Source organism: Dehalogenimonas formicexedens (assembly GCF_001953175.1).
Classification (GTDB): Bacteria; Chloroflexota; Dehalococcoidia; order Dehalococcoidales; family Dehalococcoidaceae; genus Dehalogenimonas; species Dehalogenimonas formicexedens.
In genome coordinates this window covers 225581-280931 of record NZ_CP018258.1, presented here as the reverse complement: position 1 = coordinate 280931, position 55351 = coordinate 225581, and the positions used below count along the sequence as shown (strand labels likewise).

At 51.6% G+C, this 55351-nt stretch carries 68 protein-coding genes, 2 tRNA genes, 1 rRNA gene and 1 pseudogene (2 of these 72 cut by a window edge); 15 read left to right on the top strand and 57 right to left on the bottom strand.

Annotation, left to right across the window (positions count from 1 at the left end; all coding sequences use genetic code 11):
* The 4 genes from Dform_RS01570 to Dform_RS11145 all read right to left on the bottom strand — a co-directional run.
* On the bottom strand, window positions 1–328 hold the beginning of the coding sequence (locus tag Dform_RS01570; RefSeq protein WP_076003466.1) for a hypothetical protein. The gene continues 452 nt to the left of window position 1, outside the view; only the first 328 of its 780 coding nucleotides appear in the window; it begins with the start codon at window positions 326–328; its stop codon lies off the left edge, out of view.
* Between the two features lie 40 nt (window positions 329–368).
* Window positions 369–3440: an InlB B-repeat-containing protein gene (locus tag Dform_RS01565; protein ID WP_076003465.1), complete on the bottom strand. Its 3072-nt coding sequence runs from the start codon at window positions 3438–3440 to the stop codon at window positions 369–371.
* 147 nt (window positions 3441–3587) lie between these two features.
* The gene (locus Dform_RS01560) at window positions 3588–5342 is read right to left on the bottom strand and encodes a PDZ domain-containing protein (protein ID WP_076003464.1); all 1755 of its coding nucleotides are present in this window, start codon (window positions 5340–5342) and stop codon (window positions 3588–3590) included.
* A gap of 193 nt (window positions 5343–5535) precedes the next feature.
* A complete protein-coding gene (locus Dform_RS11145) occupies window positions 5536–5931 on the bottom strand; it encodes an NHL repeat-containing protein (protein ID WP_145925491.1) in 396 nt (131 codons plus the stop codon).
* A 749-nt stretch (window positions 5932–6680) separates the two neighbouring features.
* Here Dform_RS11145 and mads1 point away from each other — a divergent pair.
* The 9 genes from mads1 to Dform_RS01510 all read left to right on the top strand — a co-directional run bounded on the left by mads1 (window position 6681) and on the right by Dform_RS01510 (window position 18398).
* Window positions 6681–6878 carry a methylation-associated defense system helix-turn-helix domain-containing protein MAD1 gene (gene mads1 / locus Dform_RS01550; protein ID WP_076003462.1) on the top strand — a complete coding sequence of 66 codons (198 nt, stop codon included), beginning with the start codon at window positions 6681–6683 and terminating at the stop codon, window positions 6876–6878.
* A 16-nt stretch (window positions 6879–6894) separates the two neighbouring features.
* Complete coding sequence (locus Dform_RS01545) at window positions 6895–7842, top strand: DUF4007 family protein (RefSeq protein ID WP_076003461.1); 948 nt, start codon at window positions 6895–6897, stop codon at window positions 7840–7842.
* 424 nt (window positions 7843–8266) lie between these two features.
* Complete coding sequence (locus Dform_RS01540) at window positions 8267–11305, top strand: hypothetical protein (protein WP_145925490.1); 3039 nt, start codon at window positions 8267–8269, stop codon at window positions 11303–11305.
* A gap of 69 nt (window positions 11306–11374) precedes the next feature.
* Window positions 11375–12094: a phosphoadenosine phosphosulfate reductase domain-containing protein gene (locus Dform_RS01535; protein WP_236884001.1), complete on the top strand. Its 720-nt coding sequence runs from the start codon at window positions 11375–11377 to the stop codon at window positions 12092–12094.
* Window positions 12095–12161: 67 nt separating this feature from the next.
* Window positions 12162–14351 (top strand): DEAD/DEAH box helicase family protein, encoded by a 2190-nt coding sequence (locus tag Dform_RS01530; protein ID WP_076003458.1) that lies wholly within the window; start codon window positions 12162–12164, stop codon window positions 14349–14351.
* Window positions 14344–14523, top strand: coding sequence for a hypothetical protein (locus Dform_RS01525; protein WP_076003457.1), 180 nt, complete (start codon window positions 14344–14346; stop codon window positions 14521–14523). The genes Dform_RS01530 and Dform_RS01525 overlap by 8 nt, the downstream gene beginning before the upstream one ends.
* A complete protein-coding gene (locus tag Dform_RS01520) occupies window positions 14514–16508 on the top strand; it encodes an AAA family ATPase (protein ID WP_076003456.1) in 1995 nt (664 codons plus the stop codon). Before Dform_RS01525 ends, Dform_RS01520 begins: the two co-directional genes overlap by 10 nt.
* A gap of 4 nt (window positions 16509–16512) precedes the next feature.
* Entirely contained in the window at window positions 16513–17037 is a 525-nt protein-coding gene (locus tag Dform_RS01515; RefSeq protein WP_076003455.1) for a hypothetical protein, read from the top strand.
* 8 nt (window positions 17038–17045) lie between these two features.
* Window positions 17046–18398, top strand: coding sequence for a sigma-70 family RNA polymerase sigma factor (locus Dform_RS01510; protein WP_076003454.1), 1353 nt, complete (start codon window positions 17046–17048; stop codon window positions 18396–18398).
* Between the two features lie 121 nt (window positions 18399–18519).
* On the opposite strand, the gene Dform_RS01505 is transcribed toward Dform_RS01510, so the two are convergent.
* From Dform_RS01505 to Dform_RS01490, 4 genes are all read right to left on the bottom strand, one after another.
* Window positions 18520–18816, bottom strand: a complete 297-nt coding sequence (locus tag Dform_RS01505) for a hypothetical protein (protein ID WP_076003453.1) — start codon at window positions 18814–18816, stop codon at window positions 18520–18522.
* An 83-nt stretch (window positions 18817–18899) separates the two neighbouring features.
* Window positions 18900–19202, bottom strand: coding sequence for a hypothetical protein (locus tag Dform_RS01500; protein ID WP_076003452.1), 303 nt, complete (start codon window positions 19200–19202; stop codon window positions 18900–18902).
* Between the two features lie 192 nt (window positions 19203–19394).
* The gene (locus Dform_RS01495; RefSeq protein WP_225973707.1) at window positions 19395–20738 is read right to left on the bottom strand and encodes a DNA polymerase III subunit beta; all 1344 of its coding nucleotides are present in this window, start codon (window positions 20736–20738) and stop codon (window positions 19395–19397) included.
* Window positions 20739–20765: 27 nt separating this feature from the next.
* Window positions 20766–21530: a hypothetical protein gene (locus Dform_RS01490; RefSeq protein WP_192846593.1), complete on the bottom strand. Its 765-nt coding sequence runs from the start codon at window positions 21528–21530 to the stop codon at window positions 20766–20768.
* A gap of 485 nt (window positions 21531–22015) precedes the next feature.
* Between Dform_RS01490 and Dform_RS01485 the strand changes: the two genes are divergently transcribed.
* Window positions 22016–23737 carry an SIR2 family protein gene (locus tag Dform_RS01485; protein ID WP_076003451.1) on the top strand — a complete coding sequence of 574 codons (1722 nt, stop codon included), beginning with the start codon at window positions 22016–22018 and terminating at the stop codon, window positions 23735–23737.
* A gap of 25 nt (window positions 23738–23762) precedes the next feature.
* Here Dform_RS01485 and Dform_RS01480 read toward each other — a convergent pair whose 3' ends face one another.
* The 39 genes from Dform_RS01480 to Dform_RS01295 form a co-directional block, all read right to left on the bottom strand.
* The gene (locus tag Dform_RS01480) at window positions 23763–24299 is read right to left on the bottom strand and encodes a hypothetical protein (protein WP_076003450.1); all 537 of its coding nucleotides are present in this window, start codon (window positions 24297–24299) and stop codon (window positions 23763–23765) included.
* Window positions 24300–24308: 9 nt separating this feature from the next.
* Complete coding sequence (locus tag Dform_RS01475; RefSeq protein ID WP_076003449.1) at window positions 24309–25784, bottom strand: ArdC-like ssDNA-binding domain-containing protein; 1476 nt, start codon at window positions 25782–25784, stop codon at window positions 24309–24311.
* Window positions 25784–26089 (bottom strand): hypothetical protein, encoded by a 306-nt coding sequence (locus Dform_RS01470; protein ID WP_076003448.1) that lies wholly within the window; start codon window positions 26087–26089, stop codon window positions 25784–25786. Before Dform_RS01470 ends, Dform_RS01475 begins: the two co-directional genes overlap by 1 nt.
* Complete coding sequence (locus tag Dform_RS11140) at window positions 26067–26390, bottom strand: YkgJ family cysteine cluster protein (RefSeq protein WP_145925489.1); 324 nt, start codon at window positions 26388–26390, stop codon at window positions 26067–26069. Before Dform_RS11140 ends, Dform_RS01470 begins: the two co-directional genes overlap by 23 nt.
* The gene (locus Dform_RS01465; RefSeq protein WP_145925488.1) at window positions 26387–26689 is read right to left on the bottom strand and encodes a hypothetical protein; all 303 of its coding nucleotides are present in this window, start codon (window positions 26687–26689) and stop codon (window positions 26387–26389) included. The genes Dform_RS11140 and Dform_RS01465 overlap by 4 nt, the downstream gene beginning before the upstream one ends.
* Window positions 26686–26922: a hypothetical protein gene (locus Dform_RS01460; RefSeq protein WP_076003446.1), complete on the bottom strand. Its 237-nt coding sequence runs from the start codon at window positions 26920–26922 to the stop codon at window positions 26686–26688. The genes Dform_RS01465 and Dform_RS01460 overlap by 4 nt, the downstream gene beginning before the upstream one ends.
* Window positions 26923–26931: 9 nt before the next feature.
* A complete protein-coding gene (locus Dform_RS01455; RefSeq protein WP_076003445.1) occupies window positions 26932–27324 on the bottom strand; it encodes a hypothetical protein in 393 nt (130 codons plus the stop codon).
* Window positions 27321–27521: a hypothetical protein gene (locus Dform_RS01450; protein WP_076003444.1), complete on the bottom strand. Its 201-nt coding sequence runs from the start codon at window positions 27519–27521 to the stop codon at window positions 27321–27323. The genes Dform_RS01455 and Dform_RS01450 overlap by 4 nt, the downstream gene beginning before the upstream one ends.
* Window positions 27522–27524: 3 nt before the next feature.
* Window positions 27525–28205, bottom strand: coding sequence for a tyrosine-type recombinase/integrase (locus Dform_RS01445; protein ID WP_076003443.1), 681 nt, complete (start codon window positions 28203–28205; stop codon window positions 27525–27527).
* Between the two features lie 5 nt (window positions 28206–28210).
* Complete coding sequence (locus Dform_RS01440; RefSeq protein WP_076003442.1) at window positions 28211–28675, bottom strand: hypothetical protein; 465 nt, start codon at window positions 28673–28675, stop codon at window positions 28211–28213.
* 9 nt (window positions 28676–28684) lie between these two features.
* Entirely contained in the window at window positions 28685–29287 is a 603-nt protein-coding gene (locus Dform_RS01435; protein WP_076003441.1) for a hypothetical protein, read from the bottom strand.
* 9 nt (window positions 29288–29296) lie between these two features.
* The gene (locus Dform_RS01430) at window positions 29297–29683 is read right to left on the bottom strand and encodes a hypothetical protein (protein WP_076003440.1); all 387 of its coding nucleotides are present in this window, start codon (window positions 29681–29683) and stop codon (window positions 29297–29299) included.
* On the bottom strand, window positions 29684–29992 hold the full coding sequence (locus Dform_RS01425; RefSeq protein ID WP_076003439.1) for a hypothetical protein: 309 nt from the start codon (window positions 29990–29992) through the stop codon (window positions 29684–29686). It lies immediately after the preceding gene.
* A 5-nt stretch (window positions 29993–29997) separates the two neighbouring features.
* Complete coding sequence (locus tag Dform_RS01420) at window positions 29998–30189, bottom strand: hypothetical protein (protein ID WP_076003438.1); 192 nt, start codon at window positions 30187–30189, stop codon at window positions 29998–30000.
* The gene (locus tag Dform_RS01415) at window positions 30190–31446 is read right to left on the bottom strand and encodes a S8 family serine peptidase (protein ID WP_076003437.1); all 1257 of its coding nucleotides are present in this window, start codon (window positions 31444–31446) and stop codon (window positions 30190–30192) included.
* A gap of 9 nt (window positions 31447–31455) precedes the next feature.
* Window positions 31456–32211 carry a hypothetical protein gene (locus tag Dform_RS01410; RefSeq protein ID WP_225973706.1) on the bottom strand — a complete coding sequence of 252 codons (756 nt, stop codon included), beginning with the start codon at window positions 32209–32211 and terminating at the stop codon, window positions 31456–31458.
* 13 nt (window positions 32212–32224) lie between these two features.
* Entirely contained in the window at window positions 32225–32728 is a 504-nt protein-coding gene (locus tag Dform_RS01405; protein WP_076003436.1) for a hypothetical protein, read from the bottom strand.
* Entirely contained in the window at window positions 32729–33196 is a 468-nt protein-coding gene (locus Dform_RS01400) for a hypothetical protein (protein WP_076003435.1), read from the bottom strand.
* On the bottom strand, window positions 33196–33762 hold the full coding sequence (locus tag Dform_RS01395; protein WP_076003434.1) for a hypothetical protein: 567 nt from the start codon (window positions 33760–33762) through the stop codon (window positions 33196–33198). Before Dform_RS01395 ends, Dform_RS01400 begins: the two co-directional genes overlap by 1 nt.
* Complete coding sequence (locus Dform_RS01390; protein WP_076003433.1) at window positions 33759–33920, bottom strand: cytosine permease; 162 nt, start codon at window positions 33918–33920, stop codon at window positions 33759–33761. Before Dform_RS01390 ends, Dform_RS01395 begins: the two co-directional genes overlap by 4 nt.
* Window positions 33917–34417 carry a hypothetical protein gene (locus Dform_RS01385; RefSeq protein ID WP_076003432.1) on the bottom strand — a complete coding sequence of 167 codons (501 nt, stop codon included), beginning with the start codon at window positions 34415–34417 and terminating at the stop codon, window positions 33917–33919. Before Dform_RS01385 ends, Dform_RS01390 begins: the two co-directional genes overlap by 4 nt.
* Window positions 34418–34434: 17 nt before the next feature.
* Window positions 34435–35022, bottom strand: coding sequence for a hypothetical protein (locus tag Dform_RS01380; RefSeq protein WP_076003431.1), 588 nt, complete (start codon window positions 35020–35022; stop codon window positions 34435–34437).
* Window positions 35023–35053: 31 nt separating this feature from the next.
* The gene (locus tag Dform_RS01375; protein ID WP_076003430.1) at window positions 35054–35248 is read right to left on the bottom strand and encodes a cell division protein FtsH; all 195 of its coding nucleotides are present in this window, start codon (window positions 35246–35248) and stop codon (window positions 35054–35056) included.
* 36 nt (window positions 35249–35284) lie between these two features.
* Complete coding sequence (locus Dform_RS01370) at window positions 35285–35488, bottom strand: cell division protein FtsH (RefSeq protein WP_076003429.1); 204 nt, start codon at window positions 35486–35488, stop codon at window positions 35285–35287.
* A 142-nt stretch (window positions 35489–35630) separates the two neighbouring features.
* A complete protein-coding gene (locus Dform_RS01365) occupies window positions 35631–35843 on the bottom strand; it encodes a hypothetical protein (protein WP_076003428.1) in 213 nt (70 codons plus the stop codon).
* 330 nt (window positions 35844–36173) lie between these two features.
* On the bottom strand, window positions 36174–36854 hold the full coding sequence (locus tag Dform_RS01360) for a hypothetical protein (RefSeq protein ID WP_076003427.1): 681 nt from the start codon (window positions 36852–36854) through the stop codon (window positions 36174–36176).
* On the bottom strand, window positions 36826–37077 hold the full coding sequence (locus Dform_RS01355; RefSeq protein ID WP_076003426.1) for a hypothetical protein: 252 nt from the start codon (window positions 37075–37077) through the stop codon (window positions 36826–36828). The genes Dform_RS01360 and Dform_RS01355 overlap by 29 nt, the downstream gene beginning before the upstream one ends.
* The gene (locus Dform_RS01350; protein WP_158513446.1) at window positions 37064–37849 is read right to left on the bottom strand and encodes a TIGR04255 family protein; all 786 of its coding nucleotides are present in this window, start codon (window positions 37847–37849) and stop codon (window positions 37064–37066) included. Before Dform_RS01350 ends, Dform_RS01355 begins: the two co-directional genes overlap by 14 nt.
* A gap of 96 nt (window positions 37850–37945) precedes the next feature.
* The gene (locus tag Dform_RS01345; protein WP_076003424.1) at window positions 37946–38176 is read right to left on the bottom strand and encodes a hypothetical protein; all 231 of its coding nucleotides are present in this window, start codon (window positions 38174–38176) and stop codon (window positions 37946–37948) included.
* Window positions 38166–38411: a hypothetical protein gene (locus tag Dform_RS01340; RefSeq protein WP_076003423.1), complete on the bottom strand. Its 246-nt coding sequence runs from the start codon at window positions 38409–38411 to the stop codon at window positions 38166–38168. The genes Dform_RS01345 and Dform_RS01340 overlap by 11 nt, the downstream gene beginning before the upstream one ends.
* Window positions 38411–39196: a C2H2-type zinc finger protein gene (locus tag Dform_RS01335; protein ID WP_076003422.1), complete on the bottom strand. Its 786-nt coding sequence runs from the start codon at window positions 39194–39196 to the stop codon at window positions 38411–38413. The genes Dform_RS01340 and Dform_RS01335 overlap by 1 nt, the downstream gene beginning before the upstream one ends.
* 128 nt (window positions 39197–39324) lie before the next feature.
* Window positions 39325–39630 carry a hypothetical protein gene (locus tag Dform_RS01330; protein ID WP_076003421.1) on the bottom strand — a complete coding sequence of 102 codons (306 nt, stop codon included), beginning with the start codon at window positions 39628–39630 and terminating at the stop codon, window positions 39325–39327.
* Window positions 39620–40540 (bottom strand): AAA family ATPase, encoded by a 921-nt coding sequence (locus Dform_RS01325; RefSeq protein WP_076003420.1) that lies wholly within the window; start codon window positions 40538–40540, stop codon window positions 39620–39622. Before Dform_RS01325 ends, Dform_RS01330 begins: the two co-directional genes overlap by 11 nt.
* 1 nt (window position 40541) lies before the next feature.
* Window positions 40542–40901, bottom strand: coding sequence for a J domain-containing protein (locus Dform_RS01320; protein WP_076003419.1), 360 nt, complete (start codon window positions 40899–40901; stop codon window positions 40542–40544).
* A gap of 2 nt (window positions 40902–40903) precedes the next feature.
* Window positions 40904–41125 carry a hypothetical protein gene (locus Dform_RS01315; protein WP_076003418.1) on the bottom strand — a complete coding sequence of 74 codons (222 nt, stop codon included), beginning with the start codon at window positions 41123–41125 and terminating at the stop codon, window positions 40904–40906.
* The gene (locus Dform_RS01310; protein ID WP_076003417.1) at window positions 41122–41367 is read right to left on the bottom strand and encodes a hypothetical protein; all 246 of its coding nucleotides are present in this window, start codon (window positions 41365–41367) and stop codon (window positions 41122–41124) included. Before Dform_RS01310 ends, Dform_RS01315 begins: the two co-directional genes overlap by 4 nt.
* The gene (locus Dform_RS01305; RefSeq protein WP_225973705.1) at window positions 41364–43652 is read right to left on the bottom strand and encodes a DUF3854 domain-containing protein; all 2289 of its coding nucleotides are present in this window, start codon (window positions 43650–43652) and stop codon (window positions 41364–41366) included. Before Dform_RS01305 ends, Dform_RS01310 begins: the two co-directional genes overlap by 4 nt.
* A gap of 12 nt (window positions 43653–43664) precedes the next feature.
* Complete coding sequence (locus Dform_RS01300; RefSeq protein WP_076003416.1) at window positions 43665–44642, bottom strand: recombination directionality factor; 978 nt, start codon at window positions 44640–44642, stop codon at window positions 43665–43667.
* A gap of 107 nt (window positions 44643–44749) precedes the next feature.
* Window positions 44750–44986, bottom strand: coding sequence for a helix-turn-helix domain-containing protein (locus Dform_RS01295; RefSeq protein ID WP_076003415.1), 237 nt, complete (start codon window positions 44984–44986; stop codon window positions 44750–44752).
* A 163-nt stretch (window positions 44987–45149) separates the two neighbouring features.
* Here Dform_RS01295 and Dform_RS01290 point away from each other — a divergent pair, with 163 nt between their 5' ends.
* The 3 genes and pseudogenes from Dform_RS01290 to Dform_RS01280 form a co-directional block, all read left to right on the top strand.
* Window positions 45150–45551 carry a helix-turn-helix domain-containing protein gene (locus tag Dform_RS01290; RefSeq protein WP_076003414.1) on the top strand — a complete coding sequence of 134 codons (402 nt, stop codon included), beginning with the start codon at window positions 45150–45152 and terminating at the stop codon, window positions 45549–45551.
* Window positions 45548–46480 (top strand): ImmA/IrrE family metallo-endopeptidase, encoded by a 933-nt coding sequence (locus tag Dform_RS01285; protein WP_076003413.1) that lies wholly within the window; start codon window positions 45548–45550, stop codon window positions 46478–46480. The genes Dform_RS01290 and Dform_RS01285 overlap by 4 nt, the downstream gene beginning before the upstream one ends.
* Window positions 46407–47537: pseudogene (locus Dform_RS01280) on the top strand (recombinase family protein); the annotation flags it as partial. The gene Dform_RS01285 and the pseudogene Dform_RS01280, both read left to right, overlap by 74 nt.
* 500 nt (window positions 47538–48037) lie before the next feature.
* Here the strand turns inward: Dform_RS01280 and Dform_RS01275 are convergent.
* Window positions 48038–48114, bottom strand: a tRNA-Ile gene (locus Dform_RS01275).
* Between the two features lie 136 nt (window positions 48115–48250).
* Between Dform_RS01275 and Dform_RS11435 the strand changes: the two genes are divergently transcribed.
* Together Dform_RS11435 and Dform_RS01270 are read left to right on the top strand one after the other, a co-directional pair.
* The gene (locus Dform_RS11435) at window positions 48251–48418 is read left to right on the top strand and encodes a hypothetical protein (protein WP_192846592.1); all 168 of its coding nucleotides are present in this window, start codon (window positions 48251–48253) and stop codon (window positions 48416–48418) included.
* An 18-nt stretch (window positions 48419–48436) separates the two neighbouring features.
* Window positions 48437–48856, top strand: coding sequence for a pyridoxamine 5'-phosphate oxidase family protein (locus Dform_RS01270; protein WP_076003412.1), 420 nt, complete (start codon window positions 48437–48439; stop codon window positions 48854–48856).
* A gap of 128 nt (window positions 48857–48984) precedes the next feature.
* Here Dform_RS01270 and Dform_RS01265 read toward each other — a convergent pair.
* From Dform_RS01265 to Dform_RS01225, 9 genes are all read right to left on the bottom strand, one after another.
* A tRNA-Ile gene (locus tag Dform_RS01265) sits at window positions 48985–49058 on the bottom strand.
* 186 nt (window positions 49059–49244) lie between these two features.
* Window positions 49245–50739, bottom strand: a 16S ribosomal RNA gene (locus Dform_RS01260).
* A gap of 211 nt (window positions 50740–50950) precedes the next feature.
* A complete protein-coding gene (locus tag Dform_RS01255; protein ID WP_076003411.1) occupies window positions 50951–51646 on the bottom strand; it encodes a DUF4386 domain-containing protein in 696 nt (231 codons plus the stop codon).
* A 41-nt stretch (window positions 51647–51687) separates the two neighbouring features.
* Window positions 51688–52050, bottom strand: coding sequence for a hypothetical protein (locus tag Dform_RS01250; protein WP_076003410.1), 363 nt, complete (start codon window positions 52048–52050; stop codon window positions 51688–51690).
* A gap of 18 nt (window positions 52051–52068) precedes the next feature.
* Window positions 52069–53049 carry an NAD(P)-dependent alcohol dehydrogenase gene (locus Dform_RS01245; protein ID WP_076003409.1) on the bottom strand — a complete coding sequence of 327 codons (981 nt, stop codon included), beginning with the start codon at window positions 53047–53049 and terminating at the stop codon, window positions 52069–52071.
* 11 nt (window positions 53050–53060) lie between these two features.
* On the bottom strand, window positions 53061–53795 hold the full coding sequence (locus Dform_RS01240) for a DUF4386 domain-containing protein (protein ID WP_076003408.1): 735 nt from the start codon (window positions 53793–53795) through the stop codon (window positions 53061–53063).
* Window positions 53792–54556, bottom strand: a complete 765-nt coding sequence (locus Dform_RS01235) for an NAD(P)-dependent oxidoreductase (RefSeq protein WP_083635302.1) — start codon at window positions 54554–54556, stop codon at window positions 53792–53794. The genes Dform_RS01240 and Dform_RS01235 overlap by 4 nt, the downstream gene beginning before the upstream one ends.
* Window positions 54557–54574: 18 nt before the next feature.
* Entirely contained in the window at window positions 54575–55264 is a 690-nt protein-coding gene (locus tag Dform_RS01230; protein WP_076003407.1) for a DUF4386 family protein, read from the bottom strand.
* A 36-nt stretch (window positions 55265–55300) separates the two neighbouring features.
* A protein-coding gene (locus Dform_RS01225; RefSeq protein WP_076003406.1) for a hypothetical protein crosses the window boundary here: on the bottom strand, window positions 55301–55351 show its 3' end. Its footprint extends 375 nt past the window's final position; 51 of the gene's 426 nt are visible here — the last part of the coding sequence; its start codon lies off the right edge, out of view; its stop codon occupies window positions 55301–55303.

Sequence of the window (55351 nt, the reverse complement as noted above, 5' to 3'; positions counted from 1 at the left end):
CGATCAACGATTCGATCTGCATCTGGGCATGTAACCGGGCATCTTCAAGAATGCGTTCTTTCTCCTCCATCGCCTTGGCGACGATATCGATCGAGGTCATCGCCGCTTCCTGCCTGACCGTTTCGGCCTGCTCGGCCAGGAAATGGAACATCAATTCTTTATACTCCTGACGGGCCCTGGCAATGATGGGGGCTGTTTCCATGCCCACTTTTTGCCGCATGCGCTCCCCTTCATCCTCGATAACCTTACTCAGGTTCTCGCTGACGCGTTCTATGACTGATGGCAGGTCCGGAGAAAATAATTTCGGGTTTTCAGTGATGTTTTCCATGTAAACCACCTCAAAATATTATTTACGAGTTTTAGCCGGCTTAATTCTTGCCGTTCACCAGGATGATGCGCCCTTCCCTTCGGACAGAGCAGTTAATCAGCATCCTGGAAAGAAAACTCACCAGCGCGGTGTCCTTACTCACGTTTAGGCACATCTGGACGTCGGAATAGCAGTTATTCAAAGTCAGCAACTTGATCTCGGGCGTGTGTTGAATATAATCCCTTATAGCCGACAGGGCGCCTGAACCGGTATTATGCAAACGAATAATATACTCTCCCAGTTCTTCTACCCGAGCGAGAACAGGTTTCTCAACCTGCTTAGAAGTCTCGGGCTGGTTCTGAATTTTCACCGGGGCATCAATTGGTTGTCGGGCAATCTTTTCGGGTATCGTCACTGGTTTCGGTCTTAAAACCGGGGCGGATGGCTCGATGGGAACCGGAACTACCCTTCGAGGCTGCGTCCCCGCTCTCCTGGAGAGCATGAATATCATCATAACTGTGGCCGGTAGAAGCAGCGCGGAGAGGAGCAGCGGGTTAAAACTGCCGGTAGACCCGGCTGCGCTGAGTCCCGGAATTGACAGGTTTGGGACCTCTGGCGCAGAAGTTGAAATGGATGGCGCCAGGACGTTGATCGAAATCGTTGAAACCACCGGCGGGTCAAACGGGGTCCCGTCATTCTGGATAAGCTGGATCCCCAGGGTGTGGCTGCCCGGTGCCAGGTTGTCCCAGATATATGATTCCGATGTTCCCTCGGCATAAGTTCCCGGGGCAGTCAACGCGGATTTGCCCTGGATGATCGGGATACTTACGTCTAAGTAGTAAATGATTCGGCCTTCCCCTGGAACGTTGGAGCGCTCGCCGGTTAATAACTTCAGATTACCGACGGATGCGGTTACGGTCACCGTGCCTTGCGCTGTTGATGTGCCGCCGCTGGGAGTGTTAATCGCAAGGATCGGCGAGGGCAATTTGGGAGGCTCCGGAGCAAACAGGGCGAAACTGGTGAAATGGCTTACTGAAGCGGTGACGGTTTTTGCCTCGGTATCAACGGTTCCTGCCAGCTCGACCCAAGTCGACCCGTTCCACCAGGCGATGACTAAGTCGGATTCACGGGAACCGGGCGGCACCTGATCGTCAGTGTAGTGGAATATCATCGATATCGCCGGCGTGAACGTAACTCCGTTGGGTCCCATCTCATAAGCTGAAACAAGGGTGTCCTGGGGTAGGCTTGGGGGTGGATTGGACAGAATTGCTGCCGTAAGGAATGGCTGTGCTGCGCCTGCGGCATTCCAGATAGAGACGCCTACCGGAATATCAAGTTTGAGGTTCCCGTCCGAGGTCTCGACACTGCCGGCAGCGATAACTTTTCCGTTTCCGTCCATAAAGGGTGAGGTCCCCGCCAACCCGATTCCCACCACCTGAGATCCAAATCCCCCCCCGTCTCCGCCGCCACCGCTCGAAGCCGTCCAATTGGCATAAATTGTCGTATTGTCTGTAACGATATCGGTGTTAAAATTCCATTGGCTGGTGCAAGCGGCTTCTTTATACCAGCCGGCGAAGACATGGGCATCCCGTGCGGGTGGAGTGGGCAAAACCACCAATCCGCCGTACGAAACCGACTGCGAACTGATCGCGGAGCCCCCTTGTGAATCGAATACCACGGTGTGAATATCCGGGGCAAAACTGGCGCTTACCGATATTTCAGCGGTTACGTTCGCGTCGGTGCGGCTTGCGGTCAGGACCCCGTCGCTCCAGCAGATGAAGTGGTACCCGATGTCCGGCGCCGCAGTTACCGGCGTGCCGCTGCCGCCGAAATTCACAACCTGAGGTGACCCTCCGTTTATCGTTCCATGAGCATCGGCAGTATAGGTCAAGGTGTATGTGTTTACGGCAAAACTGGCTGTAATGGTGTGGTCGGCAACCACGTTGGTAAAAATGTAAGAGGCCATCGCCCCTATCGAAACCCCATCGACCAGTACATCCAAAATATAATAGCCGGCATCAGCGGTGATGGCGAAAACCTGGCTCCCGCCCGGGGTCACTGTCACAGCAGCGGACGGGTTGATGGTGCCTCCCGCGCCTGCCGTCGGAGTGATCGTTAGTTTCGGCGCAACGTCCGGAGCGAAACTGGCGCTCACCGATATATCAGCGACAACGTTCGCGTCGGTGCGGCTGTCAGTAAGAATACCATCGCTCCAGGTGACGAAATGGTAGCCGGTGCCGGGTACCGCGGCGACCGGTGTCCCGCTCTCACCGTAATTCACCATCTGGGATGTGATGCCGCTGACCGTGCCGCCCGGGCCGGCAGTGTAGGTCAGAGTGTAGGAATCAGCGGTAAAACTGGCCGCGATAGTGTGATTTGCAGTTAGGTTTGTAAACGTGTAGGACGTCACCGCCCCTGCTGAAATATCGTCAACCAGCACATCCAGGACATGAAAACCGGTTCCGGGGTTAATGTTGAAGGTTTGGCTCCCTCCAGAAACGACAGTTATAGCTCCCGGCGGATCAATGGTTCCGTTTGCCCCGGCACTCGCCGTTATGGTGAAATTCTGTGTTACGTCGGGTGCAAAACTTGCTTCAATGGTGTGATCGGCTATTACATCGGTAAAGGTATATGAAACCGCCGGCCCTATCGAGCCGCCATCGACCAGTACATCCATTACATGAAAACCCGCCCCGGCTGTGATATTGAAAACCTGACTGCCCCCGGAAGCGACGGCCACCGCCCCGGACGGATCGATCGCTCCATTGGCGCCCGCGCTCGCCGTGATGGTGAAGGTCTGCGGCGTATCTTGGGAGAAACTGGCAGCGATGGTATGATCGGCGGTGACGTTGGTAAAAGTGTATAAAACCACAGCCCCGACCGAGGCGCCATCCACCAACACCTCCGCGATATGGTAACCCAAGTTCGCCGTAATCGTGAACGATTTGCTATTCCCCTCGGGCACGTTCTGGGGGTTCGGGGGAGTGATTATGCCGCCCGTTCCAGCACTTGGCGTTATGGTAAATTGCCTGTCGGCGTAGAGATGAGCCGGAATGGAAAATGATAAACAGAGGACCGTTACAAAAAGGATTTTGATGAAACCGGAGGCCAGATGAAAGGGACGATTTTTCATGCCCAACTACATCTCCCGGCATCGCCCCTCACGTTTACTTTCGAAGAATCATACTCCTGAGTTAATCGTTTGACAACAATTATTTTTGATCGTCGTTAGCTTGTATGGAAGGTTCTTTGTTATCCCGTTTCGAGCTGGATTGTTCGATCATCCCGCCGGAGGTAAACTGTTCAAAAAATCGATAGCAGCCTGAGCGGTTTTAACCTGAATTACGATAATGTTCTCGGCCGCTTTTGAAGCATCCGCGAAGTTTTCCGCCGGAGTTAGAAAGTACCTGGCGCCCGCCCTCTCTGCCGCCGCCACCTTCTGCTGGACGCCGCCGATCGCCCCCACGTTCCCGTTAATATCGATCGTTCCGGTTCCAGCTATCCGATACCCCTTCGTCAAGTCGTCTGCCGTGACTCGGTCATAAACCGCAAGGGTAAACATCAGCCCCGCTGAAGGTCCGCCGATGATTTTTTCCGGCGTTATATCTACCGAAAAGGGCAACGTGAAACCGGTCACGTGAGTCTCGCCGCCGATCCCGATGCGCACCGGACCACCGACAAACGCAGGCGGAAGCGTCTCAACCAGCACATCCAGCGTCACACCCCGGCGCAGGACCGTTAGCCGGATTTCAGCGCCCTCCTTTTGCCCCTGCATCAGATTTTGGAGTTCGATGACGGAGTTGACCGGTTGCTGGTTCAGTCCGGTTATCACGTCGCCTTCTAAGAGTACGCTGTGTGCCGGGCTGTCGGCCAGTATGGATTCGACCAGTACTCCGTCACTTTTAACAGTGACCGGATACCCGGCAAGGCGCAGGCCAACGACCGTCGCCGTGGTCTGGCTGTCGAAGAGCATGTGGTGCCCCTCCTCGGCCTGTGAACGGACCGATTGATTCGGCGGGAAAATTTCTTCCTCCGGCGCCAGCCTCACAGACTTATCGAAACAGCCCCACACCCACTCCGTAAATAAGATCGGTGCCTGGGGAATGACAGACGTAAGCATTAAGCTGCCGTCTGAAGAGTGACTGTATTCAACGGGAACCCTGACCATCGGTTCAACCGGTGCGGTGACTCCCGGCGCATAAAGTCCGTAATTCATCGGCATCAAACCGACCGTGATAGCTCCCAAAGGCATGATCGAGAGAACCGCCAGGCTGGCTGACGTCACCAGTCCATGCTTGCGTGTAGATATTTCTTCAAAAGATGGTTGCAGTGGGACTTTTACTGAGACAAAGGAAATTGCCATTAATGCTGCTTGAGAAAATGCTATCAGCCCCGCCGGCCACTCCAGGCTGGCCTGTTGAGATATGAGAACTATCCCCCAAAAGGTAACGGCGATGATCCCCCAGAAGCCCGCCCATTTAGCAAGCCATGTGCCTCGAACCGGTGCGTCGAACAGCCCCCACAGGATCGCCCTTAGTAATCGCCCGCCATCTAAAGGAAAAGCCGGTATCAAATTGAATACTGCTACAAAAAGGTTGAAAACGGCCAGGAATAAGGCCACCGAGCTTACATAAGGGTTGATCTGCTGGTTCCAGACCATGAAAGCGGCGACAGCCAGAAGCATTTCTGCTATCGGTCCTGCGGCCGCTGAAATAGCCTCCCGGCCGGGGCTTCGGGCAAGAGGCCAAGCTTGCGCAGGTTCGGCGATCAAATAAATCGGGGTCCTCTTTGGTAAGCTGTCTCCTAGCAGCTTCGCGGCTATAGCGTGCCCCGCGACATGGGCCAGGAGTGAGATCAGAACAAGAAGAACTATTGCGCCAGCGATCGTCCAGGTCTGAAGGTTCGACATCGATCCCATCAAGGGCACGTAGAAATCGGTGATCCCCCAAAACAGCAACGGGATTATCAAGAGCCAAATAGCATCCAGCCTGACTTTGACCCAACCGAGATTTACATTGAAACCGGAAAAATTCATAGCGGGCGAGATACTTTCCGCTCTATCTGGCGTTTTCTAGAATTGAGGACGCTCGATAAGGCCGGGGTTGACTCGAGAGAGGGTCTGAAGTGGTGGGCTACGGTGTACGACAGACAGAACTCCGGTATTTGAGATAGCGTTTGATGTTGGCTGAGCTTGCCCGTTAAGTTCGGAATTTGAGTTCAGATTATGTCTAGTTCTCCACGTCGAAAGCTGTGACGCTGCTATCGTTATTGTTTGCTACCCAGATTTTTAACCCATCAAAGCAGATAGAACGCGGATGACAGTTCTTCGCGCTAATGCCTATGACTGGGTAGTTTTCTAATAGGCCTCCATCTCCTGCACGCAATTTAGTGACGCTATTGCTCTTATTATTAGCCACCCAAATATTGCGACCATCGAAGCAAAGAGCAACTGGTCGGTGGCGACCGGAGAGAGCCACTGAATAATGTTTTATATGTGGTCCATCATCGGTCGACAATTTCGCGACGCTATCAGTATGATTATTGGCTACCCAAATATTATTGCCATCAAAACAAAGCGCACAGGGCTGATGAAATCCTGATTCACCATCTCCATAACACCCCATTAAGGCTCCATCCGTCGCTCGAAGCTTATAGAGGTTATTTCTACTGACGTCTGCTACCCATATATGTTTGCCATCAAAACAGATGGCGCATGGCTTACTCCTTCGAACGTCGTCTGAGGGGATACGATAATTTCCACGAAGGTTACCATTAGTCGCCGATAACCTCGATACGGACTCGCTTAGATAATTAGCGATCCAAACGTCTGCGCCATCGTAGCAAATAGCGCAAGGGTGCTGACCTTCAATTGGATAACTCCCCTGGAACCTTCCATCAGTCGCGCGCAGTCTCGAGACAGAATTACTACCGCTATTGGCCACCCAAATCGACATTCCATCGAAACAAAGGGCACAGGGATGTCGACCGGCCGCCGGATAACTCCCAACAATACTTCCGTCACTCGCTCGTAGCTTTGTGATTCTGTTGCTGCCAGCATTGGCTACCCAAATACTCTCTCCGTCGAAGCATAGCGCCGAAGGATTTATTCCAACAGGTAACCTGGTACTCATGCTCCGATTGTATCAGTAAAACGTACTTTGCAAAACGGGGGGGACTGAACATTCTACGGAGCTATCCTAATTTGGCTTGGGTGTCCGATATATCACAATATAACAGTATATACTCATAGTAATGCCAATATAATAGGTATTGACTGAAATTGCGCGTCAACTTATAATTACGGCGACCGCGTAGGACTGGATGATTCCTAGAATGTCTTCCAGTGATACCGAGCTTGTTTGAGAGTCTAACTATGGAAAATCGTTGGCTGTCGGTGGATGAGGTGGCTAACTACCTCGGAGTTAAAAGAGACACCCTATACAAGTGGATTGAACGAAAAGGTCTTCCCGCACACAAATTGGGTCGCCTGTGGAAATTCAGGAGAAATGAGATAGACGAATGGGTGTTCGCATCCGAAAAACGTTCCGAGAGTGTCAAAACGATCGTTTAATGTTTGGAAGGCAAATATGGCAGCTGTTCAAATAATCAATCCCGGTGATAAACTACAGATACCGTTTCAAAAATGCTTTTCTGGTCACGAGACGTTCGCCTTCCGATATTCATGGCTTAAAAAAGGCTTGGATGGTGTCCGGAAAAATCCCGAAGTATTCCAAAACGACGATGCCATCGTGACCCTGGGGGTTGGGAAAAATATGGTTCGCTCCATTCGATATTGGTGCCTAGCAACAGAAATTGCCGAAGAAGAGAGCGGATCTCGGGGGAGACGTCTATTGCCTTCAGATATCGGAAACAAACTATTGGCTGATGGGGGATGGGACCCTTATCTGGAGGACGATGCGACATTATGGCTACTGCATTGGAAGCTTGCCTGCACTAATACCCGAACAGCGACTTGGTACTGGGCATTTAACAGGTTTTTTGAATATACGTTCACCCGAGCAGCCATGGTAGAATCCTTGACCAGACATCTCCAGACCCTAGGTTGGATGGATATCTCTGATTCAACAATTAAGCGAGACATCGATTGCTTTATCCATACATACGTTGAACGTGGTAGTAATCCAGCCTTCGGTGATGATCCAATAGAATGCCCGCTCACCAGTTTAGGCCTTCTCCTACAAGAACCAGACGGAGAAAGGATTCGTTTCCGGGTTGGGCCAAAAAACTCTTTACCTGCCGCTATTTTTACCTATTCCCTTATTGAGTTCTGGAAAACTAAAGCCGGTGACAGAGATACCCTGGAGGTCCATGATATCATCAGCTCTGAAGGCAGCCCGTCTTTAGTATTCAAACTCGATGAAGATTCTGTGCTGTCTTATTTAGATCAGCTAGAGTCACTTAGTGGAGGCGCTTATCGATTTTCTGATACTCCTTTGACCCGAAGTGTCATAAAAGAACACGCCGCACCATTGAATTCTATGTGCTTCTTGGAGGCTTACTATGGAAGTAAGTAACACTCCACTTATCCATCAAATTTCACTTCGCCCCCGTTTCCTAAGGTCGGTTCACCTAGAAAGGGATTTCCATAGTAAAGACGCAGCTGATGGGTACATAGTAACTCGCAGCGCATTAGCTGCACTTTCTCTACTTAGCCGAGGTATCGAAGATCCTGCATACCGATCTCAATGCATATCGGGGCCATATGGTTCTGGAAAATCCGCCCTTGCTCTGTTTTTCGCGAAAATACAGGAACAACACCAGACAAATGGGCTTAGGGAAAAAGCTCGTCCCGTATTAGGGGCACTCGCTGATAAACTGCTCCCACCTGATGGCGAAGGTTACGTTACGGTCTTAGCTACTGGGGGCAGAGAGAACCTTGCAAATTGCCTCGTAAGGAGCCTGAAACGATCGCTTGAACTATCAGGACGGCAAACGCTTTTGAAAGCCTTATCGGTTGATCACGGCGAAACTTTAAATTCGCCTGAACCGAGCACCCGCCAGATAGTAGCTTTGTTCGAAGCATTAGCTGGTTTGGCCAAGACACGAGACCATTCCCGGGGATTGATAATAATAATCGATGAGCTCGGCAAACTCCTCGAACACGCAGCACTAAATCCGGAAAAGAATGACATCAATGTGCTTCAGGAGTTGGCTGAGGCTGCATCCCGGTGTCAAGACAACCCATTGTGGTTTATTACCATACTTCATCAGCAGTTTTCTCAATACGCATCTCGACTTGGTAGGAGGCAACAGAAGGAATGGAGTAAGGTCCAGCAGCGTTTCTTTGACGTACCCTGTTCGCTTGACGGTCTGGACGCATTGCAGCTCACAGCAGCCGCTATGAATGGGAACAGGAGCGACGAGATAAGAAATAACCGACATATTTGCGATATTGCCCGTGCTTGTTCCTCTTTCGCCCCGCGCGGATCTGAGACAGATTTTGAAAACCTTTGTGTCGCCTGTTATCCATTACATCCTATTGTGGTACTTCTACTTCCAACGCTCTTCAGACGTTTTGGTCAAAACGAGCGTTCCTTGTTTTCTTTTCTTTCGGCAGATGAACCTTTCTCTCTGATTACCTGGCTTCAAAACCAAACATTCGAACCTGACAATCCTCCATTCCTTCGATTGCCTGAGATTTACGATTACTGCTTTCACACATTGATTGGGGGAGCCCCGAGTCTCCAAGTCACGCGGGCATGGAGTGAGACAGAGGATACGCTCGCACGTTTAGGTAATTCCACAGAGGTTGAGTTGGCCACGCTTAAAAGTATCGCCATTCTCAATCTAGTTGGAGACTCCTCACGTTTGCCTGCCTCATATGAGGTTCTTGAATTGGCGCTTGTCTCCAAAGCATTCAAGGCAGAAGGATTAAGAAATGCTTTGAACGCCTTTGAAACGAGGCGCCTGGTTGTATACCGGAGATTTCGTAGTTCCTATCGACTCTACGAAGGCAGCGACGTCGACATTGGAGAACGATTGACCACTGCTTATCAATCAATCCCCACTCGATCACTTTCCCTTTTTGTCGCTAAGGAACTCTGCCCGGCCCAATCAGTCGTTGCTCGAAGACATTCATTTGTCAAAGGAATGACAAGGATATTTTCAGTAATCCCTACTGGACAGTTAGACCTAGAGAAGGCACTTAAACTCAAGGACTCGGCAGACGGTCACGTTATTTGTTGCCTTGTAGAGACTGATGAACAGCATATGGCGACCGAGAGTCATCTCAAGACAGTGACACACGAAGCCTCAATCGTGATTATTGCAAAAGAAACAGATCAACTGATTGATGCCGCTCGTGATGTCGCTGCTCTCAATTGGGTTAAGCATAATACACCCGGACTTTCTGGAGATCGGGTGGCAAGGCAGGAACTTGGAGAGCGCCAACTTGAAGCAAGTATCGCATTTCGATCTGAATGGAACAGGCTTTTTACAACCCCCAACAGGCATGCGGTAGTGTTCTGGAGAGGAGAACGTCAAAACATTATTTCCGGCAAGGCCCTCGCCGAGCTTGTTTCAAGGGCTGCTGACGCGATTTACCCCTATGCCCCGACAATCCAAAACGAATTGATTAATCGTAGGTCGTTATCTACTGCTACTGCCGCGGCCCGGAGAAACCTCATCGAAGCGATGATGGTACATAGCAGAGAAGAACGGCTCGGGCTCAGCGGCCATCCACCTGAACGAAGTATCTACGAATCCGTTCTCAAACAAAGTGAGATTCACCGCAAGAATAGCTCCGACGAGTGGGAATTTGGCAGACCAAGTCATAAAGACAAAGGACTCCAAAAAGCATGGGATCATGTCGTAGACGCCTCTAGCTCGGACTCGCTCCGACCAAAACCCCTAGATTCATTATTCACCGAATTATGCGATCCGCCCTTTGGTGTCGCGGATGGTTTCGTTCCAGTTCTCTTCTATGCATGCTTTCATGCCAATTCAACGACGATGGCCTTATATGAGACAGACCACTTTATTCCCGATCTGACACCACCCGTGATGGAGCGCCTAATTCGCAATCCAAAGAATTTTTCTATTGTAAGTTTTAAGGTGAGTGGAGAGCGCGCTGCAGTTGTCGAACGATTTTCGAGAGGCTTCGGAGTTGGGAATCATCTCCTACCGGTGGTGCGTTCACTCTACGCCCGAATGGCCACACTAAACCATTATACGGAGATAACCCAGGCGTTACCACGACCGGCAATTGTCGCCCGGGATGTAATTATGCGAGCTAAAAGTCCCGAAAGGCTACTTTTTGTCGAATTACCCGTTGCTTTGGATTGTATACCTTTTGAGATGCAACCGTCTAACAATAACCAAGATAATATCGAAAATTTCTTTAATGCTCTCAATAGCGCGTTCAAATCACTTATCACATGCTATCCAGCATTAATCGAGCGGATTAAGGGCAGCATATTTAAAGTCTTCGATATCTCCAATAACGATATGAATTGGAGAACCTCAATTCCTAAACGGGCTTCAATATTGTCGGAATATGTGACAGATCCGGGTTTTCGCATCGTGATAAACCGGGCTATCGATACGAACCTACCACCTATGGAGTTCATTGAATCCATAGCTGCGGGGATTGTTGGCCAACCACCTAATCGCTGGAGTCGAGCAGAAGAAGAGTCTTTTGTTCGACTCGTTGCCCAGCTCTCGACTAAAGCTCGATCCATTGAGTCGATGTTGGATTTAAAAGCAAGTCTACAGGATAGCGATGCTGGATATCTGGTCACCATCGATAAAAAAGATGTTGAGGGTGTCCGTGGCATCGTTAGACTGACTCACTCCGAAAAAAGGAAGGCTGAACGTATTGCTAAGGAGATAATCCGGAAATACGCAACGGATGTCGATACGAAGGTATGGCTGGGGGCAGTTGCCGAAGTCGCGCGGCAAGCTGTATCATCTGAACGCGAGCCAACTGAGCGTTCATTTAGGCGTAAGCCAACCTTATCACATAGTAAGCCGAATTAGAGGTGCAGGCTAGTGCGTCATATTCTGTGTGTTTCCGGTGGAAAAGATAGCGCGGCGCTCGCGATCTACATGCGAGACAAAGTGCCTGGGATGGAGTACGTCTTTTGCGACACGGAGAAAGAACTACCCGAAACTTATGAATACCTGGCGCGGCTAGAAGGCATTTTAGGAAAAACGATTGTCACATTAAAGGATGGCAGGGGGTTTGACCACTGGCTAGAGATTTTCCGTGGTTATCTTCCATCGTCCAGGATGCGTTGGTGTACCCGGCATCTTAAATTGCACCCGTTTGAACGATATGTGGGAGATTCTGCTGTCACCAGTTACGTTGGAATCCGCGCTGATGAAGACAGAGAAGGCTATATTTCAACAAAGCCGAACATCAAGGCGCTTTTTCCTTTTAAGGAAGATGGTCTCGGCTATCCCGATATCGTTCGGATCCTCGAAGAATCTGGAATAGGAATGCCACAATATCGGACGTGGCGTTCAAGATCAGGCTGCTTTTTTTGTTTCTTCCAGCAGAAGATCGAATGGGTTGGGCTTCTCGAGCATCATCCCCACCTATTTGAGTTAGCCAGCCAATACGAAAAATATGATGAGAGTTCAGGCCGGCGATTCACCTGGTGCGACAACGAGAGTCTAGAAGAATTGTCTCGCCCCGAGAGAGTTGCGACGATAAAAACCGAACATGCCCGCCGAATGGAACGCAACCTTGTCGCGCACATCACGCTTGCGGAGATATTGGAGGATGACAGTTGGGAACGACCATGTCTAGTATGTACGTTGTAGTCTAACCTCTTAAAGGACCAGGCTTTTGTGAGGAAGATCTGCTCTAAATCGTCGAGTAGAATGTATCATGAGTTTTGAAGATATCCTGATAAAAAAAGAGTATCGCTCACTTCTCGACGATATCTCGAATGAGTTTTACATTCCTCTTTTGTCGGCGGCTACGTTATACCAACGAGCCGTCGGTTTTTTTTCTTCTTCAGCACTTGTGGAAGTGTCAAAAGGAATATCAGGCCTAGTAAGAAATGGCGGTAAGATTCAGCTGGTAGCTTCACCTTATTTATCAGACGAAGATATTTGTGCTATCCGAAAAGGCTACGAGATTAGAGAACAGATCGTAAAACAGGCTGTACTACGTGAACTTCAGAATGCAAGAAACGATTATGAACTCGAACGACTAAATATTTTGGCCCATCTGATTGCCAATGATACTCTCGATATTAAAATCGCGTTCGTGGAAGATGCTAATAATACCGGGATTTATCATGAAAAGATGGGCATCTTCACTGACGCCTTAGGGAACAAAGTAGCTTTTTCAGGGTCCATGAATGAATCTGTATCAGGAATTAAAGTCAATTATGAAGCCATCGATGTGTTTTGCTCTTGGAGAGAGCCAGATCGTGTTCTAGCCAAAGAGAGAGCTTTTATATCTATTTGGAATGATTGCGAACCAAATGTTCGCATAATACCATTTCCTGAGTTGAAACGGGAAATAATCGAACGCTATAAAAAGTATCCACCTAACTTCGATGCTGAACAGCTAGAGTTAAATGGATTCGTCGATTCTCAAAAACGCTCCAAGATGAAATGCTTGGGCGTGGTCATACCCCACAAAGTCGAATTGCATGATTATCAGAAAATGGCTATCGACGAATGGGAAAAGCGCGGATATAAAGGCATTTTTGATATGGCGACCGGCACCGGGAAAACCTATACAGGACTCGGAGCGCTAGCGAGGCTTAGTCAAGCTGTCTCCGGTAACCTGGCAATCTTCATAGTGTGTCCGTATCAACATCTCGTTGAGCAGTGGGTCGAAGATCTGTTGCAGTTCAATGTTGATCCCATAATCGGCTATTCCGCTTCCTCTCAAAAAGATTGGAAGAGCCGGTTGGACAACGCCATTAGAGACCAAAAAATAAAGGTAAATAATAAAGAGTTCTTTTGTTTTATTTGTACTAATGCAACATTCGCGTCTGATTTTGTTCAGAAACAGGTCCAGAGGATCCGTAGCAACGCCGTGCTATTAGTTGATGAGGCACATAATTTCGGGGCCACGGCGTTAAGTCAGTTGTTGAGTGAGATTTTTCCTTTTCGTTTAGCTCTGTCTGCGACTTTCGAACGTCATCGTGATATCGAAGGTACTTCTGCTCTCTATTCTTACTTCGGCGAAAAGTGTATTGAATATCCGATAGAAAGAGCCATTCAGGAAAAAAAGCTTACGAATTATAAATACTATCCCGTTATTACCGCACTCAGCGAAGGAGAATTGAATAAGTACTCTGAGCTCACTTACGAGATCGGAAAGTGTGTAGTCAAGGGAAAAGACGGCAAGACTACGTTGAGCGAAAGAGGGAAAATGCTTACTTTGGCGCGAGCCCGTCTTGTGGCGGGCGCGGAGAATAAAATAACACAACTAGGATACTGCATATCGCCATATATTCACGATAATCATATATTAGTCTACTGTGGGGCTACAAAGATTCTTGCTGAAAATCAAGATTCTACTCCGGTTGATGATGAGGATTTGCGCCAAATAGATGTCGTCACGGATCTACTTGGGAACAAACTGAATATGAACGTGTCTCAATTCACATCTAAAGAGGATGTTGAAGAGCGTGCTCGTCTCAAAAGGGAATTCGCTGCGGGAGAAACCCTTCAAGCGCTGATTGCCATTAAATGCCTTGATGAAGGTGTAAACATCCCGAATATTAAGATCGCTTTCATTCTTGCGAGCACTACTAATCCAAAAGAATACATTCAGAGGCGTGGACGTGTGTTGCGTTTAGCAGAAGGAAAGGATCACGCTGAAATATTCGACTTCATCACACTCCCAAGAGCGCTCGATCAAGTCCCATCACTCACTCAGGCCCAAGTGAACAGGGATCTTGCGTTGGTCAAAAGCGAAACAAAGAGAGCTGAAGATTTCGCGAGTATTGCCATGAATATGATCGAAGCTCAATCAATCATCGACTCAATCAAGTCAGTTTACCGAATACAAGACAAAGAATACGGTTACGAAGAGGAGTTAACCTATGAATAATGGCGAAATTGTTACAGTGAATGGAGTAGAAATAGACACTCGGAAAATCGACATCTTACTTCGTAAGCTGATCATGAAAGAAAAAGTTAATATAAAAACCAGGCAATATAACGATGTTGAAATGGTAAAACTGATTAAGAAAATGATTGAGGAAGAAGCGAAGTGCTACTAAAATCGTTAAAATTACGGAATTTTCGACAGTTCAGAGGGGATCAGACGGTTTATTTTTCAGTTGACCCAGAAAAAAATGTGACAGTTATAATGGGAGTAATGGGATCCGGAAAAACGACGTTTGCCCAAGCTTTTACCTGGTGTTTATATGGGGATACGGATTTTGAAGATAAGTCGATGTTATGCAAAGCAACAGCATCGGCGATGCTACCCAATACTGAAGAGACTGTCAAAGCAGAATTGGCACTTGAACACAACGGAGTAGAGTACACCATAATACGAGAACAAAGGTATCAGAAGGACGGGGCTGGGATTATCAAACGGCCCAACCAGCCGATTTTCGTAATTGCCTACAAGAATAAAGATGGCCAACGAGAATATGTTGATGAGCTAAAGACGGAAATGACGATGAAAGAGCTCCTGCCGAAGGAGCTTTCAAGATATTTCTTCTTTGACGGTGAACGTATCGGCACCATGAGCAAAGAGCTTCGTAAAGGCAAAAGCCAAGAATTCGCCCAAGCCGTCAAGGGGTTGTTGGGGTTGAGTGCCATCGCCGCTGCCCTAGATCACCTTAAGGGTCGAGGACCGAAAGCCTCAGTACTCCGTAATTACGATGAAAGCTACGATACCAGGAGTGACAATAAGATCGCGCAATATACCCGGGAGATTCAGGAATTAAACGATTCTTTATCGAAAATCGAAAGCCGTATTGAAGAGATTGATAAAGAAGATATCTTAGCACGAGATAAATGCGCTGTACTCGAAGAGAAGATTAAATTAAACGAGGACAGCATAAGGCTCGCAAAAGAAAAGGATACTTTGAAAATTCGGCTCCAAAGTTTAATACTATCTAAAGCAACGAACACTTCTTCACTATTAAAATTTTTCAACCTACATGCGCCCAGCTATTTTTCAAAAAAATTAATGAGAGATGCCTTACAACAATTATCTGAAGCTCAGAAGCTTGATAAAGGAATACCAGATATCCACGCTCGCACTATCGAATACCTAATCAAACGAGGCATATGTTTGTGCGACAATAAAATAGAATTTGGCAACCCTGAATATAAAGCCCTTAATAAGGTGTTAGAATTCATTCCTCCCCAATCCTTAGGAAGTACTATCGGCCAATTTGTCAGGGACTGCGAATTAAAGAGCCAGCAAAGCAATCTATTTTATGAAAATGTTGCGGAGAAGTATGCGCTCGTACGTGAAAACGATAACGATTATTCTTCGACCGAGGAGCAAATCGTATTAATAGAGACAAAGCTTCAAGGGATGATCAATGTCGGTGAACTCCAAAAAGATCTGATGAAATACGAAAAGGCATTGAGGGACCTTCAAAGTGAAAGAGATAACTTAAACCGCGAAAAAGGGCGGTGCGAAATGAATAGGGATAGGCGTAATACTGAGCGAAATGAACTGTCCCTAAAAGATGAAAATAATCGAAAGATCGAAATCTATAAGGCTTACGCCCAGTATATGTACAACATACTGAGCGCTCTCTACACGGAAAAGGAAGCAGAGACTCGAGAACAATTAGAATATAACGTGAACCACATATTTAAGACCATATATAACGGAGGCCTTTCACTGTCCATCGATGAAAAATACAACATACAAATTAACGCCATCGACTGTGAAGGATACCATGATGAAATAGAGGCATCAATGGGCCAAAGTATTTCAGTCATCTTTGCTTTTATTTCTGGTGTCACAAAAATGGCTCGGCAAAGGCGAGCCTCTGAAAACGAACTCGTTTCTTGTGAACCTTATCCTCTTGTAATGGATGCTCCCCTTTCATCTTTCGATAAAACGCGGATAAAAACTGTATGTGACGTATTGCCCCAAGTTGCTGAGCAAGTGATATTTTTTATCAAAGATACCGATGGTGAACTTGCTGAAGCGCATATGGCCTCCAAAGTTGGTAAAAGGTATCTTTTTGACAAAAAGAATGAATACGAAACTTATTTAATAACGAGGTAGTGACATGTTTGACAAAGAATACTCATTTAGGGGTTCACACGCTGATAAAGTAATCAAACTTACTGCCGGGTTTGGTAAGGATAATTTTAAATTGTTTGCCAGAAACCTCGATGTCTATCTTGTTGCACCAATTGTGGGATTTCTCTATGGAAGCACAGCAGAATTAGACAAATCTGATTCAACAACCAAGATCTTCCCGGAGCAGCTTCTTAAAGCATATCAGGATTTAATGTTTCAATACAGGTTGATTCTTCTGTTGGATAAAAGCTATGAAGGTAAATTAGACGAAAGAATAGATAAAGCTTTTAGGCATTATGGAAGTGAGCGGGCCTTGCAGGATGAACAGTTATACGAGCGCTATGTCTTGGGCGGTGTCGATATTTTGTATGAAAAGCTCATAGCAACTGCTAATAACGAAGACGATTATCTGAAAAACTTATACGACTTTATCGAAGAGTTTGATGACCGGTACAATAAACTGGTTAGCACAGACAATATATTGGATCTATGTCGTCTGGCCCGAAGCTAGGCGGAATAGTGGCTAGTTTAATTCCCCCTGACGAGATTGTTAATCAGCTAATTCAACTACATCAAGAACAAGGCTATGTTTCTGAGGACGCGGTTCTAGCTGCGATTCGCAAGCATTCGCTTCCGCTTGATGGAGTGGAACGCCTTTGTGATCATCTTCTTTCAATTGGAGTAGTTATTCGTGATGATTTAAATGATCTTCTTGCGGTATCTGATGACGGGTATGACCGAAGTAAAATCAACTATAGAGAACTATTCGAAGAGGTCATGGAAATCGACCCAAGCCTATCATACTTTATCGAAGAGCTTCGCCTCATTAAGCCGCCCCAACATAGGGAATGGCAATTATTGATCCCACAGGCGTTAAATAACAATCCTTTTGCCAGGCGTAGAATCGTAGAGATGTATTTGAAAACAGTTGTCCGGGCCGCCTTGTGGCATCACAAACAATACTCACTACCTCTTGCTGACATGATTCAAGAAGGTGCTATTGGCCTCATCACGGCACTGGACAAGTACGAACCTGGAGTTCATGATAAATTCTCCATCTATGCTCCATGGTGGGTTAGACAAAATATTATGCGTGCGGCGCCCGGACCCAACCCACTTGTATATTACCCTGTACATATAAAGGATAAACTTTATAGGATTCATGAAGTTGTTACACAGCATTATTGTGATCAATGTATCAATAGCATTGTCTGCCCTAACCTTATAGAGTCAATTGTTATGAAATTGGAATGTAAAACAGAAGAGGCTGAAGACCTAATTCAGCTTTTCGGCACTTATGTTTCATTAGATTCGTGCGATCAAACGAGTCCCTCGTTTGCTGACGATGGGGGGCAAATTGAAGAGTTGGTTGAAGAAGCTTTTCAGCAATCGCTGCAGTCCACCATAAATGAGGTGTTAGGTACGCTTAAACCTCGCGAGAAAGAAGTAATAATGCTGCGATTTGGGTTGGGTAATAAAAGGGAACACACCTTGGAGCAGATAGGTATCATTTTTGACTTGACACGGGAACGAATAAGGCAAATAGAAGCTAAAGCTCTTCGCAGGCTTCGTCATCCCTCCAGGAGCCGTAAACTCGCTAACTACCTTCCGATGAAGAAAGGAGATGATAAAGAAGGAGCACCTAGTGAATCCAAAAGTATCAAACCAGCATCTTTTGACATCATCGAATACCTCGAGGATAACGCAATTCCATTTGTTGATCTTCGCGAAAAAGCCGGAGCACTTTGGATTATTGGCGGAGAAGAACTACGCTTACATGTAGCAGAACTGAAAGAGTATGGCATTAAATTAAAATTTGTTGCTGGAGGCGGCAAGGCTACAAATCATCAGCCAAGCTGGTATGTTAAATGACGGGTCCACCCGAGTTGAATAATCATTCTGATCGATAGCGCATGATCGAAAAAAAAGAGTGAGCAAAAGCCCACTCTTTTTTGGTGTGTGTACAGCCTGTTGATTTTTATTCCAGTAATCGTCAGGCTACCAGAGCGAGCTGGTCGCCGCTTTCGATCCGCTGCTGTTCTTCTGCTATGGCTCCGCTGGGCAGTAACTCGCGGACTGCCTTTATCGAGCTTTTAATATCGTCGACGCGTCCGATACTGTCAGTAAGGTGAGACAAACGCTCGTCGATGTATTGCGGAATATCGGCAATAGCTTTGGCCGCGATCGCAACGAGCTTGGCCTGTTCCAACGGTTCGGCAGCCAGAGCGATGAATTCTTCGACCATGTCCATCGCTTCGCTCACCTTAAGGGCACTCCATTTGATTGGCAAAGTTCTACCTCCAATTCGAGCACAGTAGCCCTTCTATTTGCCGGCATTGATGACCCTGTGCCGACGGACAGGGACTGTCTGGGCTAGTATTCGTCCGGGAACAAGATCGTCGTCGCCGACCTGTCGGCCTCGGTGATCACCCAAATTTTGGGCAATCCCGCGGCCGTGTACGCTGAAAGCAGCCTGAAGCCATTTTTAAGGCTGAGATCGTTCTCCTGCTTATCGGCTTCGTCAAGGTCGCCCCAGTCGCCTTTAGCATGGCGGTTCAGGGAACGGCGCATGAACTCGGCAAACATGGAATTCTCACCAGCCAAGGCGAAAACTCCCCGGGTGGCCACCACCTGGCCTAATGGGATGGTAGGATTGATTAACAATAGTGCGTCCATATTTTCATTCCCTTCGTTACATATTTTCCTTTTTCGTGATTGGATTGCCCGTTCATCAAAACGAAAGGGGGATGTTCCCGCCGCGATGGGACAGGAATATCCCCCTTACAAAAAGAAAGCACAAAAAGAGGCTTTGACACCTCTTTATGTGCGGCTGTTTTGCGAGTTCAAGCGTTTCAGTTTTCAGGTTTTTCAGGCTACGGCGACTGGTTCCTTCGCCTTGCTATGCTTCTTGGCCTTCGGCTTCTCGGCTTTGGTGATGGCCTCGGCCTCGGCGACGGCTTGGGCGACTTCCTCGGCGGGTACAGGCTCGGCTGTTGCTTCCGGCGCAACGGCCTCGACTGTCTCGGCCTTCGGCTCGGTGGGTTCGGCGGGCGGCGGTGCAGTGTCGGCCTTTGCGGGTTCGGCGGTCTTGGCCGTGTCCGCCGGCTTCTTGGCTTCTGGCAGAAGCATCGGCATGACCACCAACTCATAGTCCGGCGCGGTGAAAAGCATCGGCGACCTTGCGTCTTTGACCTTAAGCTCGACCATCCCGCCACAAGCCCTGAGAGCTTCGGCGAGATAACCGCCGTCAAGTCTTACCTTGATCGGCTCGCCGGTGGTGTCAGCGGGTATTTCCGCCGTCCCCCTGTCATCGGTATTGGCGACGACTACCTTGCCGTCCCCGATGGCGAGGTCTAAGGCGTAGGCTCTGACGTTGGCGACGACTTTAAGCGTGCTTACCGCCTTCATCGCTTCGTTGGTGTCGAAGCTGGCGCGGGTGTTAGTTTCGGCGGGTATGAGCTTCTCATAGTCCGGGAAACTCCCGCCGCATCCCCGCCACGTGTAGCGGATTAGCTCCGTGTCGAGGACTAGGCTCATCGGGTCTTTGTCGCCGTTTTGTTCAAGCGACAGCCTGACCCGCCTAGCCCGACGAAGTGCGCCGGTGACGCCGGAAAGCTCATCGCGGCTAACGAGCACCTGTCCCTCATCCCCGTCGAAGGGTAGGCTCAACACGGCGAGTCGGTAGCCGTCGGCGGCTACAAGGGTTAGTTTGCCGTCTTTTACCCGAAAGAGAACGCATTGGAGAATGGGGCGGCTTGTCTCATCCGAGGTGAAGGGCAATACCCTTGAAAGGGCATCCGATAGCTCTATCGCGCCGAGGTTGGGGCTGACCGAGTTTCTAGGGCTTACCCTGATGTCGCACAGGGTAAGGGGTGTCTTTTCGCCGACCCAGGCCATGTTGTCGAGGTAGCTGGTGCTACTTCCGCAGACCACCTTGAGGCATTTTCCGGCGACCCGCGATACGCTGGCATCGCCGTTAGACGGGACAATCTTGACGATGTTAGACCCGCCTAAAGACTTAAGGTAGGTGAGAAAGCCTTTCCGCCCGATAGTGAGGTCAAGAAACATCGCCCTTTCGGCGAGTGCTCTTGATAAGGCGTTGACCAGTACCGCCTTGTGCGCTAAAAAGCCCTGACCTGAACGCTTGCCCTCGATATTCAGTTGTTCGATTGTCCGACCCCCTCTTGCTATCCGATAGGTGGGCAACTCCATCGGCTTCGCCTAGTAGTAAGCTCCTAGCTACCCGCAAACCGCTGGCATAGCCGAAGCTCCCACTGTATTAGTTGCGAAATTGGCCTGATTTATAACACCTTCAAACAGTCTTTTTTGTTCCCGTTTCCGAAACCGGCAAAGGTAGTTTAGCTCAACTTGCGTCAAAGACTGCCCGTCCCGCCGCTTTTCGGCGATGGCGATTAGCCTATCAGGGCATTGGAGCAAGAACGTATTGGCATCCAGCCAGGCATCGAGGTCCAATGCCCTGTCGTCGGCAATCAGATCGCCGAGTTCGGTGGTACTGCCTTCGTCGTCCGTAACCGGCTTATTGAGACTTTCGAGCTTGACCGCTTTGGGGCAGGCCGCAAACAGCCAGTCCTCTTTACACTTCCGCCGTTGTACCTTGCTACAATCCCCGCAGGTAAGGCCGTTGTCCATCCGGTAACGCTTCCGCCAGTACAGGGCTTGGGCGCGGCTGGCGATGCGGTACATCGCCGCTTCGGTGAACGGATTGTGTCCGTTGTTCCGTTCCACGTCGGCAAGGGTAATGATGATGTCGTGGAGAAGGTCATCCCGTTCATCCGGTTTGGCCTTGTGACTGAACTTCGAGGCGACGGTATAGAAGGTAAGCCAGTTGCCGCTTAAGTGGTCATAGCCGTTGCCGGATGGATCGGCTTGCTTTGGTTTTGAGCTTCGATTAGACTTGAAGCTACGCAAGGCGCTTGTCTTAGTGGTCTGACAGGTGGCGACCTTTCCGCACCATCGGCAAACGCCTTGCCTTTCTTTTAGCATCCAAACCCTGTGACACCGGCTACAGAAACCCCCAGGCCGGCTGTGTTCCCCTAACGCTGTTACACTTGAACTCACGCTTTCCCCCTTTCGGGCAAGCGTTCAGGTCAAGGCTTTTCGTGTTCAGTTGTTAAGGTTCGTTTGCGTGTTTTTCCAGCTTCATTGTCAAACAAAAAGTCATTTTGAACACTCCGAAGAACTAGCATGTTTTACACCCTGTCTGGTCTCAGCCTTAAGCCTTAAAAAAAACGTCTTACCTGTAAAGCAATAACCGGGCCTATCGTGAGTGGTATAATATGCCCTAAAACGAATCTCAGGCTGTTCCGTGGCTCACGGGCTTTCTTGAAAGGCTAGACCTTGACTTACATTCTGTCAGTAGACCGTGCTTTTCGTTCGTGCTCTGTTTTCGGGTTCTGTTTGCTCGAAGAGGATTTCGGCCGGATCAAAGACATTCAAGTCATCAACAAATAATAGGGGGCATTCATCAGATGGAAAATAAAGGGGTAGTGCCTGAAACAGTTTTCCTGTTTGGTGCCGGGGCATCAGTATGCGCAGGAGTACCTGATACGTTCCGATTTGTCAAGGAATTTGAGAATGCGACGCGGTTGAACGAGCTTGGAAGTACAGTTAAGAAGATTATAGAGATATTGAAATCCTGGCACGGGAAAGACATTGACGTTGAACTACTGTTAGATACTCTTACAAAATTAGACACAAAAGATCAAGAGCCATTACTACGTTTTTTCCAAAACGCCGAGTTCGTTCTTGAAGGTTATTCTGATAAATATCCGATCGTTAAGGACCTCAAAGATTTCATCAAGAACAAAGCGATTATCCATGATCAAACCATGATTCGCTACCTTGAACCTTTACTCGGTTTCGTAGAAGAAAATCGACCGCTTAAAATATTCTCGTTGAATTACGATACATGTGTCGAACAATTCTGTACCATGTATCGGCTTCAATACCAGGATGGTTTTGATATCAATTGGAATCCAGCGGTTTTCGAACGAGCTGATGCTGATATTTTGCTATTCAAGATGCATGGTTCCGTGATCTGGTTCAGAAGCGATCAGGCGGGGTATATGAAACTCCCGATTATGACGGATGAATCAAGCGTTAAGTTGATAACTGGTGAACGCGCTGAGAGCCTCATGTTATACCCAATGCAAAAAACAGGCTACGAGGAGCCTTTATTAGAACTTGTAACTCGTTTTAGAACCATCCTGCACAAATGCGGGGTGCTAATTGTGATAGGTTATTCATTTAGAGACGATCATCTGTTGAAAATCTTATTTGATGCTGCCAGAGGGAACCCGGAACTCGTTGTCATGCTTGTTGATCCTCAAGCAGGACTTATCTATCAAAACAAGCTTAGATATTTCGATCCGCAATCTAAGATACCTTCTTCACTTGAAGGAAGGGTCGTTTGCCTCCCTTATAAATTTGAGGACGCACTACAATATTTGAAAAACGACTATCTCAACCCTCTCAGGGCCGGATTAAGTAGTTTCTCAACTTGCAGAAGCAGTGAGAGAAGAGGCTACCCAGCAAGGTGGTTAGAATGCCTCATTCCCCTAGCAAATGCCGAATATATTGACAAAGTAGCAATGCTATTGCATGAAGAGAAGGTGGACGTGAATGATATTGCCGAACAATGGAAAACCATCATCGAATTACATCTGAAAGTAGCTTTCAACTACATCGCAAACAAAAGGCAAGATGACGCAGAGCCTTATTTAAATAAACTGAAGAAGACGCTCAAAACTATTATTTATAACCGTATGTCAGTAGAACCAATAAGGATCGATGGAGGACAGGTCGCATTTAATGTTCGTTTCAATGTCATCAAGAGCGACCCAAATATGCCTTATGTTGCTCCTCAGGCTTTACAGGGATTCCTTGACGAACAGCACGAATTTATGGTAACTCGATCAGGGATGATGACTGATACCAGTGCAATGGTTGCTTTCAAATTCCTGCGGAATCTTATCTCATATTTAGATTTATTCTCGAGTGGGAGGTTTACGCTTTCTGATTATCACTCTGTCAGAGAGCTCTCTACCGATGAGATCGAAACATTGGATAATCTTAAGGAAGAATGGACGAAAAACGAGGCGGATCACAGGTTATCCGACAAAATAATCGAATTGGAGAGGCGATTGACCGGACCTTTGTTTACTCTGACCGGCATTCCTCCCGATTCCTGATTGAAAGCTGATGCAGGACTCCAAACTAATATGATTTCTTGATATGATTTGGGCCAATATCCGGGTATAGGGTAAAAAGAGGATTTGTCCACATCAGGTCGCCGGCATCTCTCCCTTTGGTCGTCAGGCGATAATATAGTCGCGGGGGAGCATCCGGGTAATTCTCTTGAAATGAAGAAGTCTCAGACAGTTCAGTCGCCTCCACCCACCCCAACCGCTTCAACACCCCGAAATACATCAGGAACGAGTGATACCTCATATGGGTAAACTTCCTTGAAACCTTCCGTAGCTGCTTTTGGTAGATCTCTTTGGCGTATTCTTCGGTAATATCGACACCCCTGACCACCTGCTTACTGATGATCCGCTCAGCGCGCTCCCTGGCGGTCGCCCTGGCCAGCGCTTCTTTATACTCGTAATTGAGGTCGGCCTGAGGGGCGCCGTGTTCCGGATCGATCCTCGGCGAACCCTCCGGCCCGTTTCCCAAGAGATACTCCCGGATAAACCAGCCGCAGCCGAACGGCCGGAGAAAGCCACCCCTGCTCGGTTTCAGGTCCATTTCCATAGTATTGCTCTAAGCCGCTCCTACCGGCTGTTTCACCAGCGATTCGAGGCCTTCGATGATTCTGGTAGTCACCTGGCGAATCGAGGCCAGATTTCGCTCAAGGATCTTCTTATCCTGCGCCCAAAGGGCGACGTAGGGGAATGACCTGGTTCCGGTGTCGAAACCAAAGTGGGCGCCAACCGCGAAGGCAACGCTCTCGGCGATGGTTTCCGCGTCGCGCCTCGGAATATGGAAGACGCCTTCGGAGTAGTAATGAGCTACTTCGTGGATCAGCGTCTTCAGCTGCTGTGCCCGCGATTCCTCAGGCCGGACCCAGATTTCTTTGCCGGAAAAGAAGCCTTTGATGGCAGGATCCTGGTACGGACGGGAGTTGAAACCGACAATCACACCCTGAACTCTTACAAGATGAACGATGTCATCGAAAAGCCCCTCGTTGGCTTCGCCGGTGAGCACCGGCACTTCAAACTCGGGCAGCGGCTTGCCTTCGGTCTGGCTGACGTCGAAGACATAGACCACCTTGAAATAGATTGGCCGCAGCAGTTCGCGCTTCTCTTTGTCCTCGTCTTGTTTCTTCTCTTCCTCTTGATCAGCCGTCTCAGGGTTCAGGGCTGATTTCGGCGGCATGCATGGCGCCAAGATGGCGATACCCTTCGCACCTTTCAACACCCAGCGGCCGAGATCTTTCCAAGTATTGAAGCCGGCTACGCGGATAGCATCAGGATTCTGTGCTGCAATTAGGATGAGGTTGCCGATGGAGTAATCATGGAACTTCGACATGGTGAGCAGGAAGTTCCTAAAATGGCTGCTGTTCTGGATGCCATCAACGCCTTCTTTGAGTTTTTTAAGAACCTCATCGATGCGGCGCTCTTTAGCTTCCGGTTCAATTGAGAAGCTGTAATTCGGTACCGGCGCGCCGACCCAGCTCATCAGGTCGTAACTTCGGGGAGTGACGATCTCGCATTTGGCCGCCGAATTTGCCGCTACTGCGAGTGACTCAGGAGCGGGAAAATCGAAAAGCGAGTCAGCAAAGTGGTGGGACAGCGCAATCAGGAATGCTCCTGTCGCCAGTGATCCACCAAACAACCCGATGGTGCTCGTCAAATCCGGCGTGACCGGCGGAAGTTCTTCAAGAGGCAACCAGCTGACCGAGACCTCGTGACCAACTTCAATCCCGTCCAGTTCTCCAGCGTTAACCTCAATAAAATATCGAGCTTGAGATGTCGAAGTAACCAGATAGCCAGGCGAGACATTCCTATAGACCTCGGTGACCCTGAAGTCGCCTGAAAAAAAAGCGATATCCAAGGGGAAAAGCATCGGGACGGTGGTCACTTCGATGAACCGAGGGGATCCGAGGTCGAAAAGCATTCCGGTTCCCGCCACGAGCCCGGGCAAGCCGCCCAGGCCTTGCGTCAGCTCCCAAGGGGTGGCCGCCACGGCAGCGACCAGTTCCTTGTCTCTAATTGTTATTGTCACCTGGCCAGTCATTAGCGCCTCCCGGGAATCCGCTTGATGCCATTACGTTTGCTTTCGAGACCCATTTGCCGGTTCTCGAAATCGTTGGTGCCGATGTCCGATCCGCCAAACATGGCCAGGTCGAAATTACGGTGCCACCTGGCCGATGCCTTGAAGTCGGTCTTCTCCTCGAACTTCTCGCCGCGGCTCCTCTTAGGCCTCATACCAGGCGGCGCGATCGCCGACATGCCCTCGAGAAAAACCTCGCTAGTCGTGTCCTCGCGGTAATTGATCGGGGCGTTCACCCCGAACTCTTCATGGTTGGCGTAACGTCCCATGATTTCCTCCTTTTATTAATCTGAAGCCGCAACTTTCAGGTACGCAGCCGAGCTCAAAGTCCCTGAGTGTCGGAAAACGCCAGCAGCCCTCGGGACGGTCTCCCCAAATCCGGCAGGCTCTCTTTTCCAGGTCCAGGTGCGGGCACCAGCCTTTTCTTGGCGCCTCAGCCGCGCTGCCGTCGGGAAGCTCGTATATCCAGCAGATGCAGCACTGATAACACCGGTTGCAGCCTCCGGTAAGAAGCATCGGCTCTTCCAAGGCTTCAGGTTTCAGCCTGGCCATTTTCCACGCCATAGTCATGAATAAGCCTGGTAAGCCCAGGTCCTCTGCGCCCCGTCGATGGCTGAGGACGACCAATTGCTGATCCTGAGCCTGAGAATGCCGTTAGCCGGAGAGTAGACGGCGATGCAGCTTAACCCTGTTTCCAGGTCAGACTGGCACTGGGCAAAGACTGTGTGCCCGGGCGTTATCCCGGCTACACCGACATCGATGTTGAGAGTCGAGGCTTTGGCAATGCTCGGCGGGTTGACATCGACCGTTCCCTCAAGGACCGCACCGCCGCCTGAATCGCCGTCAAGGAGCATTTTCTTCCAGCTCACTGCGGCGTCCCGAAGCGGATTTCCCCCGGTTTCGGCTCGGCGGCAAAAATGCTCCGGTACCTTTCCTCAAGCAGTTCAAATCGGATCATCTCAAGAACGTACAACACCGTCTGGATCTCCGCCTTGTGCTCAGAGAGCAACTCGGCTACCGCATTGTGGAGGGTTTCCGCTTCTTTCAGTTTTTCGTCGCGGTAGGTCTTTTCGAACTGTTCCATCAGGTCCTTGGTTTTCATCTATCCCCCTTATGGCACCCAGATATATGGGTGCTTATCACCGGCTGTGGAGTTATAGTAGATCTGGCCCTCGACTTCAGTGCCGCTATTCGGGGCGGCCGCAGCCACGTGCACCACCGGTCCGATGAGCTGTTTCTGGTTGCAGTTGAGGTTTGCCAGGAGAGGCCCCAGGGGATGCCGGTGGTCGGCGCGCACGAACTTGTTGGCCGCGCCTATGGCCGCTGCCTGGCCGTCAACGGCCGCCAGGTCGCCCAGGAGGGCCTCCGGCACGTCATGCTTATGGTCTTGTCTCGATGCGCTGTCCGCCACGCCGGCTGAGGCGGCGGCGAAATCAGCATCCACCGGCACGGTGTCGGAGAGGACGGCGACCTCTCCCTCAAGCACGATTTTCTTCCAGGTCATGAATTTTCCTCCTCTGGTACATAAACCCAGTAATTCCCGGTAACAGGGTCAAGGTAGAGCCTGCCGGATAACGGCGTTTCCGCCCGGGACGCTGAAAAGGATTTCACTAGAGACGGCCAAATAGCGAAGACGCAGCCCGACACGATGATCGCCTTCATCATAAAAGACAGCATTTCATCTTCGAATTCTTCTTCCACACGCTAACTCCAGAGCTTCTGATACCATTCTTTCTGTTCCTCACCCGACACCTTGCGGTATTTCATGGTAGTGACAATGCTCCGATGACCCAGGTGCTCTTGTAGCAGCCTTAGCCCGTCGCCGGAATCGTCGGCCTTCACTGCATGGACGGCGAAGGCATCACGCAGCCGATGCGGGCTGACGTTGTGGGTCTTGCCGCTTTCGGCGTTCACCAGGCGCGGGATACCGGCGCGCTCGGCGCAGTCCTTCACGATCTGCCAGGCGCGGTTGCGCCTGAGGTCGAAAAGACATTTTTCACTGTGTCTCTCGACGGCGCCGCCGCGGCCGATGTACTCTTTGAGCATGCCCAATGTCACTTCATCGACCGGCAGGGTCCGATAGCGATGATGCTCCTTCTCCTGGGCGACAGCCTTCTCCACCTTGTCCCCGCACACCGGGCAAAACTTGTGCCCTTTGCCCAGCCTGGCGCCGCAGCCTGGACAAGATAGCTTGATACGCGACTTCAGGTGTTCGATGGTCACCGAGCCGCGGCGGAAGTCGATGTCCTTGACCCGGAGCGCCAGCGCCTCGGACACCCGGCAGCCGAGGTGGAAGAGCAGCCGGATGAGTAGCCGGTCTCGAAGGTATTCGGCCGCGCTTTCCAGCTTCGCTACCTCTTCGATCTCCAGGTACGCCTTGCCCACTATCCCTACTCCTCGCCCATTTGCTGGGTCATCGGCATGATCATTCCCATCATTAGAAGCATCATGAGCATCGGCATCATTCCGGAAAGCATATCGCCGCTTGAAGAATTGCCGGTGACGATGATGACGTTGTCCTGTTCCGCCACGGCATCAGTGTCCTCGATCCAAACCCTGAGGCCGTAAGTGCCGTCTTCGATGCCGCCGCTTGACTTGGGCACCAGTAAGAAATCGACCACGCCGGTACCTTCGGCCTTCGTCGAGCTGGCCGGTAGAGTTATCTCCGCCTGCCCGACGCAAGCGTTAACCAGGTGCTTGCCGAAAAGGTTGGTCGAGTAAGGACCAGCCAGTAATTTCACCGTCTTATTCACGCCGACAACGTACTTGAAGGACACTGTCACCCGTACGGCGTCCCCGGCATTGAAGTTGGTCGGCGCTAGCTCCATCGGCGCAAAGGCGATATCGAGTACCACTGGTTTCTCCTAGACCTTGGCGAAGTCCGAGATCTTGAATTCGGTGATGGTCGGCTGGATTCCAGCTACGAGGAGTGCGTTCTCGTAGCCGAAGATGTAGTTGGTAGTCGCCTGGCCGCCGATGGAAGGCGTGCCGCCGAAAATCTTCACGTAGATGTCGTCCCAGTTGGTGTCGACGTTCGACGGGATGGTGAACGTAAATGAATTGGTGACGTTGGGATAAGACGGCGGGGAAGTCACCTGCGGGAGGCTGAAGGTCGTCAGTTGCACCAGCTTTTCATCGAAACCGAACATTCCGTTCGTTCCGATACAGTAGTAGCCAGTGACGCCGGAGACCGCCGGGCCTGTGTACTTGAACGAAATGGAGACCATCAGCCGGTCGCCCGGGGCCACCGCCACCTGCTTCGGCGCCGGGTTCATGTAGCCGAGGGGGATATAGACGCCGCCGGCCGCGGTGAAGAATTTTCCGGCAACCGGATCGTAGAAGACGCGCTGGCCAGTGGCCGGGTCGACGTACCACCCCGGCATGACCGGGTCTTCGGCAAGGGCGACGGCGCCTTCTCCAAGGGCGGTAAAGGGTTTAAGTTCCATTTCGAGTTTCTTGAGAGCCATCGTAACCTCCTATACTTTAACGAAATCGGCGATGCGAAAGTCCGAAATACTGGGCGGTCCGGCCGAGGTGAGATCAACCGTCTTGATCATCTCGTCATCGGCATACCACTGGCCGTCGGCGCCGTACCAGAAGCTTTTGGCATGAATCGTCACCTTCTGGCCTGGCATGTAGAAGTAGCCGGAAAACGGCCAGGTGGCTTGGGAATCGACGTTAGCCCAGTCCACCGGGATAATGGCACTCGGCCAGGGCGGAACACCGTATTCAAGCGTCGCTTCGACCTTCATGCCGATCGGCGCCGAGTAGGTGTTTTTCACCCGAATGGTAAAATCCACCCGGCCTCCCGAGGCGGCCTCGGACGGCGCATCGATGGCGATGATGTCGGCGTACTGCGCCATTTAACTGTCCTCGATGTCCTCTTCGGGGCTCGATGATATGGGGAAGCTGCCATTGCCGAAATTCCCTGCCAGGCGGTTGCCAATAACGTCGACCCCGGCGCCGCCCAGGAAGGCGTAGAAAAGGACAGCGATATCGACTGGACCAGCAAGACTAGAGCCAAGACTGATTACCACTCCGGCAAGCGCAGACCGGACGATGGATCCGCCAAATTTGCGCAGGTCGAATGCCTCTCCGCTTTCCAGCCAGCCGAGCGCGGCGGCGACAATTCCCCCGAATAAGGCGGCAAGGGCGATATATAGTCTATCCACGGCCTTTAATCCTTTTTTCGGTTAATGCAGATGAACTTACCCCAGATAACGCCGCCCATGGCGATAAGGCAGATGCCGCTGGTGGTCACCACAAGCCCGAAATCAACACTACTTACCAGCTCGATGCCGATGCCGACTCCAGTGGCGCCGATGCCAACGAGCTCAATGACAATTGCCGCAATCATGCCCTTGTTCATTTACATCGCTCCCATTACCCCTGCCATCATCATCATGGCCGACATCATTTGAACCATCTCCGTGGTTTGAGCAACGGGCGAGGCGCTCTGCATCACCTGGCCCAGCATGGCGCCCATGGCCGGCAGCCCATATCCGTAGGCGTTGTCTTTAGAGAGTGGGACGTCCTGCGGCTTGGTTGAAAAGTAAGGGGCTACCTCTCGCGCCTGGGTCCAGCGGTATTGCCAGGCCTCACCGTAAGCCCTACGGCCGCTTTCCCAGAGGAGGCCAGTTAGGCCAGCCAGCATCGGCGCCGCAAAGCTCGTTCCCGATTTCACCAGAAAGTCTTCGTCGTTCTTGTCCGAGGCCATCTCGAGATTAGTGCCCCAGATGACGAAATCCGGCTTGGTTTCGCCCTGGACAGTAGGTCCCCGCGAGGATCTCTCCCAGACAAGGAGTTCGCCAAATGTCTCAACCGCCCCCACGGCGATGACTTCCGGCTCGCAAGCCGGCAGCATCACCGTGGTCATTTTCGGACCGGTGTTGCCCGCGGAGGCGATGATGTCCAAGCCATATTCTTGACTTGCCTTCCGGCAGGCGACCCGCACCGGGTTGTCGGGATCGCCGTCGTCCTCGCCGCCGAGGGAGAGGTTGATGACGTTGGGGTAGAGGTCGTCGGTCGGAAAAAATCCCGAGGTTCTCGCCTGCTCAGCCAGGTCGCAGACCCGGTCGATGCCTAGCACGATGGCCTCATCCGAGGCGATGCCTTCGTCGCCGATGACTTTGATGTTCATGATGGCGGCACCGGGCGAGACGCCGGAGTTTTCGCCCAGCGCGTGGTAGCCACCGGCAACGGTGAAGGCCACCTGAGTGCCGTGGCCGAAAACGTCGCCAGACGTCGGGGACTCGGTGAAGTTAGCCTCATAAACCACTTTGCCCTGGAGCGCCCGGTGGGTCTTTCTCACCCCGCTGTCCAGCACGGCTACGGTGAGGCCGGTGCCAGTTATCGGCGGGGTAAAATAGCTCCTGAGCAGGTAGAAGACATCCGAGATGCTCTCGACTGCCGGCGCCTGGGCGGCCATCTGGCTGGTACCATATTCTCTGAGCGGCCTGAGAGCCATGCCGGAGACAGCGGCCAATCTGTCGGCTTGAGCCTGGTCGAGTTCGCAGAAGACCTGGCCGATGACCTCGGCTTTTCTGATGTTCCCGGCGCCAGCCTTCTTCGCCTCAGCCTCGAGACGGTCGAGTGATAAACCCTTGGAAATCAGGGCGTAGCGCATTTCTCCTCCTTACGCCGGATAGGCGAGCTGGATGGTATAGGTCACCTTGAGCTGGCCGGTGCTAGGCACATCAACCGTGGATGCCAGGACGTCGCGGGAAAACATGATCGAGCCGGTTCCAGCCGAGCTGAATTTGACCCTGCCATACAGTCCGACCTCGTTGACACCGATCGAAGCGCCGGAGTTGTTGTTGATGAACCTGATGAGAGTATCGGTCAGAGTCTTGGTGGGTGCGTCATAGCTCATTGAGTGGAGGTCTGACTGGGCGTAATCCATCTGGCCGGCACCGGAGCCGTTGGCGATTGCGGCTCCCAATACGTAGCCATCGAACGATTCAGGAAAGTTATTGGTGCCGACGATGATGCCTTTATCCGTTGCGCCTGCTGTTGCAAGCAGTCCGCTGTCAGTTGACCGTGCATTTACGTTGACGCCCTCATTCCAGCCGGCGACCTGGTTCAAACCCCAGTTGGAGCCGTTGGGGTAGATGTTGCTGTTAGTCCATTTGAGGGATATGGCGCCGGCTTCAAATACATTGGTCCCGGTAAGGCCGTAGGCAGCCATCTGGGAGAACAAGAAGTTGTAGGCGTTCCGGTTCCAGGAATGGCTTCTCTGCCGGTGGGCATGAACGATATTTCCCTCCCCGTCCCGGACTTCCATCCCGAGGTAAGCCCTGAAGACCGGCATCTTGAGCCGGGTACCCAACTTCTCGAAGCGCCGGTACATGCTCTCCAGTTTCGGGTCTTCGATGTAGATCTCGTTTGTCACTTGAGTCTCCTTCCTAAACAATTTGCGCGGCCGCTCCGATTACCGGGACCGGTAATTCGAACGACAGCAATTCATCAGCACTCACGTCGAGCCCGACGCCGGTCATGATGGAAATATCCGGTGTCTGAATAGAACGGGCCGCCACGGCTGCATAAGCGCCGCCTGAATGGTCCTCGGCTGTTGCGATGCCCAGGAGCGGCCTCGGCATCTCAAGAAGCGGCAGGGCCGCTACCCGGTTGACGGCGCCGGTCATGTAGACTATGAGCTCCTGGATGTCGAGCCAGCCCGGCCTGCCGCCGCCCTGATTCAGGGCCTTAAGGACGTTGTAGCCGTTGCCATACTGCAGGGGCAGCCTCTCGAAGATGTTCTGACCGCGGTAGATGATGTCGCCCGGCTGCATCGAAGAGTCGATTCCGCCCAGGTTGCGGATAAGCCGCCCCTGCCAGTCCTTGTCGGCGTCGATCTCGATCTCGGAGAGCCTGGTCGCTCCTGATTTTGACCTTAAGAAAAGGCTCACCTACATCGCCTCCAGCATGAAGTCATAATCGACTGATCGGCCGTTATCGGCCGGGTCGCTACTCTGGACGGTGACCCTGAGCGGTCCGTGGATTGCCCAGGTGCCGTTGACCACCGGCAAGCCCGGCCCATCGGCGGCAGCGTCGAAAGACTGCTCGTAAACTTTCCGCTCGGCGCCGTTTATCTCCTTGTACAGCCTGATAGTGATCTGAGCCCCGGCAAGGTTTTGGATGCCAAGCGAGAGGTCGTGGAGCTTATGCCTCGCGCTCGGCGCTCCGACGACAATCAGGTTGCTCTCGGCGGTCTGCCAGTCGGCTATAGTGAATCCGACGTAAGGGATCTCACCAGCCAGCTTATCGGTCTGGCTCCTAATCGCCTCAAGCCTGGCCTCTAGGCTGGCGATGGCCGTCTCGATAGCTTTCAGGCTCAGCTTCGCCTTGTTTCCCTCGACGTAAAACTCGCCGGGCATCAGCTTCCCCTCCCGAGCGGCAACTGTTTTACGGGTTCCTTTGCCGCTGCAAGCCGCTTGCCCTCGTCTGTTTTAGGTTTCATTGCTGAGGCCACGATGCCCAGCATCAAAACCGGCAACATGAATCCCAGGAGCGAGGCCCAGTCGAAGCCCGAAGAACCGGTGTTTCCCGGCGCCCCGGGCCAAGCCGGTGGCAGCACCGAGCTTCCCGGCGCCACCAGTATAGTGGCCACGGAGTCGATGACCTCGCCGCTTTCTTTCTCGTGTAAAAGCAGCGCCAGTACCGCGTTGGTCTCAGGAAAACGCAAAGCGCCTTTGAGTTGGGCGACGTCCCCCGGCTCGACCTTAAACCAGGTGTAACCGAAGACCGGCAGAGCTTCTTCACTGATCTGGGTGTTTTCTCGTGACAGCCGGGCCATCAGGGCGTATTCCTGCTCCACGTCAGTGGGATTGGCCACATAAACGGAAAGACCCAGATCATAGCCTGGGGTGTAGTAAAGCCATGGCGGCAGATCCCAGAAGACATCGCCGAGGGCGTTACCCATGACCGATGAAGCCTGGCTCATAACGGGAACTCCACGTCTTCGCCTTTCAAGGCTTTTTTCACCGTGGACAGAGCCCAGGCGCCCAGGGCGATCATCATGGCGACACCGATGATGGCCGAAAACGCCGACTGCCAGAACATCGGCTGGTAGTTGTTGTATTCTGCGGGGTAGCCATTCATGTTTTAGCCTCGGGTAGTTTCTTGGGCTTTTTAGGCGCGGCCAGCGGCTTCATGACCTGCATCAGGATGTACATCACAAGCAGCATCATGCCCATGTTGATGAGGCTACTGATGAGGTTTTTCACATCTTCCGGGATCAACCACCAGATGACGGTGCCGACAAGAGGCGGCAGGGCGATGAAGCCGATGATGCCGGCAATGATCGGCAGCCAGGCGAATCCCTTCTGCCAAGCGAGATAGACGGCTGGCTTACTCGGATCGGCGTGAACGACGTAACTGTAGCCGGGCCAGTGCTCGACCCCGGAGTTGGTAAAAGCCGTCTCCAACTGCGCCAGCATCTCGGCCGAAGGAAATTCCTCAAAGTCGAGCCGGGCTAAGAAAAGAGCGCCTTCGTCTGAGCTCTCTTCGAGCGGGGCGAAGGCGCCCAGTCCTTCAATGCTACCGGTTTGTCCCAGGGGGATAGCCCGGTAGCCCGGCGGCACCATCGCATAGGGCATGGGAAGCCTCCCTACGCTTAAACTAGCCGCCTGGCCTTGCGGCCGTACGGATTAAGGGTCACCTTACGGGCGGCCGTAGTACCGCCGGCGGCGGTCACCGTGGCGACCACCGTCAGCTTATCGCCGGGGGTGAGCCGGAGATCGGCGCCGAGCTGTCCGGCCGCGGCCAGGTCGTAGTTGGTATTAGCCCCGGCCGCCTGGTCGGTGCCCAGATACTTCTTGTCGATGGTGTCGGACTTGGGGAACTTCGAGACACGGACGTTGCCCGAAACCTCAGCCTCAGTGACCAGGTTGAGGCGGTTTAAAAACCAGACCTCGCCGGCCGGCACCTCGAGCTCGACGGTTTTCACCGTATCCTGGGCCGAAGCATCAGGCACGGTTATCTCGACCTTGTCGCGCTCGTCGATGCGGTCCTCGGTATGGATGGCCTCGGCGTTAAGCAGGGCTTCCCGGAAGACCTGGAGCGGCAAACCCATCCAGTTGCCAGACTCGTTGTCGTACACGCCGAGCAGCGCCAACGACTGACCCAGGGGAGGCACCCAGCCCTTGGGAGGCCGCGCCCCGGGATAGCCCGGATATTGCTGCGGAACAATCTTCTTGTTCAAGAATTTACCTCCTGTATTGGATTTGCCTCGCCTAGGATTTACCGGTGATGCCTTTCATCATCGGCATCATGATGGCCATCATCATCACCATCATGATCATGGGCATCATGGCCGAGAACATGCTGGTCATGTCGGTGGTCTGCTGGGGATAGTAGCCGCCGACAGTGCCATACTGGTATTGCTGGGGCCGGGCCTGCATCCCGGCGAACTGCTGAGTTGTGTACATGGCTTAGGTACCTCCTAAAATAGCTTTCGTTTTGGTTCAGTCCTTGGACGTGACGCCCTTCATCATAGGCATGATGATAGCCATCATCATCACCATCATGATCATGGGCATCATGGCGGAAAACATCCCTGAAAAGGGATCGGTGGTCTGAGTCGGGTAGTAAGAGCCCGGGCCGCTTACCTGCATCGGGTTATACTGCCCCGGCGCTACCGGTCCGCTGATTTGCTGTGGAGTGAACATTGCTGCCTCCTCGTTACTTTCGTTTGAATTTCCGGCGGTTGCCTGGTGTCGTCTCTCTTATGGATCTTCCCCCACCGCCGCCGCGACAGCGGTAAGGGAAGATGGATTAAAAGCTGAGAGAAGGCATCAGGCAGAGCAGGCGCTACTCGAACATGGCGCGCTTGTAGCCGTTCACCATGACCGGACCCTTGCCGTCGACGCCGTCGCGATAATGATTGACCCGCCCCTCTTTCACCTTCAGGCCGGACGGCGCGATGCCGTTCATGCCGGTGCGGAAGGCTTCGGGGGTGGCTTTCTCTTGGTAGGCGACGGGGACGTTCTTTTCCAGGTCGTTCCAGCTGGCGTACTTTCCCATTCGGGCACCTCCTCTTTAGTCTCGGTCCGTTCGCGGCCGGGACGCTTCTTGGGGTGCACTCCGGGCGGAAAGGCAAAGGGGTCAGCCTGAACCTTGCCGGTCCGGAGTGCTAACCCCTTATGTGAGCTTGTGAGCTGCCGTGAAAAACAACGAGCCTCGTGAGCCGGGTTTTTCCGGCAAGCTCACGAGGCTTACGAAATCAGATTATACAGGCTGTATTCGGACTGTCAATAGGGTGAGGGTATTTTAGCTTTACGTCTCAGGTCTCTATACCTATGTTGTGCAACTGACGAAGACACTTTATGAGAGAACTCAACAATCAATAGTAATTCATGTTCTCAGTGCGACGGCATCTTCGGCTGGAATTCGAGAGAAGAACCGAGCGAGCTTTATCCGCAATTCGCTCCGACCTTCGGGTGAAAGCTGTAGGTACTTGGATTCAAGCGGGGCAGCTGTCGGGGAATTAATGCTTTTACAATTGATTTTAAATATATTTCTGAAATCTATCATGTAGTGATTGATTGATATCGAGTCCTCCGAATTCTTGGATCTTTTGTTAATATCATAAGATGGGAGTGATGCATGCTTATCGTAAATAAAGAGTTCGACGAAAGCAAACGTTGTTCCTTCAAGCTCGCGACGAGCTTTTTCCCCTGCGTCAATTTTTTCCCATTTGTCGGGTGGGACTGCCTTATCTGGCGGCATAATCCTATTAATTCTCGTAAGGTCTTCGGCCAAAAAAGGGTTGGCAAATAATGCCACATCAACTCGAAGTAATGGTGTAAGCAGAAGAGTACCGGCTCCAATCGAACAACATGGCGTAAGAATCACGGAAAAGGGGGGCATCTTTACATTGACTTGATAGTCAGTGCAAATTGAGTCCCATGGCTTGAGAATTTCGGCATTAGTCAACGTAAATCCTTTAACGACATCACCGAATCTCAGAGCATTATCCATTTCTTCTTGATAGAAATAGGATGTATCACTCTTCGGTATAATAGCTTCCGACATCATGGTATCCCTTAAGAGCAATTTTTTGTTCTTCGCTCAGAAGGTCTTTATTGAGCGATATTTCGACTATTTCAAGGAATTCATTGGCTCTGCCGAGTTTAAGCTTGACCAAATAACGCCCGAATGGATAGGATACTATCCGCCATTTACGTGATTCACCTTTGGAACCAGTTGCATCCTCAACAAATTGTTGATACTCGTATTCTTTATTATCCCGGTTCACTTGAACCAGCCCCCCGTTTTCGCATAAAAGCCCTGACAGGTTCCTTTATTGTTTGATCGTACTCGTCAGAAATGAATCGATGTAAATCATCGGTTACTTTTAGGTATTCATTTGGTGCAATATTGTTTGCGAAAGCATCAAAATCGAGAACAAGAACATCTTTATCATTGGACTTTTGAAGAGATTCTACGTATCTCAAACCGTAATTATTTCGTTTTGTCAAAACCTTGAAATCCATTTCTGTCACTGTAGAAATATCAAAACGGCTCAGCGGAAACGTGGAATTGTAGTACCGTCGGAACGAAGCGTTTGTTTTCTTTAGCACGGGACAGTTGTCGATGTATCTCAGGCCTATGCGTTGGAAGATTGGAATTGAAACCACCTCTAATAAGTTATCGACCACGTTCTTAATGATTTCTCTAAATTTCACTTCACCATCCAAATCATAAGTTTTATGTTGAGTCGATACAATATCGAGGGAGTTGGTGAGTACGTTAAGCTGAAGTCCTAAGGGAGAAACAAACTGCCATATCTTTTGACCGGCTCCGCCCTCCTTTTCTTGGGTATCTCTTATTTCTCCAAGTTGTACTTTGGGACCCACATCAATCCAAGCAAATTGACGGCGAAACACAACATTGGATTCGGGGAACTGCTTCATGATTTTCAGCTGGAAGTCTCCCATCTTCCCCTCTAAAAAAAGAAGGTTGGGGAACCTTATCTGAAAAATCACCTGGGTCACTGTTGGATGGGGAAAAATTTCTTTGATAGCCATAACCATTATCCGCCTTGTTTTTGCTTTGAAAACGCAACGTAAATATACTCCCCTTGATACTCATTGGCAATCCACTAGAACTCTGGCCTCGGATATTCATTTCGCTTCGAACATCGCTTCCTCCCACTTCCGCCACTTCTTTTCCTGGGTTTCGGCGTAACGCTTCACGGCCTTCTCCGCCCACTCTCTCCGTCTAGCTACAAGGACGTCTTTACTTAGAGATCGAGAACCCGCCGGAGGATTCGTCTCCTCCGGCGGGTTGCTGATCTCGTAATCTGCCCTCAGGAGCGCGGCGATAGTGAGCAAGGTAAAGTAGTTATTCCACATTGATGATCTTGCCCTTAATACCGAACATAGTTGAAAAGCCCCAGGCCAACTGCTCGCAGAGTTTGTCCACCGGCTCACCAAGGTCGAGTTTCTCGTTTGGATCCAACAGGTAAAACCTGACCTCGAGCCGGCCTTCCTTCCGGCGCTTGGTGATCTCCATGCCCATATGCCGCCCGATCTCTTGGGCCTGCTCCATTTGCTGCCGGTTGATGCCGGCCATACCCGGATTAAACATTACATGCCTCCTTTCTTTTGTTCTGTCTCCCAGCCTTCCGGAACGCCACCGCCGCTCCGGCCAGGAAACATCTGTTGCTCCATCATGCCCCACATCATGTCCATCACTTTATCGACTCGCTTGGCATAGGCCTCGTCAACCGTCTTCGGCGGTGGTCCTTTGGGTAGCTTCTCTTCGATATAGCCCAAGACACCGCCAACCGCCTCCTGGGCCGCTTCTCTGGCCATTTCCGAACTGGCGCCCCGGGCCCTGGCGGCTGCGGCATCGAGCTCCTCGCGAGAGGCAGTTAGCATCCTTAAAAGCGGCTCAAAGCGTTTGGCCTCAGCTTCGGCTTGAGTCTTTTGGATTTGAGCCAGCTCCATCACTAGAAGCATCGACGACCGGAGTTTCATCATGCCGCGGAGTTCACACTGTTCTTCATAGCTGTCCCCCATGTAACGACGGAGGACCGCCTCTGGAGAGATGACTTCGCTTTGCTTGTATGTCGATGGCAGGTTGCTGGCCTGGTCGTCGGCCGCCGGGATCATCTTGACCAGTTCCTGCCTCACCGTTCTTTCTTTGAAGTGAAGGTCATTCGTGAGTTGCTCGAAGGTGTAGCCCTTGCCCAGGTATTCCCTGATCTCGGATGCGATGCTCTCCTCATCCGCCTTCCCTTCCACCTGTTCAGGGGCCTGGTTTTCGTTTATGGGTGGTTCATCCTTGTTTACTGGGTGGGCGCCTGATGTATGACCGCCGAGCGCCTTAATCGACTTGAATTGCCTGTTGCAGATCTTGCATGTGTACACTTCCTGCCTCCTGTAACCGGTGCCATTCCGGATAAAAGGTCAATGAACCTTCTTGTGGAACGTACAGGCCGTGACTACAGTGTGAATACCCGCTGTAGATACCCGCCTGTGAATACCCGAAATTGGCCTCATGTCCCCGACTCCTTCTCCCCGGGGGTCACCCCCTCCTCATCGTACGGTGCCTCTCCCAGAATCCATTCAAGCATGCCTATCCTGGCTTCGACTACGGTCAGGGCATACAGGGAAAACATACCAAACCACCGCGCCGTCCATCCCGGGTCTCCGGTCGATAACTCCTTTTTGATATTCTCGATCTCGACAGTCGAGGCTAGTATGCTAGTGGCGGCGCTTTCGATATTTCGGCCGACTTCCCCACCGGCGCGGAACCATTTGTAGCGTTCCAGCTTTTGTCTGATCTCCGATTCACTTTTCACTTTCGTTTCCTCCGATCAATAATTTGATGGCCTTTTCTACTCCGAGTTGCGGCGCCAGGCGCGCCACCCTGATGGCATCGCGGACGTTCTGAGTGAGGCCGTCCAGACGGCGGGCGATCTCTTCGGCAAGCTCGGGACTGAGACCTTCGCATCGCACTAAAACGCCCTTTACGACCGTGAGATACTCCGTCCGGCCATATGGGAAGAGCTGCCGGATGGCGAACCGCGACCGAAGCTCCGGCGACAACTTTTCGCAGCGGTTGGAAGCGGCGATCACGCGGAGGGGGTTGCTGAGGTTGAGCTCTCGGCCTCTTTTTGTACGCACCAGGCGGCCGCCCTCCATCATGGTAAGCAGCGCCGCGGTGTCGGCGGCGTTCATCTTGTCGATCTCGTCAATAAGGAGTATCGACGGCTCGCGCTCGGCCACTAGGTCCCACAGTCCCGCTTTCGATGTCGCCGAACCCACCAGCCAGATGGCTTTTTCACCGCCCGCCCTTTCGATGTCCCAGAGGAATAGCGTCTTGGCCAGCGCCGGCGGCCCGGTAAGGAGCACATGCACTGGCTTTTCGGCAAGTAATGACGCCCTGAGAAGTTCTTTTACGCCGTCATGCCCTATGATGTCATCGAAAAGAGAGTTGGGTGTTGCCAGTTTTGGCTCCTGGTGCGTCCGGGGCGGCGTGTTTTCAGCCGCAAGAAGGCTTTTGCCCAGTTCGCTCAACCGGTAGCCGGTGTGGGAGTTGGAGCGGAAGACGTTTTCGAGATAGCCTTCCTTAAACAGTTTGGACAGCGTCGCCGGCCAGATCCGGACGTGCCGCCAGCCCCAGCCGATGCGGTAGTCCTTGTCCATGTCTACCGTGGCCTCGAACCGGGCGATCTCCGTGAGAAGTTCAAGAACGTTGTTGTCCTTCATTTCACCACCTCCTGTCGCTTGAGATTTTCCTGAACGCCTCGGTGACGAGCTGGGTCAAGTACTCGGTGCCCTTAATGCCGGCGGTGTCGGGATGAAGTTTCCGCAGGAGATCGAGATAACGCCGCCTCACCTGCTCCTGAAGCATGGACCGGTCGCAGCCGAGGATGCGGTAGGGGTCAAAAGTCGGCTGAGTTGACGGCACTGTTCTTTGGGCTGCCGATATATCCATGCCAAGCCGCTGAGCGAAATCGATGATGGCGGCCGGATCGGCGGCATTGGTAAAGCAATCGGCCATGAAGGACTGAAGCTCGTATGCCAACTCTCGCTGCAGCCGCTTGATCTTGTTGAAGCGCTCTTCCATGTTTACCACCAGAAATGTCCGCACAAGACACCGATTAAGAAACCAACGAGGATCTGCCACCAGTAATTACCGCCGATCCTGGCAAGAAGTATTCCCAGCCCTAGGAAGACAAGCATATAGATGAGCGGCGATTTCTTCTGGTCGTCCCGGATGATCTCCGTCCAAGGTCTGCCGCCCACTTTCCGCCAGAGACTTTCATATAGTCTGCCCAGGAAGTCGATCATTTCTTGGCCTCTTTCTTTATAAGCCACCCTCGTTCCTCGTCGGGGACGGGTGGTCCCAGGCGGTTGAAATCGAGGCAAGCCTGACAGATGTCGAGCGCCAGCGGCTCACCGCGGGCCAGCCGGATAATGTCGATGCCGCCGTTTCCGGCCTTGTCGGACAGAGGAAATCCCCTGCGGCAGAAAATCCTCTTGCCATGCACTCTGGCATGGGCGCATTCATAAAGCGTCCGTTTCTTCTTCATGTCGTTTCCTCCGGCTGATGATGAGGCGCCGTATTCCCTACAGAACCTTTCGAACCTTTCAAACCTTTCGCCTCACGTTCAGGCTCACGATTGAAAGGTTTCTCGAAAGGTTTTTCCGCGGTTTCCAAACCTTTCGCCCCGTTTGAAGCTAAATCCGCAATATTTCCGGCTTTTTCCGCGAAAGGTTTTTCCTGGCCTGGAGAACCTTTCGGAGAATCCGAAGCTGTTTCGAAAGGTTCGAAAGGAGTGAAAGGTTTTACGACCGATACGGGCGTTTCGAGCTTGAGGCCGTACTGCTTAACCAGGCTTTCGACCCTTGCCTGATCCCAACAGACGACCCTTCGCCGGGTGGTGCTTCCCTTCTCTTTTTGAAAGCCCAGTCTTCGGGTCAGCCACCCAGCCTTTTCCGGGTTGAACGGAGCCCCCTCTTCATCAATGGCGCTGGCGTTTATTGCGATGTTTTTGAGAGACAGCTCCTGGTTTTCCCGGTGCAGTTCGATCATGGCGGCAAGCACCCGTCCGGCATCGCTCTCCCGGCGCCGTGTGTAAAGCGACTCCTGCAGCCGATGGACGAAACTGCCTAGCGCCTCAGCCATGGCATGGTCGCCATTAAGCATGGCTTTCATGGGGATGAGTATCTCCTGGAGGCGCGGTTGCAGGTTCGGTTCTAGGAGTTCGTTGCCGAAGGTCTTGCCCTTAAGGCGGCAAAGGTTTTGAAGGCGAAAGGTCAAAAGCTTCGAGCGCAGGGTCCCGACTTCCTTGTCGAACGATGCCGGCAGCACCCGGGGGATGTCGTCGCGGGTGAGAGGCATCATCTCGGAGGTGAGGCAGCGGCTCTCCAGTGCTTCGTCGCTGAAAGGAAACCTGGTCGACAGAAGTTTCGGGCCGAATACCTGGTAGCCCCGCGGAAACCATTTCCCGTTTTCTTTATCGGCTCTTAGGACCGGCATTCCTGGCCGGTAGCCGTTATTGAGAAGCTTCACCATCTCCGTCCAGGCGGAAGAATCTTTAAAGTCGGCTTCATCAAGCACCAGCGTTCCCCGGAATTGTTCCAGGATGCGGAAGATTGGCGACGGCGTGGTCGCTCCCGAGGCAAACATCGGCCGGAAGCAGACGCTGCCTACGACCTGCAAAAAGCGCGTCTTGCCGGTGCCCCAATCGCCAATCACCCGGAGATAGGGAATCGACGGAGCAAACTCGTAGACCCAGCTTAAGAGGACATAGAGAGAAGCGATCTCCTCGAAGTCGGCCGGCAGTTCCATATAACGGTGAATGAAGTTCTTTACGTCTTTGAAGAGGATTGCCTGCGAGTCATATGGCGTCGCGCCGGGAGCAAAATGCACCACGTGGCCGACCAGCGGGTCGGAGGTCGGCAGATAAGTCACCTTCGAGGTGTCGTACTGCCAGACTTTTTTGATTGTCCCGCCGTCCGAAACCATGAAATAGCGGTCGTCTTCATCGACTACCATCTCGCCCACCGTGCCGTCACGGAGGATGAAACCGGAGACATAGCGTTCCCGGTCTTCCTCTTCCAACTTAAACTCGCCGACTAGCTTTTCGGCTTCGGCAAGGGAATGTTGCAGCAGGTAGTCGTCGATGCCCGTTTTGCTCTGGCCTTCCAGCTGGGGCAACTGGACAATCTGCACTTTCGCCCCTTTGCGCCGCATATGCTCAGCAACATGAGACAGCGCTTTCTTCACCGGCTCCTTGGTGACGATGTCGGAGTCGAAAGCGAGAAAGACTGCCCGGTCTTTGAGGGCGATATAATCCCAATCGGCTAGGAAGGTGACGCCGCCGAATTCGTTCTTGCCCTTGAAACCCCAGACGCCGGTAACGGATATGGCGCAGGCGCCGCGGCCGGCCAAGGCGTCAGCCTTCTTCGATCCCTCGGTTATCCAGAGAGGGACTTTCGGATTTCCGAGGTCTTTGTGGCAACGGGGTGGGCAGTCGAGGTGGTTTGACGAACCGGCCGGAAGCTCGTACTTGACCGCTTTTCCCTGGTTGTTGGTGCGGGGATTATCAGGCCGGAGTTGGTAACCGGCCGCCTGAGCATCGACGCCCCAAAGAGGGATGAGGAGTCCGGGCACCCGCTGTTGCGACGGGGCAAAGCCGAGCCTGGCAAGCTCGGCTTTGCACACAACGCTCCGGTATTTCCGCTCACGGATGACGTCGAGATCGAGGCCGGTTTCTTTCAGGAGATGCGTCAGGTGACTTTCCAGAAGCTCCGGCACGGCCTCGGAGAACACGCCTCCTGTAACGGTATTTTCACCGCTCATGTCTTTCATGACCATGTTCGACTAGCAGGCGGCGTCGCGGTCAACGGCCTTGAGGAAACGGTTAAGGCCTTCGGCGGTGAATTTCGCCGGCGGCAGCGGCCAGTTGAAATCGTCCATTTCGACATTGATGTGGCAGTACTTCTCGAACCACTGCTTAATCTGATGTTCCCTTATATCGAGCTGCCAGACCTTGCTTTTAGCCCGGTCCCAGAGCTTGATTAAATCACGCTCGGTGACGCCGTCCTCTAGCCTGACAGTCCCCTTGTTGATTACTTCCTCCGGGAAAAGGTCGTCGGGCGCCTCGCTGTCAGGCGGCGGCAGGACCAGCACCTGACCCGGCGGCATCTGGGCGAATTTCTGGATTTCAGCCAGCGTGTATGAAGCGGTCAGGGACAGGACCCGGACGCTCTTTTTCTTGCCGTCGACCTCCACTTCCTTCTCGATGAGCCTCAGCGACAGCGGGATCATCGACAGCCGGCCGCAGACGGCTTTGACAAGCTCGAGGCTTGAATTGATGGCGACGATGGAGTGAAACGAGCCGGTATCGAGCTGGTAGACACCGAGGCCCGGGCAGTCGGGGATGAGGAACTGTAAATTCATCACCCGCTTGCAGCGGCCGATCTCATAGTGAGTGCAGGTCTTCGGGCTGCAGGTTATCTCTCTGAGCTCGGTCTCCGCATCTTCGTGGGTGGCGATTCGCCCGGTCTTTACATTCACTCTGGCCAAGGCGGTCTCGCCGTCGCCGCGGCAGATGAGGCCGCGGTAAGCCGAATAGCACCGCAGGTATTGGCCTGCCCACTGATTCGGGTCTTCGGTCGGCAGCATGACATCAAGCTCAGTGGGCTTTTCTCCGAAGATTTTCCTGACCTCGTCCGGGCAGACAAAGTAGTCTGTCGGCACCGGGTAGGGAAACCCCTCGCTAGATTCCTTCCTCAGCCCTAACCTGATCTTGCCCAGCCTGGGCAGCCTGATGACCCCGGTTACTCCCTTGATCGGCATGTGCTTCCTCCTCTATCGCATTTCCTTTAGCCTTGGCAATATCCATTAGATACAAACGAGCAATCATGCGAGCTAGTATCCGCAATCCACCGTCCATGACCTGTTCGTCAGTTTCGCTCGCCAACACCGTTTTCCTGGATGGTGAATAGGTCATCGAATGAATAGGTCTTGAAGTAATCAAGCAACGTCTGACGGACGGAGGCAGTTGGATTCTGCTTGCCGGTGATGATTCGAGAAAGGTAGCTCGGCGAAAGCCCGATTTTGCCGGCTAACAACTTGCATGAAAGGTTGCGACGCAGCATTGCCTTTTCGAGGTTGTCCCTGTTCAAAACTACTCTGAACATGTGACACTCCTGAATGATTTAATGCACACAATAGTATAACATCAGCCTCGGCTAGTCAAGGTCAGAATGTCACTTTTGTTGAGGTTAATATGACAAATAGTTGTCAAATACTTGTTGCAATCATTACCAATGTGTGCTATTGTATTAACACAAGGAGGGCACTATGCCAGACTTTGCTGCGTACATTAGACAGCTGCGACAGAAGCAACGTTTGTCACTGCGAGAGGTCTCACAGAACACCGGAATCTCTTACTCGTATCTGACTCAGATCGAACATGGCCGGCGCAATCCCCCAGGACCTGAGTTCATGAAACGCCTCGCCCCGATTTACCAAGTTTCGGTTGGTGATCTGCTAAGAGCGGCAGGTCATCTTGAAGAAAGCTCTGAATCGATCCTTAGCGACGAACAGGAAGTGGAAATGGCTTTCAAATACGTCATGAACGATCCCCGTTACCAATCCGGCACTCGCATGGCCGGCGAACTGAACACGGAGGTCAAACGGTTTATCGTTGAGATGTATGAGAAAGCCACCGGAAAGAAGCTGCTGCCAGGGCGCAGCGCGTGAAAAGCCTCAATGATCTGCGAGCCTTCTGCGGATATTTGGCAAGGAAGTACGGTAGTCCAGGTGCGTCATCCGAGGAGGAAAAAGCGGAGGAATTCAGACGGGTTTACTTGAAAGGCCTGCCTTCGAACCTGAAAGCTCTCAGGGCAGTTGCTTCATGTTGCGGGCTCGACCTAACCGGTCTGGATAAAATGCCTCGGAACGTCCGGGGCTATCATGAAATCTGCAACGGACACCTCTATGTTTACTACCGGAAAGATGACACGGTTAGCGGCATCCAGAATACGATCCTACACGAAATGCGAGAGATGATGGAAACCCTCTTCTCCCAGGCTGATCGCAGTTATGAACCGCTAAAGACGAGGACTCGACACCTTGCTGCCAACCGTTTCGCTACGGCGGTTCTATTGCCAGAGGAAGAATTCCGGGCTAATGCATATAAAACGGGATTCGACGTGGTAGGTCTTGCCCAAACCTACTCTAAGAGTTATTCTCAGGTGCTTCTTCGAATGGGCGAAGTCCTCCATGGCAAGGTCTTTTTTTACGGCGCCCTGTTTGAGCCGGACGATGCCGATGCCATTGACTGGGCGGTCACCTACTGGACCATAAGCTGTAACGAAGATGCCGAGCCAAATATCTACGGCGCTAACGGATTGTTTCCCAAAAAAGGCAGACGGGCTCTCACGGGCTCACTCGTCGACATGACCGTGAGATCCCAAAAAGCACACCTGGTACGACGTATCACATTAACTGACGATCCAGATTTCGACGGTGAGGAACTCACGGCTTTTGCGGTTCCCGTGACAGGTGATGTGACTGGAATCGAAAAAGTGATTCTTGTTGTGTTCCTGGCTCGTGATGAATACCTTCTCGAACCTCAAATTAAAAGTATATGTCCGACGGTGGTGGAATCATTCCATCGCCATCTTTAGGAGGAAGGCAATGGAAAATCCTGGAAAAAGAGCCGTAATCTATGCAAGGGTTTCGTCTGATAAACAGGATGTCGACCTGTCGATCTCAGCCCAGCTTAGAGCCCTCAAAGAGTACGCAACTAGGAACAGTTTCCAGCTTATCAAAGAATTCATCGATGAAGCCGAAACCGGCCGAACGACCGCCAGGCCTGCTTTCCGCGAAATGGTGTCTCTCGCACGTCGAACGCCGAAACTATTTGACTTGATACTGGTCTGGAAATATTCCCGGTTCGCCCGCAGTCGTGAAGATTCGATCATGTACAAGGCTCTACTCAGAAAAAACGGAATTCAGGTTGTCTCGATCAACGAGCCCTTTGACGACACCCCGACCGGCCGGCTGTTGGAAGCCATTATTGAAAGCCTCGATGAGTTCTACTCCGACAACCTTGGAGAAGAGGTAACCCGAGGTCTAAAAGAAAGTGCCTCACGTGGTTTTTACCTTTCTCATAAAGCCCCATATGGGTATCGGAAAATTAAGGTAAAAGACGGCATAAAGGAGCGCACAAGGCTTGAAATTGACCCTTACGATGGCAAAACGGTCGCATCCCTCTTTGACAAAGTAGTTCACGGCCAAGGACTTACTGAAATAGCCAAAGAATTGAATGCCAAATTGATCTCCTCGCCCGCGGGTAAAACCTGGGGCAAGACAAGCGTACGTGCCGTTCTTGCCAACGAAGTCTATCTCGGTATCATGGTCTGGGGCCGACAAAACAAACGCGGATTCGAACCGATTCGCGTAGAAGGGGCATTTCCTCCGATTGTCTCTAAGGACACGTTCGTCAAGGTTCAGCGCTTGTTGTGGGAAAGAGCCCCTACCCGGATGCATCCCAAACGAGTTATCAGCAAGTTTTTACTCAGCGGGCTGGTTCGTTGCGGCCATTGTGGCAAAGCTCTGGTAGGAGCGGATGCAAAAAGCGGCAGGTTTACCTATTACGCCTGCGGCACCATTATCAAGAAGGGCACAGGTTCTTGCCTGGGCGGATATCTCAACAGCGGCAAATTTGAGGGGCAAGTGATCCGGAAAATCAAAGAAAATATTTTAACCACTAGCAACCTCTATAAACTGGTCGGACTCGTTAATGAGGAAATGGATGCCACCTCTAACACCTATAGAGATGAATTCAATTCAATTTCGGCGGAGATGCTTGATGCCAACCGCCGGTTAGAGAGCCTCTATGACGCCGTCGAGACACGTAAGATTGACTTGAGCGACCTATCCCCGAGAATCCATGATCTAAGATTACACATCGAAAGCCTCAGGGACAGGAAATTGCAGTTAGAGGGCCTTCTCTCAGAAAGACGCATTGAGCTGGCGGATTCAAAGATCATCGATGCTTACGTGAACGACCTGCGTATTGAACTGGATAGCGGTGCTTTGACTGAAAGGAAGGCCTTCATAAAGACGTTTGTAAAAGAGATAGAGGTGATCGACAAAAAGGCGGTTTTAAGGTATACAATTCCCTTAACGCCGAAGGCTTTGAAAGAGGAAACGATCAGAGTTCTGTCTACCGAACACTATGGTGGGCCATCTTGGTCTCGAACCAAGGACCTCGGTCTTATCAGGACCGCGCTCTAACCAACTGAGCTAATGGCCCGGGGTTGAAATGAACGAAGGTAATTCTAACCCACAGGTGACGTTAAAATCAAGCGGCGGACGCTTTTGGCATACCGCCGCTTGACATTACCCTCTTAAAAATGACAAAATGGTGCAAAACTGAAGGAGGATCACTCATGGCGACCTGGGCATTTATCTTCATTCTGGCGGCCGGTATCTGCGGCTTCACTCTCAAAACAGTCCACAATCCGTTGAAGGGGTTCATTACCGCCAAGCTCTTTTGGGTTCATCTGCTGCTGGGTCTCACGGCGATGACTCTTGCTGTGATCGCGTTAATAGATTAATGTTAAAGGAGGAATGCTATGGCTAAGATGTCGAAAGAGGTTATCGAACTTTTTCAGGATCCCGGGGTACCCAAGATGGTGGCGACAATAAGTCAAGAGGGTGAACTCAATGTCACTCCCAAAACGAGCATGACCGCCATCGACGATGAGACCCTCGCCTTTGCCGACCTATACGGCCGCACTACCAGGACGTTCAAGAACCTCGAGGAGACCAAGAAGGTCGCAATCGTAGCAATGAAACTGCCGGTTGCGCCGCCCTTTACCACCTACCAGGTCAAAGGGACCTTCCGGGAGTATTTGACCTCCGGACCGGTGTTCGACAAATTCGCCCAGGCTCTCAAAGATGCCATGGGGGTTGCCATTAGTGGCGTCGGAACAGTCAAAGTAGATGCGGTTTATTCACAGGCGCCGCAGGATAAGGGTAAACTGGTGGCGTAATCACTACCGCTGGGTTAAAGAGGAGAGGGCTTGTCCCTCTCCTCTTTTTTATCGGCCAGTTAACAAGGAGAAGGCGGCCAAACTATCATGGTTCCGTCTGTTGGACAAACCAGGGGGTTGAAGTTAAATGGGCCATCTTGGTCTCGAACCAAGGACCTCGGTCTTATCAGGACCGCGCTCTAACCAGCTGAGCTAATGGCCCGGTTTGAAAGGCGAAGTTAATTCTAACCCACGGCCGATTCTAAAATCAAGCTTCGGGGAAGAATCCTCTTAAAACAGTTTCACCTTAACCTCTGGATAGCGGAAGGAAAAATAGGCCAATCAAACCCCGGCTTGCGCCGGAGACCGACCTAGGAGTGTTCCCGATAAATCGGGAAAGGCTCCCTAGAAAGGAGGTGATCCAGCCGCAGCTTCCGCTACGGCTACCTTGTTACGACTTCGTCCCAATCACCAGTCCCACCTTGGGCGACTGCCCCCCTTGCGGGTTAGCCTATCGACTTCAGGTGTTACCAGCTTTCATGACGTGACGGGCGGTGTGTACAAGGCCCGAGAACGTATTCAACGCGCTATGCTGACACGCGTTTACTAGCAACTCCGACTTCACGCAGGCGGGTTTCAGCCTGCGATCCGAACTGAGGACGGTTTTGGAGATTAGCTCCCGGTCGCCCGGTGGCAACCCATTGTACCGTCCATTGTAGCGTGTGTGTAGCCCAGGGCATAAAGGCCATGCTGACTTGACGTCATCCCCACCTTCCTCCCCGTTTTGCGAGGCAGTATCGCCAGAGAATATAACTGGCAATAAGGGTTGCGCTCGTTGCAGGACTTAACCATACATCTCACGACACGAGCTGACGACAGCCATGCAGCACCTGTGATAGCTCCTGATTTAACAGGTCATTCCCTTTTCAGTTCATTACTTCTAACATGTCAAGCCCTGGTGAGGTTCTTCGTGTAGCATCGAATTAAACCACACGCTCCGCTGCTTGTGCGGGCCCCCGTCAATTCCTTTGAGTTTTAGTCTTGCGACCGTACTCCCCAGGCGGGGTACTTAAAGCGTTAGCTTCGGCACAGAAAGGGTCGATACTCCCTATACCTAGTACCCATAGTTTAAGGCGTGGACTACCAGGGTATCTAATCCTGTTCGCTCCCCACGCTTTCGGGCCTCAGTGTCAGTTTCAGCCTGGAAAATCGCCTTCGCCTCTGGTGTTCCTCCCGATATCTACGCATTTCACCACTACACCGGGAATTCCATTTTCCCCTGCTGTACTCAAGTCCAACAGTATCGGATGACCCCTCCCAGTTAAGCCAGGAGATTTCACATCCGACTTGAAAGACCACCTACGCCCACTTTACGCCCAATAAATCCGGATAACGCTCGCCTCCTACGTATTACCGCGGCTGCTGGCACGTAGTTAGCCGAGACTTATTCCTCAGGTACCGTCATTATTCTTCCCTGAGAAAAGAGGTTTACAACCCGAAGGCCTTCATCCCTCACGCGGCGTCGCTGGGTCAGGCTTTCGCCCATTGCCCAAGATTCCTTGCTGCTGCCTCCCGTAGGAGTCTGGGCCGTGTCTCAGTCCCAGTGTGGCTGACCATCCTCTCAGACCAGCTACCGATCCCAGCCTTGGTGGGCCGTTACCTCACCAACTAGCTAATCGGAATCAGGCCCCTCTTCAAGCACCTTGCGGTTTTAGTGATCCTTCTTATGAAAGAGCACCACATGCGGTATTAGCACTTCTTTCGAAGTGTTATCCCCCACTTAAAGGCAGGTTACCTAACTATTACTCACCCGTTTGCCACTGTCCCTTGCGGGACCGTACGACTTGCATGCATAAGGCGCGCCGCTAGCGTTCATCCTGAGCCAGGATCAAACTCTCCAGGCTATTTAAACGAATTTACGCTGCAATAAAATTGGCTTTTCCTTCCGCTATCCAGTTGTTAAGGTGCTACGTCAATTGCTGACGAAGAGAGATAATATCATATCTGTAAAGGCCGTGTCAAGGGTCTAGAGCGTGTCACATCACACGTTCAGCCAATCGTAAAGACTCTTTTTAAGATAACAACAGCCCACACACATTTTTAGAAATTAGGTCTTTAGGATGCTTCCTGAACCGATGCCGGGGCGTAATGCCCTGTCCCTTTAAAAAGTAGCCATATAGCCAATCCGAATTCCGCTATAAAGCCGACAATCCAACTCGGATACGCCAGTGCCTTGTAATCAGGCAGGAGAAAATGTTGAACCACGGATATCGAAAGGGTAAAGAAATCCATGATCAACAACACGCCCAGGGCTTTCGGAAGAAAACCTGATTTGAATACCAGATATCCCAGGGGCAGGAGCCAGACAGCAAAGGGTATATTGGCGATGACTGAGCCCGCATGATAGAGATTGATGAGCAACGTAGCTTGTGCCCGGATCTGATCCGGTTGGAATGCGCCCGAATAATCGGCGCCGTTCAGAACCGTCATGCTGGCAAAGAGGCCAAGCGTACTGACGCATGATATTGCGAACCCTCCCAGGTTCAAGAGTAGGAAGAGCAAAGCCAAATTCTTATTAACTGGTTTCAAAAGACTGTACAAAGCCCCCGCCGCCAGCAGAAAAAAGACAAAAGAGAACAGGCTCGTCACCAGACCGATTCGGAACGATGACTCGTGAGCCATTATTTGGTTTATCGTTGCGGAAGCATCCGCGAAAACAAAGTTGCCGAATGCATTTGCGATTATCGAAGCAACGATATAAACGAGATAGAAGACCCCGGCTAGCCTCGCTGTTGCGTTGATCGAATTCATATAAATCTCCTTTGGATTTGAAGCTTATCGTGCGCAAGGCATTAACTGGACCAATTCCACGCGTAACGGATCGTTACAAGATTGAATACCATGCTGACCGCCAGCAGAAATTTATCGTACAACGATGGGTAAGAAGGCAAGCCGACCAGGTTGAACACAAAGAAGAAACCGGCGGCAATTATGTTAGCCCAGCGGCTCACAGGTTGAGGTAGCACCAGCGTAAAGAAAATCATCAGGATTGGGATCAACATCAACACTGCGATTCCAAGCCAGACCGACTGACCGAAATTCGTCGTGCCCGTCATTCTTGTAAAATCGCCGCTGCAGATGCGGATGACATCACCGTAAAGGAAGATTAAAGTAACGACACCCCAGATTACCGACAGAATTATTTTTGTATCCATACCTAGTCGCCCCCCATGTTATGCCGCGCCCATCGTGATCACGATTTTGCCCCTGGCGTGCCCCTCGCCTAAATACCGGAGCGCTTCCCCAATTTTATTCAGCGGGTAACGACGGTCTATCACGGGGAAAACGTTGCGGTTCTCGAGGAGTCCCTTTATGAAAGCCAGATCTCTTTGTTTGGGTCTTGAGGTCAGGGCAGTTATCTTCTTACCGGTTTTGCGCGACATGAATTTCCCCAGGATCATTGCCCGCATGATCTGAGATAATGATCCCCCCACCACGACGAAGATCCCCTCGGGAGTCAGGGCGCGTTTGTAAGCTGAAACCGGGCCATTCCCATTGGCGGCAAAGATGAGGTCATAGGTTTGCCCGCTTCTCGTGAAATCTTCTTTTGTGTAATCTATTACGTGGTCTGCGCCGAGTTTGCGGGCTTGTTCCACATTTCTGGTGCTGCACACTGCCGTGACTTCTGCTCCAAAAGATTTGGCAATCTGCACCGCGAAGGTTCCGACGCCGCCGGAGGCGCCGTTGATCAAAACCTTCTGACCGGCCTGAATGCATCCCGAATCACGTAGACCATGCAGGGCGGTGACCGCCGCCATTGGCGTTGCCGCCGCTTGTTCGAAATTTATGTTGGCCGGTTTCAAGACCAGTGCGCCTTCTTTCGCGCAGACGTATTCGGCAAAGCCGCCTGAGCCGCATTCGCACAGGTCCCCGAACACCTCATCACCGGGCTTGAATTGCTGCACGTTTTTCCCAACCGATTCGATGGTCCCGGCAACATCCTCTCCGGGTCTTGGGTTTTTCGGTCTGAAAAATCCTCCGCCCATCAATCGCACCAGGAAGAAGTCAGCCGTCAGTAGGTGCCAGTCATACGCATTTATCGACGCGGCATGAACCTTGATCAAGACTTCATCGTCCTTTGGGAGAGGCTTGGCGACATCAGTAAACTCGAGACCTTCGGGCGGCCCGTATTTTGTGCTTATAATTGCTTTCATGTTTATTCCTCCTATTTTGAATAAGCCAATGCTTTCTCATCCAATTTAGTTTTTATGGATTCAGAGCCAATTGCCGATTGATTGAATCCCTTGACCATCAGCCAGACCGCGAGAACCATTTCCTGTAAACCAATAGGGGCATTGAAAGCTGTGTTGACGGCGCTAAAGCCGAAATCGGAATTGAAGGTACTGTATAAGGTCGCCCCCAGGCACAACACAGCTCCCACAATGCCCCAGCCCGATAGCCAGCGTGGAATGAGCCGGGAACGGTAAAGAACCGTAGAGTAGAACATCGATCCAAGGGAGAAAGAGATCAATACAAAGCTACCGTGTGCCCACTCACGCAGATCAAGCAACGCACTGCCGGACGCTTGATAAGAGGATGCAGATGCAGCATTAGTGCTTACAAATTCATGGCTCAAATTGAATAGCGACAGAAGACCGAAGGTGCCCACGAGAACGAACACACCTTCGATAACCCGGAACACCACCGCGCTGATTGCCGAAGCCCTGTTGTATCTTTTCAAAAGAGGATATAGCACGATGGCGATTCCCGCGCCCGTGGCTGCCCACAAAAACTCGATAATGGCTGCGGCGGTCGTCTGACCGGGAATTCCAGCCAGTTGGTTGAGATAGTCGGGGGCGCTGAGAACCGAATTGACGAGTGACGGACCAATGATGCTGGTAGCGGTACAGAGTATGAACAATATGCCTGCTGTGATCGCGGTTTTCCGATATGTGTTCATTGATTTTCTCCTCTTTTATTCATTTCAATTAGACTTGCTCTATGAAACAACCTGGCGTTAGGATCACGCTGGAACTCCCTGGCGACGGGTGTGCGAAGGGCTGATGGTGCCCGGCATCCCACTATGGCCGGCGCTTCGTGAATGAGTTCGTCGTTCTCCAGGGCTGCCACCATGAACAGGGCAAAATCCACGCGGCGGGTCATATTGCTCTGAAGGATCGGATCGCCCACGTGGCGGCTCCACACGGGAAGGCCTTGGCTTTCACCCTCTTCCAGATCGCTGCCGCGAACGACGGTCCAGCGGGTATTACTGGCAAAAATCCGTCGACAGGCTTCAATCTGATCATCGATATCGGCGATGGGGATGATTCGCATGATCGCCCTAGTGATCTTTTCCTCCCGTTTTATCGAGGGTGGGTATACGTCCTTGCCATCGCGCGTAATATGCCAGCCGCACGAAAATATCAGACGAGCCTCAGGATCAGCACAATCAAGGACAGCCTGTGCGGTTCCTGACGAGTAGTGTTGTTTACCCCAGGGGACTAACACAGTGAGTACACCACCGCAGTTAGCAACGGCCTTCTTGATCACCTCGCGGTCGTTGGTTTTGCCGGGGATGACGGTAATTCGCCCCGCGAACTCAGCTAGTTTACTGACGCTGCCCTCCCGGCAGACTCCTACCACCTCATAACCACGGGCTAATGCATGTTGCACCATATATCTGCCAAGTTTTCCGGATGCGCCGATGATACAGATTTTCATTTTGCTCTCCTTTTTAATTTATGCTTCATAAATTTCATTCGAGGCTACCGGTTTCTGGCTCATTTTATTGCGCAGCAACAAAATCCCCAGCCAGACAAACCATACTATTTGACCCAGCCCAAACAACCCTACCATCGAATCGGTCGCCCCCGGTACGACCGAGATGATACCCACCGCACCGACAACAATTCCGATAATGTTCAAGGCTTTCGGAAACCCTCCGGTGCGCAGCGCCGCCAGGCTGACCAACAGTGTAAAAAGCCCGCCTAGGATTTCGCCGTTGCCATTGCCCAACCCATTTGCAACTGATTCGATTCCTTGCCAGGTTAAGGCGGCTTGACCTGGATCCGTGGCATAAAGCCCCACCACCGGGTCGATTCCCGCATTCGCAACCATGCCGCTGGCTATCAGTGAACCGGCCCATATGATCCCGATAGAAGCGGCCAGCTGCATGAGAGACTGCGCCCCGGACTTTAAACGGTTGTACAATGCTAATGACAGGACGATCAGAAAAACCCCGAAAAACACATACATCAGCAAATTGGTAGAGAAGATGATCCACTGGTTTTCAACAAGCGACGCTACTTTTTGGCCTGCGTCCGTGATACTTGGGAAGTCCAGGACGGCAAAAAAGATAATCATTCCGGCCAGGTAAGCGAGAGCCATGTACAGAGCCGCGAAACCGCCGAATTTCTGCAAGTTATTCATTTTTATCTCCTTTTTGTTAAAGATGAGTTGATCGGATTAGATTTCGACAACTGGGGTATTAGGTACAACGGTTGATTTCCACTGCCA

Excerpts from the sequence above, each read along its gene's own strand:
- Dform_RS01385 (WP_076003432.1), bottom strand. The coding sequence starts at position 34,417 with ATGCCCTATGCGATGGTGCCGCCGGGCTACCGGGCTATCCCCCTGGGA.
- Dform_RS01240 (WP_076003408.1), bottom strand. The coding sequence starts at position 53,795 with ATGAACACATATCGGAAAACCGCGATCACAGCAGGCATATTGTTCATA.
- Dform_RS11435 (WP_192846592.1), top strand. The coding sequence starts at position 48,251 with ATGGCGACCTGGGCATTTATCTTCATTCTGGCGGCCGGTATCTGCGGC.
- Dform_RS01300 (WP_076003416.1), bottom strand. The coding sequence starts at position 44,642 with ATGCCGATCAAGGGAGTAACCGGGGTCATCAGGCTGCCCAGGCTGGGC.
- Dform_RS01310 (WP_076003417.1), bottom strand. The coding sequence starts at position 41,367 with ATGAAGAAGAAACGGACGCTTTATGAATGCGCCCATGCCAGAGTGCAT.
- Dform_RS01495 (WP_225973707.1), bottom strand. The coding sequence starts at position 20,738 with ATGGAGTTGCCCACCTATCGGATAGCAAGAGGGGGTCGGACAATCGAA.
- Dform_RS01375 (WP_076003430.1), bottom strand. The coding sequence starts at position 35,248 with ATGTACACAACTCAGCAGTTCGCCGGGATGCAGGCCCGGCCCCAGCAA.
- Dform_RS01535 (WP_236884001.1), top strand. The coding sequence starts at position 11,375 with ATGCGAGACAAAGTGCCTGGGATGGAGTACGTCTTTTGCGACACGGAG.
- Dform_RS01345 (WP_076003424.1), bottom strand. The coding sequence starts at position 38,176 with ATGTGGAATAACTACTTTACCTTGCTCACTATCGCCGCGCTCCTGAGG.
- Dform_RS01350 (WP_158513446.1), bottom strand. The coding sequence starts at position 37,849 with ATGGCTATCAAAGAAATTTTTCCCCATCCAACAGTGACCCAGGTGATT.
- Dform_RS01325 (WP_076003420.1), bottom strand. The coding sequence starts at position 40,540 with ATGAAGGACAACAACGTTCTTGAACTTCTCACGGAGATCGCCCGGTTC.
- Dform_RS01565 (WP_076003465.1), bottom strand. The coding sequence starts at position 3,440 with ATGAAAAATCGTCCCTTTCATCTGGCCTCCGGTTTCATCAAAATCCTT.
- Dform_RS01315 (WP_076003418.1), bottom strand. The coding sequence starts at position 41,125 with ATGATCGACTTCCTGGGCAGACTATATGAAAGTCTCTGGCGGAAAGTG.
- Dform_RS01295 (WP_076003415.1), bottom strand. The coding sequence starts at position 44,986 with ATGTTCAGAGTAGTTTTGAACAGGGACAACCTCGAAAAGGCAATGCTG.
- Dform_RS11145 (WP_145925491.1), bottom strand. The coding sequence starts at position 5,931 with ATGGGGTGTTATGGAGATGGTGAATCAGGATTTCATCAGCCCTGTGCG.
- Dform_RS01400 (WP_076003435.1), bottom strand. The coding sequence starts at position 33,196 with ATGCCCGGCGAGTTTTACGTCGAGGGAAACAAGGCGAAGCTGAGCCTG.
- Dform_RS01500 (WP_076003452.1), bottom strand. The coding sequence starts at position 19,202 with ATGGACGCACTATTGTTAATCAATCCTACCATCCCATTAGGCCAGGTG.
- Dform_RS01430 (WP_076003440.1), bottom strand. The coding sequence starts at position 29,683 with ATGGCGCAGTACGCCGACATCATCGCCATCGATGCGCCGTCCGAGGCC.
- Dform_RS01370 (WP_076003429.1), bottom strand. The coding sequence starts at position 35,488 with ATGTTCACTCCACAGCAAATCAGCGGACCGGTAGCGCCGGGGCAGTAT.
- Dform_RS01515 (WP_076003455.1), top strand. The coding sequence starts at position 16,513 with ATGTTTGACAAAGAATACTCATTTAGGGGTTCACACGCTGATAAAGTA.
- Dform_RS01390 (WP_076003433.1), bottom strand. The coding sequence starts at position 33,920 with ATGAATGGCTACCCCGCAGAATACAACAACTACCAGCCGATGTTCTGG.
- Dform_RS01360 (WP_076003427.1), bottom strand. The coding sequence starts at position 36,854 with ATGTCGGAAGCTATTATACCGAAGAGTGATACATCCTATTTCTATCAA.
- Dform_RS01485 (WP_076003451.1), top strand. The coding sequence starts at position 22,016 with ATGGAAAATAAAGGGGTAGTGCCTGAAACAGTTTTCCTGTTTGGTGCC.
- Dform_RS01255 (WP_076003411.1), bottom strand. The coding sequence starts at position 51,646 with ATGAATTCGATCAACGCAACAGCGAGGCTAGCCGGGGTCTTCTATCTC.
- Dform_RS01365 (WP_076003428.1), bottom strand. The coding sequence starts at position 35,843 with ATGGGAAAGTACGCCAGCTGGAACGACCTGGAAAAGAACGTCCCCGTC.
- Dform_RS01545 (WP_076003461.1), top strand. The coding sequence starts at position 6,895 with ATGGCAGCTGTTCAAATAATCAATCCCGGTGATAAACTACAGATACCG.
- Dform_RS01415 (WP_076003437.1), bottom strand. The coding sequence starts at position 31,446 with ATGCGCTACGCCCTGATTTCCAAGGGTTTATCACTCGACCGTCTCGAG.
- Dform_RS01235 (WP_083635302.1), bottom strand. The coding sequence starts at position 54,556 with ATGAAAATCTGTATCATCGGCGCATCCGGAAAACTTGGCAGATATATG.
- Dform_RS01230 (WP_076003407.1), bottom strand. The coding sequence starts at position 55,264 with ATGAATAACTTGCAGAAATTCGGCGGTTTCGCGGCTCTGTACATGGCT.
- Dform_RS01470 (WP_076003448.1), bottom strand. The coding sequence starts at position 26,089 with ATGGGACGTTACGCCAACCATGAAGAGTTCGGGGTGAACGCCCCGATC.
- Dform_RS01455 (WP_076003445.1), bottom strand. The coding sequence starts at position 27,324 with ATGACCTGGAAGAAAATCGTGCTTGAGGGAGAGGTCGCCGTCCTCTCC.
- Dform_RS01420 (WP_076003438.1), bottom strand. The coding sequence starts at position 30,189 with ATGAACAAGGGCATGATTGCGGCAATTGTCATTGAGCTCGTTGGCATC.
- Dform_RS01290 (WP_076003414.1), top strand. The coding sequence starts at position 45,150 with ATGCCAGACTTTGCTGCGTACATTAGACAGCTGCGACAGAAGCAACGT.
- Dform_RS01250 (WP_076003410.1), bottom strand. The coding sequence starts at position 52,050 with ATGGATACAAAAATAATTCTGTCGGTAATCTGGGGTGTCGTTACTTTA.
- Dform_RS01270 (WP_076003412.1), top strand. The coding sequence starts at position 48,437 with ATGGCTAAGATGTCGAAAGAGGTTATCGAACTTTTTCAGGATCCCGGG.
- Dform_RS01560 (WP_076003464.1), bottom strand. The coding sequence starts at position 5,342 with ATGAATTTTTCCGGTTTCAATGTAAATCTCGGTTGGGTCAAAGTCAGG.
- Dform_RS01340 (WP_076003423.1), bottom strand. The coding sequence starts at position 38,411 with ATGTTTAATCCGGGTATGGCCGGCATCAACCGGCAGCAAATGGAGCAG.
- Dform_RS01320 (WP_076003419.1), bottom strand. The coding sequence starts at position 40,901 with ATGGAAGAGCGCTTCAACAAGATCAAGCGGCTGCAGCGAGAGTTGGCA.
- mads1 (WP_076003462.1), top strand. The coding sequence starts at position 6,681 with ATGGAAAATCGTTGGCTGTCGGTGGATGAGGTGGCTAACTACCTCGGA.
- Dform_RS01525 (WP_076003457.1), top strand. The coding sequence starts at position 14,344 with ATGAATAATGGCGAAATTGTTACAGTGAATGGAGTAGAAATAGACACT.
- Dform_RS01305 (WP_225973705.1), bottom strand. The coding sequence starts at position 43,652 with ATGAAAGACATGAGCGGTGAAAATACCGTTACAGGAGGCGTGTTCTCC.
- Dform_RS01530 (WP_076003458.1), top strand. The coding sequence starts at position 12,162 with ATGAGTTTTGAAGATATCCTGATAAAAAAAGAGTATCGCTCACTTCTC.
- Dform_RS01245 (WP_076003409.1), bottom strand. The coding sequence starts at position 53,049 with ATGAAAGCAATTATAAGCACAAAATACGGGCCGCCCGAAGGTCTCGAG.
- Dform_RS01480 (WP_076003450.1), bottom strand. The coding sequence starts at position 24,299 with ATGGAAATGGACCTGAAACCGAGCAGGGGTGGCTTTCTCCGGCCGTTC.
- Dform_RS01460 (WP_076003446.1), bottom strand. The coding sequence starts at position 26,922 with ATGAAAACCAAGGACCTGATGGAACAGTTCGAAAAGACCTACCGCGAC.
- Dform_RS01475 (WP_076003449.1), bottom strand. The coding sequence starts at position 25,784 with ATGACTGGCCAGGTGACAATAACAATTAGAGACAAGGAACTGGTCGCT.
- Dform_RS01395 (WP_076003434.1), bottom strand. The coding sequence starts at position 33,762 with ATGAGCCAGGCTTCATCGGTCATGGGTAACGCCCTCGGCGATGTCTTC.
- Dform_RS01435 (WP_076003441.1), bottom strand. The coding sequence starts at position 29,287 with ATGGCTCTCAAGAAACTCGAAATGGAACTTAAACCCTTTACCGCCCTT.
- Dform_RS11140 (WP_145925489.1), bottom strand. The coding sequence starts at position 26,390 with ATGACTATGGCGTGGAAAATGGCCAGGCTGAAACCTGAAGCCTTGGAA.
- Dform_RS01490 (WP_192846593.1), bottom strand. The coding sequence starts at position 21,530 with ATGCTAAAAGAAAGGCAAGGCGTTTGCCGATGGTGCGGAAAGGTCGCC.